Source organism: Klebsiella sp. 141240 (assembly GCF_050600805.1).
In the GTDB taxonomy this organism is placed as follows: Bacteria; Pseudomonadota; Gammaproteobacteria; order Enterobacterales; family Enterobacteriaceae; genus Klebsiella; species Klebsiella aerogenes.
Map to the genome: position 1 here is coordinate 171,690 of NZ_JAQIRK010000006.1, position 56,424 is coordinate 228,113.

57 protein-coding genes, 2 pseudogenes and 1 other annotated feature (2 of these 60 running past the window's edge) are annotated in these 56,424 nt (G+C 56.1%); of the genes and pseudogenes, 23 read left to right on the top strand and 36 right to left on the bottom strand.

Features of this window, described 5'->3' with window-relative positions; translation table 11 throughout:
* From phnV to phnR, 5 genes are all read right to left on the bottom strand, one after another.
* Nucleotides 1-286: the 5' end (the start) of a 2-aminoethylphosphonate ABC transport system, membrane component PhnV gene (phnV, locus tag PGQ95_RS13635; RefSeq protein ID WP_047065739.1), read on the bottom strand. 512 nt of this gene lie to the left of the window's left edge; only the first 286 of its 798 coding nucleotides appear in the window; its start codon is at nt 284-286; the stop codon falls past the left edge of the window.
* A gap of 2 nt (nt 287-288) precedes the next feature.
* Nucleotides 289-1,149: a 2-aminoethylphosphonate ABC transporter permease subunit gene (phnU, locus tag PGQ95_RS13640; RefSeq protein WP_087858896.1), complete on the bottom strand. Its 861-nt coding sequence runs from the start codon at nt 1,147-1,149 to the stop codon at nt 289-291.
* Nucleotides 1,149-2,261, bottom strand: coding sequence for a 2-aminoethylphosphonate ABC transport system ATP-binding subunit PhnT (gene phnT, locus PGQ95_RS13645; protein WP_430918412.1), 1,113 nt, complete (start codon nt 2,259-2,261; stop codon nt 1,149-1,151). The genes phnU and phnT overlap by 1 nt, the downstream gene beginning before the upstream one ends.
* A 5-nt stretch (nt 2,262-2,266) precedes the next feature.
* Entirely contained in the window at nt 2,267-3,280 is a 1,014-nt protein-coding gene (gene phnS / locus PGQ95_RS13650; protein ID WP_213794866.1) for a 2-aminoethylphosphonate ABC transporter substrate-binding protein, read from the bottom strand.
* Nucleotides 3,281-3,458: 178 nt separating this feature from the next.
* Nucleotides 3,459-4,178: a phosphonate utilization transcriptional regulator PhnR gene (gene phnR / locus PGQ95_RS13655; RefSeq protein ID WP_430918415.1), complete on the bottom strand. Its 720-nt coding sequence runs from the start codon at nt 4,176-4,178 to the stop codon at nt 3,459-3,461.
* 141 nt (nt 4,179-4,319) lie between these two features.
* On the opposite strand from phnR, the gene phnW reads away from it, so the two are divergent.
* Nucleotides 4,320-5,423 (top strand): 2-aminoethylphosphonate--pyruvate transaminase, encoded by a 1,104-nt coding sequence (phnW, locus tag PGQ95_RS13660; protein ID WP_213317683.1) that lies wholly within the window; start codon nt 4,320-4,322, stop codon nt 5,421-5,423.
* 9 nt (nt 5,424-5,432) lie between these two features.
* Complete coding sequence (gene phnX, locus PGQ95_RS13665; protein WP_025713848.1) at nt 5,433-6,242, top strand: phosphonoacetaldehyde hydrolase; 810 nt, start codon at nt 5,433-5,435, stop codon at nt 6,240-6,242.
* Nucleotides 6,243-6,247: 5 nt separating this feature from the next.
* Here the strand turns inward: phnX and nepI are convergent, their stop codons facing one another.
* Both nepI and PGQ95_RS13675 read right to left on the bottom strand, forming a co-directional pair.
* On the bottom strand, nt 6,248-7,432 hold the full coding sequence (gene nepI / locus PGQ95_RS13670; RefSeq protein ID WP_430918417.1) for a purine ribonucleoside efflux pump NepI: 1,185 nt from the start codon (nt 7,430-7,432) through the stop codon (nt 6,248-6,250).
* Nucleotides 7,433-7,643: 211 nt separating this feature from the next.
* Nucleotides 7,644-8,096: a DUF1198 family protein gene (locus tag PGQ95_RS13675; protein WP_004901545.1), complete on the bottom strand. Its 453-nt coding sequence runs from the start codon at nt 8,094-8,096 to the stop codon at nt 7,644-7,646.
* 270 nt (nt 8,097-8,366) lie between these two features.
* Between PGQ95_RS13675 and PGQ95_RS13680 the strand changes: the two genes are divergently transcribed.
* Nucleotides 8,367-9,227 (top strand): DUF6708 domain-containing protein, encoded by an 861-nt coding sequence (locus tag PGQ95_RS13680; RefSeq protein WP_430918419.1) that lies wholly within the window; start codon nt 8,367-8,369, stop codon nt 9,225-9,227.
* A 21-nt stretch (nt 9,228-9,248) separates the two neighbouring features.
* Entirely contained in the window at nt 9,249-10,115 is an 867-nt protein-coding gene (locus PGQ95_RS13685; RefSeq protein ID WP_430918421.1) for a DUF6708 domain-containing protein, read from the top strand.
* An 80-nt stretch (nt 10,116-10,195) separates the two neighbouring features.
* Here the strand turns inward: PGQ95_RS13685 and uhpT are convergent, their stop codons facing one another.
* The 7 genes from uhpT to ivbL all read right to left on the bottom strand — a co-directional run bounded on the left by uhpT (nt 10,196) and on the right by ivbL (nt 17,498).
* Nucleotides 10,196-11,587, bottom strand: coding sequence for a hexose-6-phosphate:phosphate antiporter (gene uhpT, locus PGQ95_RS13690; RefSeq protein WP_015369067.1), 1,392 nt, complete (start codon nt 11,585-11,587; stop codon nt 10,196-10,198).
* A gap of 145 nt (nt 11,588-11,732) precedes the next feature.
* Entirely contained in the window at nt 11,733-13,061 is a 1,329-nt protein-coding gene (locus PGQ95_RS13695; RefSeq protein ID WP_308958080.1) for an MFS transporter, read from the bottom strand.
* An 11-nt stretch (nt 13,062-13,072) separates the two neighbouring features.
* Nucleotides 13,073-14,557: a signal transduction histidine-protein kinase/phosphatase UhpB gene (gene uhpB / locus PGQ95_RS13700; RefSeq protein ID WP_162777731.1), complete on the bottom strand. Its 1,485-nt coding sequence runs from the start codon at nt 14,555-14,557 to the stop codon at nt 13,073-13,075.
* Between the two features lie 17 nt (nt 14,558-14,574).
* Nucleotides 14,575-15,168 carry a transcriptional regulator UhpA gene (uhpA, locus tag PGQ95_RS13705; RefSeq protein WP_047080112.1) on the bottom strand — a complete coding sequence of 198 codons (594 nt, stop codon included), beginning with the start codon at nt 15,166-15,168 and terminating at the stop codon, nt 14,575-14,577.
* A gap of 150 nt (nt 15,169-15,318) precedes the next feature.
* Nucleotides 15,319-15,606, bottom strand: coding sequence for an acetolactate synthase small subunit (ilvN, locus tag PGQ95_RS13710; protein ID WP_016162014.1), 288 nt, complete (start codon nt 15,604-15,606; stop codon nt 15,319-15,321).
* A gap of 3 nt (nt 15,607-15,609) precedes the next feature.
* Entirely contained in the window at nt 15,610-17,298 is a 1,689-nt protein-coding gene (ilvB, locus tag PGQ95_RS13715) for an acetolactate synthase large subunit (RefSeq protein ID WP_087858887.1), read from the bottom strand.
* Nucleotides 17,299-17,402: 104 nt separating this feature from the next.
* Nucleotides 17,403-17,498 (bottom strand): ilvB operon leader peptide IvbL, encoded by a 96-nt coding sequence (gene ivbL, locus PGQ95_RS13720; RefSeq protein ID WP_016162016.1) that lies wholly within the window; start codon nt 17,496-17,498, stop codon nt 17,403-17,405.
* 12 nt (nt 17,499-17,510) lie between these two features.
* On the opposite strand from ivbL, the pseudogene PGQ95_RS13725 reads away from it, so the two are divergent.
* The 5 genes and pseudogenes from PGQ95_RS13725 (at nt 17,511) to emrD (ending at nt 20,966) form a co-directional block, all read left to right on the top strand.
* A pseudogene (locus PGQ95_RS13725) lies at nt 17,511-17,679 on the top strand (hypothetical protein).
* Nucleotides 17,680-18,049: 370 nt separating this feature from the next.
* Nucleotides 18,050-18,169, top strand: coding sequence for a type I toxin-antitoxin system toxin TisB (gene tisB / locus PGQ95_RS13730; protein WP_004145059.1), 120 nt, complete (start codon nt 18,050-18,052; stop codon nt 18,167-18,169).
* An 89-nt stretch (nt 18,170-18,258) separates the two neighbouring features.
* A complete protein-coding gene (locus PGQ95_RS13735; RefSeq protein ID WP_087858886.1) occupies nt 18,259-18,705 on the top strand; it encodes a GNAT family N-acetyltransferase in 447 nt (148 codons plus the stop codon).
* A gap of 67 nt (nt 18,706-18,772) precedes the next feature.
* Nucleotides 18,773-19,606 (top strand): DMT family transporter, encoded by an 834-nt coding sequence (locus PGQ95_RS13740; protein ID WP_047046121.1) that lies wholly within the window; start codon nt 18,773-18,775, stop codon nt 19,604-19,606.
* Nucleotides 19,607-19,781: 175 nt separating this feature from the next.
* The gene (gene emrD, locus PGQ95_RS13745) at nt 19,782-20,966 is read left to right on the top strand and encodes a multidrug efflux MFS transporter EmrD (RefSeq protein WP_047044642.1); all 1,185 of its coding nucleotides are present in this window, start codon (nt 19,782-19,784) and stop codon (nt 20,964-20,966) included.
* 35 nt (nt 20,967-21,001) lie between these two features.
* On the opposite strand, the gene dsdC is transcribed toward emrD, so the two are convergent.
* Nucleotides 21,002-21,925 carry a DNA-binding transcriptional regulator DsdC gene (dsdC, locus tag PGQ95_RS13750; RefSeq protein WP_213794868.1) on the bottom strand — a complete coding sequence of 308 codons (924 nt, stop codon included), beginning with the start codon at nt 21,923-21,925 and terminating at the stop codon, nt 21,002-21,004.
* 223 nt (nt 21,926-22,148) lie between these two features.
* Between dsdC and dsdX the strand changes: the two genes are divergently transcribed.
* Nucleotides 22,149-23,486 (top strand): D-serine transporter DsdX, encoded by a 1,338-nt coding sequence (gene dsdX / locus PGQ95_RS13755; protein WP_045389052.1) that lies wholly within the window; start codon nt 22,149-22,151, stop codon nt 23,484-23,486.
* A 16-nt stretch (nt 23,487-23,502) separates the two neighbouring features.
* Nucleotides 23,503-24,831, top strand: coding sequence for a D-serine ammonia-lyase (gene dsdA / locus PGQ95_RS13760; protein ID WP_430918424.1), 1,329 nt, complete (start codon nt 23,503-23,505; stop codon nt 24,829-24,831).
* Here dsdA and PGQ95_RS13765 read toward each other — a convergent pair.
* The 6 genes from PGQ95_RS13765 to ibpA all read right to left on the bottom strand — a co-directional run bounded on the left by PGQ95_RS13765 (nt 24,828) and on the right by ibpA (nt 28,856).
* Nucleotides 24,828-25,316, bottom strand: coding sequence for a hypothetical protein (locus PGQ95_RS13765; protein WP_047044633.1), 489 nt, complete (start codon nt 25,314-25,316; stop codon nt 24,828-24,830). The two genes, dsdA and PGQ95_RS13765, sit on opposite strands and share 4 nt — an antisense overlap.
* Nucleotides 25,313-25,675 carry a DUF202 domain-containing protein gene (locus PGQ95_RS13770; protein WP_015703888.1) on the bottom strand — a complete coding sequence of 121 codons (363 nt, stop codon included), beginning with the start codon at nt 25,673-25,675 and terminating at the stop codon, nt 25,313-25,315. The genes PGQ95_RS13765 and PGQ95_RS13770 overlap by 4 nt, the downstream gene beginning before the upstream one ends.
* Nucleotides 25,665-26,012, bottom strand: coding sequence for a YidH family protein (locus PGQ95_RS13775; RefSeq protein WP_015369053.1), 348 nt, complete (start codon nt 26,010-26,012; stop codon nt 25,665-25,667). Before PGQ95_RS13775 ends, PGQ95_RS13770 begins: the two co-directional genes overlap by 11 nt.
* 100 nt (nt 26,013-26,112) lie before the next feature.
* Nucleotides 26,113-27,774: a putative transporter gene (locus PGQ95_RS13780; protein WP_045395952.1), complete on the bottom strand. Its 1,662-nt coding sequence runs from the start codon at nt 27,772-27,774 to the stop codon at nt 26,113-26,115.
* Nucleotides 27,775-27,897: 123 nt separating this feature from the next.
* The gene (gene ibpB, locus PGQ95_RS13785) at nt 27,898-28,326 is read right to left on the bottom strand and encodes a small heat shock chaperone IbpB (RefSeq protein ID WP_015369047.1); all 429 of its coding nucleotides are present in this window, start codon (nt 28,324-28,326) and stop codon (nt 27,898-27,900) included.
* A 116-nt stretch (nt 28,327-28,442) separates the two neighbouring features.
* Nucleotides 28,443-28,856 carry a small heat shock chaperone IbpA gene (ibpA, locus tag PGQ95_RS13790; protein ID WP_015703892.1) on the bottom strand — a complete coding sequence of 138 codons (414 nt, stop codon included), beginning with the start codon at nt 28,854-28,856 and terminating at the stop codon, nt 28,443-28,445.
* Nucleotides 28,850-28,924 (bottom strand) — a sequence feature (ROSE (Repression Of Heat Shock gene Expression) occurs in the 5'-region of heat shock genes and acts as an RNA thermometer to modulate expression.). It overlaps the preceding gene by 7 nt.
* A gap of 233 nt (nt 28,925-29,157) precedes the next feature.
* Here ibpA and PGQ95_RS13795 point away from each other — a divergent pair.
* Nucleotides 29,158-29,487 (top strand): YceK/YidQ family lipoprotein, encoded by a 330-nt coding sequence (locus tag PGQ95_RS13795; RefSeq protein ID WP_020077625.1) that lies wholly within the window; start codon nt 29,158-29,160, stop codon nt 29,485-29,487.
* A 1-nt stretch (nt 29,488) separates the two neighbouring features.
* Here the strand turns inward: PGQ95_RS13795 and PGQ95_RS13800 are convergent, their stop codons facing one another.
* From PGQ95_RS13800 to dnaA, 13 genes are all read right to left on the bottom strand, one after another.
* Nucleotides 29,489-30,715 (bottom strand): DUF3748 domain-containing protein, encoded by a 1,227-nt coding sequence (locus PGQ95_RS13800; protein ID WP_271032431.1) that lies wholly within the window; start codon nt 30,713-30,715, stop codon nt 29,489-29,491.
* A gap of 51 nt (nt 30,716-30,766) precedes the next feature.
* A complete protein-coding gene (locus PGQ95_RS13805; protein ID WP_032713020.1) occupies nt 30,767-32,104 on the bottom strand; it encodes an MFS transporter in 1,338 nt (445 codons plus the stop codon).
* Nucleotides 32,105-32,281: 177 nt separating this feature from the next.
* Nucleotides 32,282-33,430, bottom strand: coding sequence for a galactonate dehydratase (dgoD, locus tag PGQ95_RS13810; protein WP_016946147.1), 1,149 nt, complete (start codon nt 33,428-33,430; stop codon nt 32,282-32,284).
* Nucleotides 33,427-34,044, bottom strand: coding sequence for a 2-dehydro-3-deoxy-6-phosphogalactonate aldolase (locus tag PGQ95_RS13815; RefSeq protein WP_430918427.1), 618 nt, complete (start codon nt 34,042-34,044; stop codon nt 33,427-33,429). Before PGQ95_RS13815 ends, dgoD begins: the two co-directional genes overlap by 4 nt.
* Nucleotides 34,028-34,906 carry a 2-dehydro-3-deoxygalactonokinase gene (locus PGQ95_RS13820; protein WP_087858876.1) on the bottom strand — a complete coding sequence of 293 codons (879 nt, stop codon included), beginning with the start codon at nt 34,904-34,906 and terminating at the stop codon, nt 34,028-34,030. Before PGQ95_RS13820 ends, PGQ95_RS13815 begins: the two co-directional genes overlap by 17 nt.
* Complete coding sequence (gene dgoR / locus PGQ95_RS13825) at nt 34,903-35,592, bottom strand: D-galactonate utilization transcriptional regulator DgoR (RefSeq protein WP_015369039.1); 690 nt, start codon at nt 35,590-35,592, stop codon at nt 34,903-34,905. The genes PGQ95_RS13820 and dgoR overlap by 4 nt, the downstream gene beginning before the upstream one ends.
* Nucleotides 35,593-35,825: 233 nt before the next feature.
* The gene (locus PGQ95_RS13830) at nt 35,826-36,962 is read right to left on the bottom strand and encodes a BamA/TamA family outer membrane protein (RefSeq protein WP_430918429.1); all 1,137 of its coding nucleotides are present in this window, start codon (nt 36,960-36,962) and stop codon (nt 35,826-35,828) included.
* Nucleotides 36,959-37,972, bottom strand: coding sequence for a hypothetical protein (locus PGQ95_RS13835; protein WP_087858874.1), 1,014 nt, complete (start codon nt 37,970-37,972; stop codon nt 36,959-36,961). Before PGQ95_RS13835 ends, PGQ95_RS13830 begins: the two co-directional genes overlap by 4 nt.
* A 319-nt stretch (nt 37,973-38,291) precedes the next feature.
* Entirely contained in the window at nt 38,292-39,104 is an 813-nt protein-coding gene (yidA, locus tag PGQ95_RS13840) for a sugar-phosphatase (RefSeq protein ID WP_015369035.1), read from the bottom strand.
* A 202-nt stretch (nt 39,105-39,306) separates the two neighbouring features.
* Nucleotides 39,307-41,721, bottom strand: coding sequence for a DNA topoisomerase (ATP-hydrolyzing) subunit B (gene gyrB, locus PGQ95_RS13845; RefSeq protein ID WP_087858873.1), 2,415 nt, complete (start codon nt 41,719-41,721; stop codon nt 39,307-39,309).
* A 28-nt stretch (nt 41,722-41,749) separates the two neighbouring features.
* Complete coding sequence (gene recF / locus PGQ95_RS13850) at nt 41,750-42,823, bottom strand: DNA replication/repair protein RecF (RefSeq protein ID WP_015369033.1); 1,074 nt, start codon at nt 42,821-42,823, stop codon at nt 41,750-41,752.
* 207 nt (nt 42,824-43,030) lie between these two features.
* Nucleotides 43,031-44,131 carry a DNA polymerase III subunit beta gene (gene dnaN / locus PGQ95_RS13855; RefSeq protein ID WP_045378110.1) on the bottom strand — a complete coding sequence of 367 codons (1,101 nt, stop codon included), beginning with the start codon at nt 44,129-44,131 and terminating at the stop codon, nt 43,031-43,033.
* Between the two features lie 4 nt (nt 44,132-44,135).
* A complete protein-coding gene (dnaA, locus tag PGQ95_RS13860; RefSeq protein WP_015703901.1) occupies nt 44,136-45,536 on the bottom strand; it encodes a chromosomal replication initiator protein DnaA in 1,401 nt (466 codons plus the stop codon).
* Nucleotides 45,537-45,887: 351 nt separating this feature from the next.
* On the opposite strand from dnaA, the pseudogene PGQ95_RS13865 reads away from it, so the two are divergent.
* From PGQ95_RS13865 to PGQ95_RS13910, 10 genes and pseudogenes are all read left to right on the top strand, one after another.
* Nucleotides 45,888-45,938: pseudogene (locus PGQ95_RS13865) on the top strand (hypothetical protein); the annotation flags it as partial.
* Between the two features lie 217 nt (nt 45,939-46,155).
* Nucleotides 46,156-46,296, top strand: a complete 141-nt coding sequence (gene rpmH, locus PGQ95_RS13870; protein WP_015369029.1) for a 50S ribosomal protein L34 — start codon at nt 46,156-46,158, stop codon at nt 46,294-46,296.
* A 15-nt stretch (nt 46,297-46,311) separates the two neighbouring features.
* Nucleotides 46,312-46,671, top strand: coding sequence for a ribonuclease P protein component (gene rnpA / locus PGQ95_RS13875; protein WP_015703902.1), 360 nt, complete (start codon nt 46,312-46,314; stop codon nt 46,669-46,671).
* Nucleotides 46,635-46,892 (top strand): membrane protein insertion efficiency factor YidD, encoded by a 258-nt coding sequence (yidD, locus tag PGQ95_RS13880; RefSeq protein WP_015703903.1) that lies wholly within the window; start codon nt 46,635-46,637, stop codon nt 46,890-46,892. Before rnpA ends, yidD begins: the two co-directional genes overlap by 37 nt.
* Before the next feature lie 2 nt (nt 46,893-46,894).
* Nucleotides 46,895-48,541, top strand: a complete 1,647-nt coding sequence (yidC, locus tag PGQ95_RS13885) for a membrane protein insertase YidC (RefSeq protein ID WP_015369027.1) — start codon at nt 46,895-46,897, stop codon at nt 48,539-48,541.
* A gap of 140 nt (nt 48,542-48,681) precedes the next feature.
* Nucleotides 48,682-50,046, top strand: a complete 1,365-nt coding sequence (gene mnmE, locus PGQ95_RS13890) for a tRNA uridine-5-carboxymethylaminomethyl(34) synthesis GTPase MnmE (protein ID WP_087858872.1) — start codon at nt 48,682-48,684, stop codon at nt 50,044-50,046.
* Between the two features lie 197 nt (nt 50,047-50,243).
* Nucleotides 50,244-51,428 (top strand): MFS transporter, encoded by a 1,185-nt coding sequence (locus PGQ95_RS13895; protein WP_087858871.1) that lies wholly within the window; start codon nt 50,244-50,246, stop codon nt 51,426-51,428.
* On the top strand, nt 51,397-52,356 hold the full coding sequence (yidZ, locus tag PGQ95_RS13900; RefSeq protein WP_087858870.1) for an HTH-type transcriptional regulator YidZ: 960 nt from the start codon (nt 51,397-51,399) through the stop codon (nt 52,354-52,356). Before PGQ95_RS13895 ends, yidZ begins: the two co-directional genes overlap by 32 nt.
* Before the next feature lie 309 nt (nt 52,357-52,665).
* Entirely contained in the window at nt 52,666-53,250 is a 585-nt protein-coding gene (locus tag PGQ95_RS13905) for a 4'-phosphopantetheinyl transferase family protein (RefSeq protein ID WP_183269086.1), read from the top strand.
* Nucleotides 53,251-53,287: 37 nt separating this feature from the next.
* Nucleotides 53,288-53,854, top strand: coding sequence for an NADPH-dependent FMN reductase (locus tag PGQ95_RS13910; RefSeq protein WP_430918432.1), 567 nt, complete (start codon nt 53,288-53,290; stop codon nt 53,852-53,854).
* 45 nt (nt 53,855-53,899) lie between these two features.
* Here the strand turns inward: PGQ95_RS13910 and PGQ95_RS13915 are convergent, their stop codons facing one another.
* Nucleotides 53,900-55,237, bottom strand: a complete 1,338-nt coding sequence (locus tag PGQ95_RS13915) for an NCS2 family permease (RefSeq protein ID WP_430918434.1) — start codon at nt 55,235-55,237, stop codon at nt 53,900-53,902.
* A 170-nt stretch (nt 55,238-55,407) separates the two neighbouring features.
* Between PGQ95_RS13915 and yieH the strand changes: the two genes are divergently transcribed.
* Nucleotides 55,408-56,073 (top strand): 6-phosphogluconate phosphatase, encoded by a 666-nt coding sequence (yieH, locus tag PGQ95_RS13920; protein WP_113374101.1) that lies wholly within the window; start codon nt 55,408-55,410, stop codon nt 56,071-56,073.
* Nucleotides 56,074-56,142: 69 nt separating this feature from the next.
* Here the strand turns inward: yieH and PGQ95_RS13925 are convergent, their stop codons facing one another.
* Nucleotides 56,143-56,424, bottom strand: the end of a protein-coding gene (locus PGQ95_RS13925; RefSeq protein WP_213193476.1) for a glucosamine-6-phosphate deaminase. It continues 438 nt past the right edge of the window; 282 of the gene's 720 nt are visible here — the last part of the coding sequence; the start codon falls outside the window, past its right edge; it ends in the stop codon at nt 56,143-56,145.

Consider the following 56,424-nt stretch of genomic DNA (forward strand, 5'->3'; position numbering starts at 1 on the left):
TCGCGCCATACTGGCGCAGCGCCAGCGCCGCCCACATCCCGCACAGCAGCGCCAACAGGCTGGCGCAGAAACCCACCATCAGGCTCGAAAACAGCGAATCCCACGCCGCGCCGCGAAAGGCGTTAACAAAGTGGGCAAAGGTAAAGCCAGTGGGCAGCAGGCCATTCCATTGTTTACTCAGGCTGGAGAGTAAAATCACCGCCAGCGGCAGCAGGAAAACGCCGGCAAATAACGTGACCGCCAGCGCGCCCGCCGCCGCGCGGCCTTTACGCGACCAAATCAACATCGTTAACTCCTTACGCCAGTACGCGCCGCAGCCAGCCGATAGAGCATAAACAGCCCCAGCGACAGCAGAATATTAATCAGCGCAATCATGCAGGCCACGCTGTAATCCGACTCCAGAATCGCCTTGCTGTAGACCATCATCGGCAGGGTATTAACCCCTTTGGCGCCAATAAACAGCACGATACCGAACTCGTTAGTGGTCAGCAGCAGGCAAAGGCTGCCGCCCGCCATCAGCGCCGGTAGCGCCGCCGGGAAGATAACCTGGGTAATCACCCGTAACGGGTGAGCGCCGAGAATACTCGCCGCTTCCAGCTGGCTCTTATCTATCTGCCGCAGTCCGGCCATCAACGGGCGCATCACCAGCGGCGTAAAGACGGTAATCTCCGCCAGGATCACGCCGTTAATCGAATAGAGAAAGTCTACCGGCGGCAGTTCAAAAGCAAACAGCGCCATCAGGGTGCCATTGAGCAGCCCCGCCGAGCCGTAAATAAAGGTGAACGCAAGAGTGATAAGAAAGGTCGGCAGCGCGATAAAAGTATCAATGACCCGGCTCACCAGTTGGCTGCCGGGGAACGGAATAAATACCAGAATCAGCGCCAGCACGCTGCCGAGCACCAGGCAGCCGAGCGTCGCGAAAACGGCGATCTGCAAGGTATTAAACAATGCGCTGATAAAGCGCTTAGAGTCGATCACCTGCCAGAAAGTCTCGAGGCTTAGATTGCCGCTGGCGTCGCGTAACGCCTGTTCGGCGATCAGCAGTAGCGGATAGAAAAATAGCGTCGCCAGCACCAGCAGCGGCAACGCCAGCCACAGGTAAGGGCGTAGGTTTCGCGCCGGACGCGCAAGCGTGAGGGTTTGCGCCATTATTGCACCTCGATCAGAACCGCATCGCCAGGTTCAAAGTAGAGCGCCAGCTTGTCCCCCGGGCGCGGCAGTGGGTTTACGTGGGTCATGACGATCCGCACCGCTTCGCCGGCGACGTCGCACAGCAGATGCGTCAGATCGCCCTGCCAGTGTACCGAGGTCAGGGTGGCGTTGAGGCGATTACTGGTTGCCGATCGCGGCGCCAGGCTCATGTGCTGCGGGCGAATGCATAACAGCTTGTTGTTGCCATGCAGGCCGCCCCGGCTGAAGGCGTTAATCAGGCCGCCGCCGCAGCTCACGCTAACCAGCCCCGGCTCGGTACTGTCTTTCAGCGCCGTTGCCTGCAGGATATTGGCGCGGCCGAGGAATTCGGCGCTAAAGCGGTTCGGCGGATAGTGGTACAGCTCGTGCGTTCCACCGTGGGCGATCAGCGACCCGTCTTTCATGATGCCGATTTTGTCCGCCAGGGTCAGCGCTTCGGTTTGATCGTGGGTGACGTAGAGGATGGTGAGCTCCGGCAGTTCGCGATGCAGGCGGGCAATCTCTTCCACCATGTTATGACGAATTTGCGCATCCAGCGCCGACAGCGGTTCATCAAGCAACAGCACCCGAGGACGCACGGCAATCGCACGGGCTATCGCGACGCGCTGCTGCTGGCCGCCAGAAAGCTGATGCGGGTAGCGGGTGGCATAATCCGCCATACCGACGATTTTTAAGGCTTCAGTCACCCGCTCGGCGATAAGCCCCCTGGGCTGCTTTTGCGCCCGCAGGCCGAAGGCGACGTTATCTTCCACCTTCATATGCGGGAACAGCGCGTAGTTCTGCACCACCATCGCCAGCCCGCGTTTGTACGGCGGCAGCTGGGTGACGTCCGTGTCGCCAATCAGGATCCGACCGCCAGCCGGTTGCACAAAACCGGCAATCGCCCGCAGCACCGTGGTTTTCCCGGAACCGGAAGGGCCTATCAGCGCCAATACTTCTCCGGGTTCAATGGTCAATGACAGCGGTTTTAAGACCACGTTGCCGTGGTATGAAACGCGCAGCGAGTCCAGGGTGATCCCGGAAGTCCCCGCCAGCGACGGGGAAGGAGTGACGGTGGTTTTCATCAACATCAGGCTTACTCGCTATCGGTCACTTTATGCCAGCGGGCGATATCCGCCGACAGCGATACTGCAACGTCGTCCCAGTTCGGCTCCCAGCTCTTCACGCCGTCGAGCGCCGCTTTCGCCGCCTTAAAGTTAGCGTCATCCGGCGCCACGTCGCTGCGTACCGGTAAGCCCCAGGAGAGCGCGCTAACGCTGGATTGCGCTGGTTTATCCAGCAGGAAATTAATCAGCTTCTTGCCGTTTTCGCTGTTCGGTCCGTTCTGCACAAGCCCGATGGTATAGGGCAGCGCCAGCGCGCTGCGCTCGCCTTTGTCATCCGCCGGCCAGAAAATTTTAACGTTCGGGTTACGCGCCATCTGCGACAGGTTCATCTGCAAATCGCCGTTGGCGACGTACAGCTCGCCTTTGTTGACCAGCGCCGTCAGCTTGCCGGTCGAGGCCGATGGGCCGACATTATTGGCCTGTAGCTTACCCAGATATGCAAAACCGGCGTCTTTACCGCCGAGGCTATGGAACGCCTGCAGCATCACCGCGGTACCGTCGCCCGCCTGACCCGGCGTGGAGTACTGCAACTTGTTCTTAAAGCGACTATCCAGCAAATCCTGCCAGCTGGCCGGTGCGGCTTTCAGCAACTGGCTGTTATAGATGAAGGTCAGATAGTTATTCACCAGCGGCGCGTAGCGGTCGTTAGCGCCGGGGATCTGCGCGCTACCCTGCGGGGTAAAGGTTGCCAGCAATTGCTCTTTCGCGGCGCGCTGGATAAACGGCGGCACCGTGACCAGCACGTCAGCCTGCGGATTGGTACGCTCCTTCGCCAGACGTTCGACGATCGCGCCGGAGCCGCCTTCCACATACTGCACTTTGATGCCCGTCGCTTTGGTGAAGGCGTCGAACTGGCTCTGATACCAGCTGTTATCGCCGTCATGCAGGCCGTCGGCGGAGTAAACCGTGACGACGCCGTCCGCCCAAACCGGAGAGCTGGTCAGCGCGAACAGGGACAGCAGAGCAAGTCGGGAGAGTTTCATCGTATAAGCCTCATCGGATAGTCAGTTATTCTGGTGTAGACCAGATTTGGCTTCACGCTACCGGGGGTTTATGACAAAACGATGAAAGAAGTGTGTCGAAAGAGTTAAAACGAGCGGGATGCATAGTCCCGGTAAGCGTTAGCGCCACCGGGGAGATCAAAAAATTTAACCAATAAAATCAATGGGTATCGACTTCGATCCGCAGGCTGTCATGCCGCCAGTATTCAATATCGTAATCGAGAATACGCCCATGCTGATCGTAATTCAGCCGGCGCAGCAGCAGCGCCGGGCGCCCTTCCATCACCCCCAATGCTTCGGCAGCCTGCGACGGCATTGAAGTGGGATAAAACGACAGATGCATACTGGTATAGATCAGGCCGTACTGAGTTTGATAAATCTCGGTCAGACTGCCGTTAAGATCGTGGCGCAGCAGTTCAGGCACCCGTGCGGGCAGACAGTGGTTTTCGCAGTAGCACACCGGCCGGCCGTCGGCATAGCGCAGCCGGGTCAGCAAATAGACCTGATCGAAGGGCTGCAGCGCCAACGGCGCCATCACATCCAGCGGCACGGCAGCCAGGCGGCCATCAAGCAGCACCGTTTTCGGTTCGCGCCCCTGCTCGAGACACAGCTTGTGGAAGTTGGTATTTTGCGTCGGATCCAGCCATAGACGCTCCGGCGTCACAAACCAGCCACGGCGGTCGGCGCGGTAAATCACGCCGCTGGCCTCCAGCTGCGCCAGGCTCTCACGCACCGTAATCCGGGTCGTGTTGAACAGCGCGCACAGCTCGCGCTCGGAAGGCAGCTTGTCGCCGCTTTTGAGGGCACCGTTTTGAATACGCGCCTGCAGCTGCGCTTTAATCATCAGGTATTGCGGCATCTCGCCAGAGGGTGATTTCATGTTTACTCACTGCCACTTTTCGTGCGCTCATTATACATAGCCAGATGAATTTTTTGTTGCAGCGCCACATTTCCTTTGACCCTGCCCCGGCTTTGTCTCCATGATAAATATAAATCTGGTATAGACCAAATGGTGAGACAAATGACTTCACGGAACTACCTGCTGCTGACCCCCGGCCCACTAACCACCTCTCGTACGGTAAAAGAGGCGATGTTGTTCGATAGCTGCACCTGGGATGATGATTACAATCTCGGCGTGGTACAGACCATTCGCCAGCAGCTGGTGCAACTGGCTACCCCAGCCGACGGTTATACAGCGGTACTGCTGCAGGGCAGCGGCAGCTACGCGGTCGAAGCGGTGCTCGGCAGCGTCATCGGCGGACAGGGCAAAGTGCTGATCGTCAGCAATGGCGCCTATGGCGCGCGTATGATTGAGATGGCGCAGCTGATGGGCATCGCCTGCCACCCTTACGACTGCGGCGAAGTCGCACGCCCTGATGCGGCGGCGATCGAACAGATTCTGCAGAACGACCCGGCGATCACCCATATCGCAATGGTACATAGCGAAACCACCACCGGCATGCTGAATCCGATCGAAGAGGTGGCCGAACTGGCGAAACGGTACGATAAACGCTATATCGTCGATGCGATGAGCAGCTTTGGCGGCATTCCGTTGGATATCGCCGCGCTGAATATTGATTACCTGATAAGCTCCGCCAACAAATGTATTCAGGGCGTGCCGGGCTTTGCCTTCGTGATTGCCCGCGAAGCGGAGCTGGCCGCCTGCAAAGGCCGTTCACGCTCGCTGTCACTGGATCTGTATGCCCAGTGGCGCTGCATGGAAGATAACCACGGCAAGTGGCGCTTCACCTCGCCGACCCATACCGTGCTGGCCTTTGCCCAGGCACTTAAAGAGCTGGCGCAGGAGGGCGGCGTTAGCGCGCGCCATCAGCGCTACCGCAACAATCAACGCCGTCTGGTGGCAGGGATGCGCGCGCTCGGCTTCCGGCCGCTGCTCGACGATAGCCTGCATTCGCCGATCATTACCGCCTTTTATTCCCCGGATGCGCCGCAGTATCGCTTTCACACCTTCTACCAGAAGCTGAAAGATCAGGGCTTCGTTATCTATCCGGGCAAAGTATCGCAAAGCGACTGCTTCCGCATCGGCAACATTGGCGAAGTCTACGACGCCGATATCACCGCCCTGCTGGCGGCTATCGATAACGCCATGTACTGGAAACAATAAGGAACCGCCATGAACCGTATTAGCGCACTGATCCTTGACTGGGCAGGCACCACCGTAGACTTCGGCTCTTTCGCCCCGACGCAAATTTTCGTCGAGGCCTTCCGCCAGGCTTTCGATATTGAGATCACTCTTGAAGAGGCCCGCGTGCCGATGGGGCTTGGCAAGTGGCAGCACATTGAGGCGCTGGGCAAACTCCCTGCTGTCGATAGCCGCTGGCAGGCCAAATTCGGCCGCGCGATGACTGCCGCCGATATCGATGCGATCTACGCCGCGTTTATGCCGCTGCAAATCGCTAAGGTTGTCGATTTTTCCGCACCGATTGCCGGCGTTGTCGACACCCTCGCCGCGCTGCGCGCCGAGGGCCTGAAGATCGGCTCCTGCTCAGGTTATCCGCGGCCGGTGATGGAAAAGCTAGTACCGGCCGCTGCCGCCCAGGGCTACGCCCCGGACCACTGGGTCGCTACCGATGACCTTGCCGTCGGCGGTCGACCGGGCCCGTGGATGGCGCTGCAGAACGTGATTACCCTGGGCATAGACGATGTGGCCCACTGCGTGAAGGTCGATGACGCCGCACCGGGCATCAGCGAAGGGTTACATGCCGGGATGTGGAGCGTCGGCCTCGCGGTGTCCGGTAACGAATTCGGCGCTACCTGGGAGGAGTACCAGGCGATGTCGAAAGAGGAAATCGCCACCCGTCGCGAGCGGGCGGCAGGCAAACTGTATGCCGCCGGGGCTCACTATGTGGTTGATACCCTGGCGGATCTGCCGGAAGTGATTGCCGACATCAATGCCCGGCTGGCAAAAGGCGAGCGGCCGTAAGCGGGTTAATTCATCTTCACTTTGGTCGTCACCAGCAGGCCGGTAAACAGCATTAATATTCCTGACAACACCAGCGGCGACAGCAGCCCTAAGTGGTCAAGCGCAACGCCGCCGACCGCGGCGCCGCAGGTGTTGGCAAGCTGGATCACCGCCACCTGAATCGACCCGGCTTTTTCCGCCTGATCGGAGAGAGAACGGGTGATCCACGTTGACCACCCCACCGGGATTAGCGCAAACGCGAAGCCCCAGATAATCGCCACCGTCGAGGCGACAATTTTGCTTTCTCCCCACAGTACCAGCGCCGCCGCGCAGGCGGTCAGCACCAGCGGCGAAATCGCCAGCGCCGCTTTGACCGAGCGCTTCAGCACCACCGAGGAGAGCGAGGTGCCGATAAAGCTGGCGATACCAAAGCTCAGCAGCACCAGCGTCAGGCCGTCGACGTCAAAACCGGCGAGTGTCATGTATACCGGTCGAATATAGGTAAAGAAGGCGAACTGTCCGGCAAAGGCCATGAAAATGGCGCACATCCCGGCCATCACCCCCGGACGCTTCAGCAGACCAAACATATTTTGCTGCTGAGCCGCCGATTCACCCGGTAGCGACGGCAGCGCTTTCAGCACCCAGAGCGTACACAGCACGCCCATCACCGCCGCGCCGTTAAAGACGTTGCGCCAGCCGATAAGCCCGCCAAGGAAACTGCCCAACGGGGCGGCGATCACCAGCGCGATTGATACCGCGCCGAAGATAATCGATAGCGCTTTCGGTACCACGCGCATCGGTACCAGACGCATGGTCAGCGACGCCGACATCGCCCAGAAACCGCCGAGCGCCAGACCCAAACAGGCGCGTCCCAGAAGCAGCAGGGTGAAACTATCGGCAAACGATACCAGCAGGCAAGAAAGGGTCAGCAGCAGCGAAAACAGGATAACCACGTAGCGGCGATCGGTTTTGCCGATAACCGTGGTGATAAACAGGCTGGAAAACATCGCGACGAATGCCGTCGTCGTCACCGATTGCCCGGCCATCCCTTCGGAGATGCCTAAATCCAGCGCCATCGGCGTCAGCAGACTAACCGGCAAAAACTCGACGGTAATCAGGCAGGCGACGCAGAAAGCAACCGCGAAGACCGCCGACCAGTTTGGCCGCGCGAGATCGCGTGCATGGGGTTTGGTTTCATTTGAATGACTCATGAGTAACCTGCGAAGAAAGTGGCGGAAAGCTGCGCAGTGTAACATTTTGTATGTGACGTACTTAACGTTTTCGCAACTCTTCTCGCTTTTCATAACGTAATACAAAAGCGTAGCCTGAGAATACAGACCTCGTCATTCTGCCGGATGGCGCTTACGCTTATCCGGCCTACAAGTGACGAGTGCGTAAACCACAGGCCGGATAACAATGAGATCAGTGCAACCAGTGCACGCCGTCTTCCGGGAGAAACAGATCGTTATAGCGCTGCTGTAGGTTATGTAAATCGCTCACATCCGGGTCCAGTTCGCGCAGAAAACCTTGCGCCAGGCGGATCTGTGCGTCGGTAATCGGCGCCGCTAATCGCGCTTTTTGCATCAGGCGATACCAGTAGTGCAGGTTTTTTTCGCTGGCGTCGACAATCGCGACCTGCCAGATAAGCAGCACCTGCGCGGCGTTCTGCAGATGTGCTTCATTGGGCCGCTCCAGGTAACGCAAATACTCATTACCGGCAGTTTTTCCCAGCTGATCGATCATCGATTCCAACGGAACAGGCGTAATGCCAAGGCGTTCGCTCAGGCGACGAATCGCGCGGCGTGAATCAGAGGTAAGCACCCGAAATCCCACAACAAATACCACTACCAGGGTGGCCAGTCCTATCCAGATCATGCATCCTCTCATCCAATCGCGGCCTCACTATCATAATGGGAATTTGCCTGCTGTCGACTGTCGGACGAACCATAATGTGACTTATCGCGTTACTTTATACTTTTAACGAATTAATCAATCACACTGGCATAAAGAAACAATATATTAAAAACAAATATTCACACTAAGGTAATTAGCTTAATCTATGAATTGCTATTTTTGCACAGTAATAATTAAGCATGTTATCCTTTTCTGGATTCGCTACCCTTATCAAGCAACGGAATGCATATTATGCAACACACCTATTTAGCAAAACATATAGATGACGATGGTCTTGCCAGACTCAATGCCGAGACGAGAAGTAATACAGATAAACTCACGCACATGGGTAAACTCTCCTATGTAAATGATGATTATTGCGAAATAACCCGTAATTACTCATCATTTTATGGCATGAACATTCTTTGCATTGTATTATTCTTACCAATAGTTATCTTTATACTCCTTGCGGTTATTGTATTCTTATACGACGCAGTGTTTAATTTCGAAGAGTATATTAACTCATTCTGGGCCGATCCAAACAAACAACAAGTGACACTAATTTTGCATTTTACAATATTAGTATTATTCGCCCTTGTCTTTCCTTTAGCAGCACTGGTAAATTACTCAGTTTTCGCCCCCAGGCATTATCCAATCCGTTTTAATCGCAAAACTGGGAAGGTTTATGTTTATGAGTATATTCTCCATGATTTATTTCATACTCAGCCCTATACATTTTTCCTGCACCATCCTTTCTATAAAAAGCCAAAACCTGAATACAAAGAATTTGCCTGGAGCGATATAAAAGGAATTTGTCAGTTTTCGAATAATAAGGCACGAATCGACTGTCACGTGTATGAAAACTACAATATCGTTGGCTTCTTTACGCTCACTACGGGTGATATGGGAACAGAAACAATACGTTTGAATAACTATAAACTATGGCTGTGGATCAGTAGCTATATGGATTTCAAAGACGAGATGTTAGATATGACCGTCAATCCTAACGTGGGTATTTACGGGCGCAAAGTCGAATGGCCTGAGGTAATGCTTAAGAAATCTACAACATCATCGTTAGATGAATATGAAAAAATCACCGAAACGGCATCATAGTCAATAAGCAAAGGAATGCATATGCTCCCGATCCAAAACCACTATTTAGCAAAGCAAATTACCGATACGGATCTTAAAAACCTTATCGCAGAGACTCCAGGCGATACAAATAAGTTAACGCACTCGGGGAAATTATCCTATGTTAATGATGACTATTGTGAAATCACTCGCAATCACTCATCATTTTATGGGATGAACATTCTCTATATCATTATGCTATTACCTTTGGTTATTTTATCATGCTTGGTAATAATTATATTTTTATACTATATGATTTTCGATTTTGAAATTTACTCGGCGTTTTTTTGGCAAGAAAAAAGTGAATTACTGCTAACACTCACCATTCATTTTAGCATCATTGCAATATTTGCCATAGCTTATTTCTCGTCTTTTGCAGTAAATTACTGCTTCTTTTCTCCACGACATTACCCAATTCGTTTTAATCGAAAAACAGGAAAGGTTTATATCTGCGAATATGTTTTTATGAAGATACTTCAAAGACCAAACCGCAACTATAAAGCCAGAACCCGCTTTCCATTCTATAAACGGACCCGACCAGAATACAAAGAATTCCCCTGGAGTTCTATAAAAGGTTATTATGATTTTTATAATCAGAGATCGTTTATTTGCTTACATGCTTATGAAAATGAAAGTATTACTGATATATTTACGCTTATTTCAGAAAAAACTATCATTGAGTCTAAATATTTAAATAACTATAAACTCTGGACCTGGATTAACCGCTATATGGATTTCAAAGACGAGATGTTAGATATGACCGTCAATCCTAACGTGGGCATTTACGGGCGCAAAGTCGAATGGCCTGAGGTGATGCTTAAAAAATCTACCGCGTCATCGTTAGAAGAATATGAAAAAATCACCGGCTAATTTAATGCGTTTGCCGCCCAGAAAACCCTATAAAAAAGCCCGGCGCAATGGCCGGGCAAGGTTACCAAATACCTGGTGAATCAGGCAGTCTGCAAAACTCGATTCTTTTTCTCGCGGCGAATTTTACGCTCTTCGAAGATAGCCACGATGGCCATCAGGCAGATACAGCCGATGGCGGCGGCGTCCAGCGCCGCAAAGGTGCCGGCCCAGCCGGTCAGGCCGAAGACCGGCGTGCCGTCGGCGATCATCCCGAGACCCAGTTTGGCGAAGCTATCGCCGATCAGATAGGCGAAGGTGCCCTTGATTCCATCAGCGGCGCCGATCGCTTTTTTCGGTACGAAACCGACGGCGGCGACGCCGATCAACAGCTGCGGACCAAACACCAGGAAGCCCAGCGCAAACAACGAGGCCAGATAGACGTACTGGTTGCTGGCATGTTGGTAAACCCCGAGCGTGGCGATAATCAGCGCCAACGCGACGCAGGCCACCAGCGCGCGGCGGCCGTTGGCCAAGTCCGACAACCAGCCCCACAGTAGCGTGCCAACCAGCGCGCCGACTTCAAACAGGGTAAAGCCCTGAATCGCCACCTCTTTAGACAGCTTCAGCTCCTGGAAAGCATACACGGTGGACCACTGATCGATACCGATACGCACCACGTAGAGGAAGATGTTGGAGAAGCACAGCAGCCAGATCACTTTGTTTTTCAGCACGTACTCAACAAAGATCTGCCACTTGGTCATCGCATTTTCTTCGGTTTCTTTGTCCTCTTCGCTAATCGCTTCGCCAAACAGCTCTTCCGCCGTGCCAAGGCCGTAGGATTCCGGAGAGTCGCTACCGTAACGCAGGCCAATAAAGCCGACGATCAGCGCAATAATCGACGGGAAGATAAACATGCCGATCACGTGGCCGTCGAACAGATAGTTGGCGCCAAACAGCGCCACGCCCGCCGCGCCCGCGCCGCCGAGGTTGTGAGAGATATTCCAGAAGCCGAGGAAGGTGCCGCGTTTGCGTCTGGGCGTCCACTTGGTGATGGTGGAATAGCTGCACGAGCCGCCGGTGCTCTGGAAGAAGCCGCTCAGCGCATAGAAGGCGATCATCAGGAACAGGCTGGTTGAACCCGCCCCCATGCTGGCGCTAAAGCCCAGCATACAGATGGCGGAGAGGATCAGCATAAACGGCAGGAACTGCTTGGTATTTTTACCGTCGGCATAATAAGAGACCAGCGTCTTGCCCACACCGTAGGTAATGGAAAAGCCCAGGCCAATCATCCCCAGTTGCGTCATGCTCAACCCGTAAGTGGAGATCATGTCGTTCTGCGCGATGTTAAAGTTTTTGCGGATCAGGTACATGGTCAGGTAGCCGATGAAGACCACCAGATAGGACTGCATGAAAGGTTTGAACCACATTTTGCGCCGCACGTCGAGCGGCAGATCCAGGGTCGGCTTGCGCACCTGATTCAGAAAGGCCAGCATGGGTATCTCCTGAGCTGATTTTTTATGCCTGCGTAATAACCAGGCATTGTAAAAACCCGCGCGCCGTCTGGCCTGAGACGGCTTCCAGGTAAAACCGGGAAAATTTCTTAGTTTTGCCCCGTTCGCGGCGAAAGGGTGAGCTACATCACGCTTCGCTGACGGTACGCGGCGCCTGCGCGTTTAAAAACGGCAGCAGCAGCAGCGCGGAAATGCCGGCGGCAATCGCAATCACCACGAAGAATCCGGTCCAGTGCCAGATATCCATCACCTGCGCCAGCGGCCAGCCGGAAAGCGAGGCGCCAAGATAAGCGAACAGGCCGACAAACCCGGTGGCCGCCCCGGCGGCTTCTTTATGCGAACATTCCGCCGCCGCCATACCGATCAGCATCTGCGGGCCGAAAACGAAGAACCCGGTGGTGAAGAAGCAGGCCGCCTGCATGACGTAGCTGGCGAACGGCATCAGCCACAGCCCGCCAACCGACAGCAAAATTCCGGCGGCGAAAATCAGGTTCATCGGCCCGCGATTGCCGTTAAACAGCTTATCCGAGCCCCACCCCGCCACCAGCGCGCCGATAAAACCGCCCAGCTCAAACATGGTCACCGCCGAGTTAGCGGTCACCAGATCGACGCCAAGCGTCTCCGACATATACAGATTGCCCCAGTCGTTAATCGCCGCCCGCACCACGTACACCAGCACATAGCACAGCGATAACAGCCAGATATAGGGATTGGCCAGCACGTAGCGGGTCAGTATCTCTTTACGCGTCAGCCCTGCGCCTTCCTGCTGCTGGGCGATTTCCAGCGCATCGTGACGCCAGTCGCCTACGGCGGGTAACCCCACCGCCTGCGGGCGATCGCGCAGCCGCCAGCACAGATACAGTCCGGCGAGAATCGCCAGGCAACCGGCAATCGTCATCCCCGCGCGCCAGCCGTAATGCAGCGCCGCTGCCCCCACTACCATCGGGATCAACGCGCCGCCGACGTTATGCGCCGTATTCCATAGCGCCCACCAGCCGCCGCGTTCGGTCCGCGAATACCAGGCCGTCAGCAGCCGGGCGCATACCGGCGAGCCCCAGCCCTGGAAGAAGGCATTCAGCGCCCACAGCAGCGCGAAGGCCCATAACGAAGTAGAAAAACCGAACAGGATATTAACCACCCCGGTGGCAATCAGCCCCAGCCCCATAAAATAGCGGGCGTCGGAGCGGTCGCTGACGATACCGGAGAAAAATTTCGACAGCCCGTAAGTGATGTAAAACAGCGTGGCCAGCAGGCCGATATCGCTGCGGGTCAGCACGTTACTGGCAAGAATTTCAGGCACCGCGGCATTAAAGCTTTTGCGGGTGAAATAAAACAACGCGTAACCAAGCCAGATGGTAAGCAGAATATGGCGACGCCAGTAACGATAACGCTCGTCCAGCTCGCGTTTATCGCTAATTGGCGCGGCGTCCGGCGGCGCTTTTAAAAAGGCAAACATCGGCGCTCCTTTCAGGCGTAACGCAGCGGTAAATTGACGCACACGCGGGTACCGTGTGTGCAGGAGATAGTTAACGTACCGCCCAGCGCGGTCACGCGCTCACGCATGCCGGTCAGGCCGAAGCCCTGCAGATTCGACCCCGGCGGCAGACCGCAACCGTCATCTTCCAGCACCAGCATCAATCGCCCATCCTGCTGCCAGCCCTGGAGGGTGACGGCGCTGGCGCTGGCGTGCTTAACGATATTATTCAGTCCCTCCTGGCAAACGCGAAACAGCGTCACGCGCTGGTTTTCGCTCAGCCCCGCCTCGTTAATCCGCCATTCAAGGTGGCTGACGATGCCGCGGTCTTCCAGTTCCATTTCGCGCATCAACGAACGTACCGCCTGTTCAAGCGGCAGATCGTCAAGCTGACGCGGCCGCAGACGACCAAGCAGTCTTCGCACAGAGTCGTAAACCCCCAGCGACAGTTGTTCTATCAACTGGCCGCTCTGCCGTACGCTGGCGTTGTTTGGCGCCAGACGCTGCACGATCCCCGCCTGGGTGCGAATTGCCGTGATAGTCTGGCCAATATCATCGTGGAGCTCGCGCGCCACGTCACGCCGCACGCTCTCTTCCGTTTCCAGCAGGCGTTCCGCCAGCCGCCGATTACGCGCCAGCTCGTTCTGTAGCGACAGGTTAAGCTCGCGCAATCGCTGGATCCCCGCGCCCAGCAGCAGTCCGGTCAGGCTCTGCGCCAGCAGTGAAAGCAATAAATCAACCGGGTGATCGTGCCAGGTCTGGCTGGCAATCAGCGCAATGGCGTTCATCAGGGTGGCGATCAGCGCCCCCTGCCAGCCGTAGTGCCAGGCGAGAGCGATAATCGGCAGCGCCAGACAAAAAGGGGTAAAGCGGGAGAGTTCGGCGGGCAACCCGAGCTGTAGCCACAGGCTGACGGTAAACAGCAGCAGGTACCAGATCAGATGCCGGCCACGCCAGTTAACCGGCTGCGACACCAGCGACGGCCCCAGCGGCCGCCAGACGGTACTGGTCAGATAATGCCAGATAACCAGGCAGGTCGGCGCCAGCGTCAGGCCGCCGGTCAGCGTCAACAACAGCGCGGTCAGTCCCTCACTGCCTTCTTGCGCCAGCCACGGCAGCGATTGCAGCAGCGAGGCGGCGATCAGCGCCCCGCCCTGGCGCAACAATGTCAACCAGTCTCGCTGCTGGCGATAGCGTGAAATCAATGCCACCGGCAGCAGGGTCAGCAGACTTCCGGTCATCAATATTATCGGGTGCGCCAGCGCCACTTCCTGCGCCAGCCAGAAGATAAGCAGCCACTCGGCTCCCAGCAGCACCGGCCAGTAGCCACGCGGGCATTGCAGCATCAGCCCTAAACGCAGGCCAAAGGGAAACAGCAACACCGCTAAATCCGCGCGTTCCACCAGATGCAGACTGATACTCCACAGGCAGAACCAGGCGGCTGAGAAGATAAAGGCGCAGCCGATCACCGACAGCAATCGTGAAACGACGGTGTTCATTGCCAGCTATCGAACATGCGGCGCGCCAGCTCAACGTCGTTGCTGACGCCCAGTTTTTCCAGCAGGTTGGCGCGATGAACGTGAACGGTTTTCGGCGACAGGCCGAGCTCAGCGGCGATCTCTTTCACCGCCATGCCCTGCGTCAGCTTTTCCGCTACCTGGCGTTCGCGTTTGGTGAGCGGATCCTGGCGACCGGCGGCCAGCTTCATGGCGATATCCGGCGTGAGATAGCAACCGCCCGCCGCTACCGTGCGGACCGCGGCGATCAGTTCATCCGGGCTGCAGCGTTTCGACAGGAAGCCGCGCGCGCCGGCGTTCAGCGCCTGCTCGATCAGCGCCGGGCTATCGTGCACCGACAGCATGATGGTCGCCATCCCCTTCGGCAACTGGCTTAACAGCTCCAGCCCGGAAATATCCGGCATTGAGATATCGCAGATACAAACCTGTACACCGCGCCCCGGTAGCCCCGCCAGCGCCTCGCGTCCACAGCCGAATTCAGCGACAACCTGAAAATCAGCTTCCAGCCCCAGTAGCTGAGCAAAACCGGAGCGGACAATCAAATGATCGTCAATAAGGGCGATGGTAGTCATGGTGTTTCCTGGTGCCTGAAAGCGCCGGATGGCGGCGTAAACGCCTTATCCGGCCTACGGATTCACTCCCTGTAGGCCGGATAAGCGCAGCGCCATCCGGCAAAGGCGCTTACCTTAGCGGTAAGCGCGTAGCTGTTCAAGCCTTGAGCGCTATTCGAAGAACACCGCAATTTTGTTAAACATGGTGGGATCGGACTGGTTACGCGCCACGTTGGTGACATCTTCCAACTTTTCAATCTGACTAATCATCTGCCCCAGTCGCTGGTCATCATTTACCAGCAGCCAGATGCGGCTATGCTCGCTGCCCTGGATCGGCAAGCAGAGAATGCCTTCAACGTTAAACGCGCGGCGGGCAAATAGCCCGCAGACGTGGGTCATGACGCCAGGGTGGTTGCGGACGGTGAGTTCCAGAATGACGTTATCGTGTTGCTTTTGCATGGCTTATTCCCCCACCATCTCAGTATTGGCCGCACCCGGCGGTACCATCGGATACACTTTCTGCTGCGCGTCGATACGCACGTGGATCAGCGCCGGGCCGGGACGGTCGATAATCGCCTGCAGCGCCGCTTGCGGATCGGCTTCGTTATTTAAATCACAGGTTTGCAGACCAAAACCGGCGGCGATCTGCATAAAGTTAATCATCCCCGGATAGGTCGCGGCGAAGACACCCTGCTGATAGAACAGGCTCTGCTGCTGGTGCACCAGCCCCAGCGCTTCGTTGTTCATCAGGATAATTTTTACATCCAGCTGATTTTCGGCGGCGGTGGCCATCTCCTGAATATTCATCATCAGGCTGCCGTCACCGGAGAAACAAATAACCTTACGTTGCGGATTGGCCAGCGCCGCGCCGATGGCCGCCGGCAGGCCGAAGCCCATGGTGCCGAGACCGCCGGAAGTCAGCCACTGGCGGGGACGGTTGAGTGGATAGGCCTGCGCCGTCCACATCTGATGCTGACCCACATCGGTGGTGATGATCGCCTCATCATCAACGCAGGCGGCCACGGCGTTAATCAGGCCGTAATGGGAGAGCGGATCGCTTTCCTGCGGAATGGCGCAGGGGAATTCTCTTTGTAAATCGGCCACCAGTTGGCGCCACTCATCACGCGGCTGCGCCTCAATCTGCGGAATAAGCTGGGCTAAGACCTCCGCCACATCGCCCTGAATCGCTACGTGCGGTTGCTTAATTTTGCCAAGCTCAGAGCGGTCGATATCGACGTGAATAATCTTCGCGTTCGGGCAGAACTGCTCGGTCTTGCCAATCGCCCGGTCATCAAAACGAGCCCCTAAAACAATCAGTAAATCAGCTTCTTGCAGAATAAAGTTAGTGCTGCGCGCGCCGTGCATCCCCAGCATCCCCAGCGACAAAGGATGCGCCTTCGGCAGCATACCCAGCGCCATTAAGGTCATGGTGGTCGGCAGGTTGGCTTTTTCCGCCAGGTCCCGAATCGGCTGCGGCGCGTTAATCACGCCGCCGCCCAGATACAGTACCGGGCGTTTCGCCGCGTTGATCATTGCCGCCGCTTCACGCACGCTTTCAGGCGCGAATGCCGGTGCCGGGGCGCGCTCGCCGGGCTCTGGGAGCGTTTCCAGTTCAATGGTTGCCGACTGCACATCCTTAGGAATATCTATCCACACCGGCCCGGGACGCCCGGACTGGGCAATACGGAAGGCGTCGCTCATCACCTGCGGCAGCTCGGCGATGTCGCGCACCAGGTAGTTATGCTTGGTGATGGGGATAGAGATGCCGTAGGTATCGACTTCCTGGAAGGCATCGGTGCCGATCATTGAGGCCGGAACCTGTCCGGTGATGCAGACCAGTGGAATAGAATCGAGGCGGGCATCGGCGATGGCGGTAATCAGGTTGGTGGCGCCAGGGCCGCTACAGGCCATACAGACTGCGGGTTTACCTTCGGTACGCGCCATCCCCTGAGCGATAAAACCCGCCCCCTGCTCGTGGCGCGCCAGGATGTGGCGGATCTGCGTGCTTTGGCTCAAGGCATCATAGATAGGCAGAATGGAGCCGCCCGGAATGCCGCTGACCATAGTGATACCCTGGCGTTCCAGTAAATGAACAACCAGCTGCGCGCCGGTAAAGCGCATTGTGTTTGATGTGGTGCCCGAACTTGCCATGCTCCAGTCCTTTTATTCTGGGCCGACTTTACCGGGGGGCTCGCCAACAAAAAACCCCGCTCGGTTTGCGCCGGCGGGGTTTGGAATTCGTGTTGTTCCGGACCCTACGGCGCATTGCCGACGACGACCACCACAGACACGACGACCACCGCGGCAGGCGCGGTTTTTAGTAGGGTCGAAGTCATCATGGCAGCGTTCATTAGGGACCTGTTGTGTCGAAAAATAAGCTGAATTTATACAAACACAGGTTTTGCGTTTTCACAATGGATTTATTTTCATCCACGAGAATTTGCGCGAAAGATCACAATTTGCGACATCAGCGGCAGAAAACAAAAAACCCCGCCGGAGCGAGGTTTTTATCAGCATTTTTACGGGTGGTAGCCGTAAGCACACTGTATTACGTCAACGACAAAAGTATACGCGATCGCTGCAATTCGCGCAATTTAAGGTCGAAATTTCTCTGTCATAGAGTATGTACGACGGGTGCGAATTTGTCCAAAAAATACTGTTCATACATACAGTATTTATCTATACTGGATGTGTTCACTTTGTGCCATTCGGGGGCCGCAAGTTTGACCGGCGCAACGAAGTCCTGGCTGAAACGGGTGGTGCCGTCAGTGCCTTAACCCCGAGAGAGCACACTGTGTTACGTCAACAATGCGTCGTGTCCGGCCCGTACGGCCACCACTGCGCAACCCCTGTGAGAACAGGGATAAGCTGGCAACAGGCAGCGGAAAGGTACGTCAGCTTATTGTGCTCCTTAACCACAGGAGACGCGCGTATGGGCGGAATGGATATTATTATTTTAATCCTGAAACTCATGGTTGCTGTGTTGCAACTACTTGATGCAGTCCTGAAACAGTTCCGCTGATTCAGGTTCAAGTCGCACCTGAGGGGGGCGGGAAACCGCCCCCCTACAGGCGTCCTTCGGGCGTTCCGGGAAGACTTGATGGAGGAACCATGCCACCGCTATTAATTGCCGCAACGACGCCGGAGGATCCGGGGTTCGTCGCGCTGCGCACCGAAAGCCTTGAACAGCATTTCAATATGCTGCGCCGTCTGGCGGAAAACTGGCAAAGCGGCAAAAACCGCTTTAACGCCCCTGGTGAAAAGCTACTGGGCGCGTTTGTCCGTGGCCAGTTGGTTGGGGTCTGCGGTCTGAACGTCGACCCCTTCAGCCAGCAGCCGCGGGCCGGGCGCATTCGCCATCTCTATATTCGCGATAGCCATCGCCGCCAGGGAATTGGCCAGCAGCTGCTGCTCTCAGTCATCACGCATTCCGGCGCCTGGTTCGATTTCCTTAACACTCATGCCCCGGCGCAGGCCTGGCCCTTTTATGAACGCTTTGGTTTCCGCCCGGTATACGATGAGCCTCGGGTTACGCATCGCCTGTTCTGCTCGCTGTAAGCGCGGCTGGTTGGCGCAGCGGGCACATGTTACAGTCCGCTGACCTTAACTGCTGAATCTGCCTGCGATGACCATCACCGTATTCTGCATTTTGCTTTTCGCTGCACTGCTGCACGCCAGCTGGAACGCTATCGTCAAAGCCAGCGGCGATAAAATGTACGCGGCGATAAGCGTCAGCGGGTCGGCCTCGCTGATTGCCCTGGTGATGCTCCCCTTCGCGCCGCAGCCGACGCTGGCCAGCGCCCCCTATCTGGTGGCGTCATGTGCGTTGCAGGTGGTGTATACGGTACTGGTGGCGAAGACCTATCAGGTGTCGGATATGAGCCAGACCTATCCGCTAATGCGCGGCACCGCGCCGCTGCTGGTCGCGGCTATCAGCGTGATATTTCTCGGCGATCGCTTATCGCCGTTGGCCTGGTTGGGTATTGGCGTCATTTGCCTGGCGATTCTGGCGATGGCCTTTAACGGCCGCGTCAGTTCCCGTAAAGGCATCATGCTGGCGCTGATCAACGCCTGTTTTATCGCGGGCTATACGCTGGTAGACGGCACCGGGGTACGGCTGGCGGGATCGGCGCTCGGCTATACCCTGTGGACCTTTTTTATGAACGGTTGCTGCCTGCTGTGCTGGGCCATGGCGGCACGGCGGCGCGAAGCCAGCCGTTATTTACGCCAGCACTGGAAAAAGGGCATCCTCGGCGGCGTCGGCACCATGGGATCCTACGGCCTGGCGCTATGGGCGATGACTCAGGCGCCGCTGGCGGTGGTCGCCGCGCTGCGTGAAACCTCCATTCTGTTCGGCGCGCTGATCGCGTTTATCGTCCTGAAGGAACAAGTTGTAGCGCTGCGCATCGTTGCCGCCTGCGGTATTGCCGCCGGAGCAATCCTGCTGCGTCTCTCATAGATTAAAATGGCAACATTAGTTGCCGATCCTGTTTACAAAACCTGCCTGAATTTTCCCCAACAATCGGTCCTATGTAGTTGTTCTGTCATTTTATTGTGGTAGATTCCTCCATCGTTTAAGGGGTGTGCCAGTCACATATTCTCCATTTCTCATTGCTCACGAAGTATTCATCGACATGAAACGGCATAAGAACTTCAATTTGTTGTTGATGCTGGTACTGCTGGTGGCCGTTGGCCAGATGGCGCAGACCATTTATATTCCGGCTATCGCCGACATGGCGGTATCGCTTAACGTCCGCGAAGGGGCGGTACAAAGCGTGATGGCGGCCTATCTCCTGACGTACGGCATTTCCCAGCTGTTCTACGGCCCGCTCTCCGACCGCGTGGGCCGCCGCCCGGTGATCCTTGTCGGGATGTCTATTTTTATGCTGGCAACGCTGGTTGCCATCACCACCCATAGCCTGCCGGTATTGATCGCCGCCAGCGCCATGCAGGGGATGGGTACCGGCGTCGGCGGCGTGATGGCGCGAACCCTGCCGCGCGATCTTTACGAAGGCGCGCAGCTGCGTCACGCCAACAGTTTGTTAAATATGGGAATACTGGTCAGCCCGCTGATTGCGCCGCTGCTCGGCGGTATCCTTGATACCCTGTGGAACTGGCGTGCCTGTTACGCCTTCCTGCTAGTGCTGTGCGCGGGCGTAACCTTCAGCATGGCGAAATGGATGCCGGAAACGCGCCCGCAAGGCGCGCCGCGGACGAAACTACTGGCCAGCTACAAAACGCTGTTCGGTACCGGCGCCTTTAACTGTTACCTGCTGATGCTGGTGGGCGGGTTGGCCGGGATTGCGGTGTTCGAAGCCTGTTCCGGCGTGCTGATGGGCGCGGTCCTCGGCCTAAGCAGTATGGCGGTCAGTATTCTGTTTATTCTGCCGATCCCGGCGGCGTTCTTCGGCGCGTGGTTCGCTGGCCGTCCGAATAAACGCTTCTCAACGCTGATGTGGCAGTCGGTTATCTGCTGCCTGCTGGCGGGAGTTATGATGTGGTTGCCGGGGCTATTCGGCGTTATGACCGTCTGGACACTGCTGGTGCCTGCGGCGCTGTTCTTCTTCGGCGCTGGTATGTTGTTCCCGCTGGCTACAAGCGGCGCGATGGAGCCATTTCCGTTCCTCGCCGGTACCGCTGGCGCGCTGGTTGGCGGCCTGCAGAATATCGGATCCGGCGTGCTGGCCTGGCTGTCGGCAATGATGCCGCAAACGGGGCAAAGCAGCCTCGGCCTGCTAATGATGTTAATGGGGCTGTTGATTCTGCTGTGCTGGCTGCCTCTGGCCTCGCGCTTTACCAGCCACCAGCAGCCTGTCTAAGCGCCGCTGGCGCTCCCCGGATAGCGGCTTTTGCCTTATGTCAGGCTGTGCAGCCATTCAATAAAAGCGTCGATTTTCGGCCACTGACGGCCCGGCAGGGTCGTCACATAGTAATGCTGGTGACACTTTAGCGTCATCTCGCCGAACGGCGCGATAAGCTCCCCGCTTTCTAACCGCTTCTGCACCAGCCGTTTACGCCCCATCGCTACTCCGACGTGATTCATCGCCGCAATCACCGCTAAATCAGAACGATCGAAGCCGATACCCGACGATTGCGGCAATTCAATTGCAAATTGCTGCGCCCAACTGAACCACTCATCGGTACCGGAATCATTGCTCCATGCCTGACGGTCATGTAGTAACGTGCAGTAGCGCAGATTGCCTGGATTGCGGATTATCTGCTGCTGCTGTGCGTATTTCGGCGTACATACCGGCACGATCGCTTCATCCATCAGAAAATGATGGCTTAGCTGTGATGACGGCGCATCATCAAAATAGATCGCCAGATCGATACCCGCACGCTGTAGATTGACGTTATCGTTGCCGGTGAGCACAGTCAGCGAGATGGATGGGTAGCGGCGGGTGAAATCGCCCAGCGCCGGCACCAGCCAGCATTGGGCGATCGACGGGCGCGAGTACACCGTCAGCGTGCCGGAGAGCTCCTGATTTTTAATATCCAGAATCTCCTGATTAAGGCTATCCAGCGAGGATTTCAACGCCCAGAATACCCGCCGCCCCTCGCGCGTCAACTCCACCTTGCGGTGCGAACGTATAAATAGCTGAATACCCAGCTCTTCTTCCAGCTGGTTGATGCGATGGCTAACGGCGCTCGGGGTCAGCGACAGCTCTTCCGCCGCCAGTGCAAAGGACTCATGGCGAGCCGCAACTTCAAAGGTATACAGCTTTGACAACTGCCAGCCGTTCAGCAGGCGATTACCTATCTCTTTCATTACATCCATCACGATTCCCCGCCTTTTCTTTGCCGGTAAGTGTAAAAAAAACGCAGCCGGCGCGCGCCTGAAAGATGAATAAAAGTGACCCAATACACATTTAACGGGCTATTTAAGAACCAAATCACGCTTTTGCATCAATCTGGATCACCTGAAAAGCGATTTATATCGTTTGTCAGCCTACGTCGCTTTTCTGTTCAATAACCACACGTTATTTACGGCGAGGTGGGGTATGGAATCTCAAATCTGGGTGGTAGGCACGCTATTTATCAGTATCGTGTTAATCGTTTTAACGATCGTCAAACTGAAGTTTCATCCGTTTCTGGCGCTCCTGCTGGCAAGCTTTTTCGTCGGCGCGATGATGGGCATGGGGCCGCTTGATATGGTCAACGCCATTGAGAGCGGTATTGGCGGTACGCTTGGCTTCCTGGCGGCGGTGATCGGTCTCGGTACCATCCTCGGGAAGATGATGGAAGTCTCCGGCGCGGCGGAACGCATCGGCCTGGCGCTGCAGCGCTGTCGCTGGTTGTCGGCAGACGTGATCATGGTGCTGGTTGGCCTGATCTGCGGCATTACGCTGTTTGTTGAGGTTGGCGTGGTGCTGCTGATCCCGCTGGCCTTCTCCATTGCCAAAAAAACCAATACCTCGCTGCTGAAGCTGGCCATCCCCCTGTGTACCGCGCTGATGGCGGTGCATTGCGTGGTGCCGCCGCATCCGGCCGCGCTGTTCGTGGCGAATAAACTCGGCGCAGATATCGGCACGGTCATCGTCTATGGCCTGCTGGTTGGCCTGATTGCCTCGCTGGTTGGCGGCCCATTGTTCCTCAAGCTGCTCGGCAACCGCCTGCCGTTTAAACCGGTGCCGACCGAGTTTTCCAACCTTGAAGTACGCGAAGAATCGACGCTGCCCTCGCTCGGCGCTACGCTATTTACCGTGCTGCTACCGATTGGGCTGATGCTGGTGAAAACCGTCGCTGAATTGAACATGGCTAAAGGCGGCACGCTGTATATGCTGCTGGAGTTTATCGGCAACCCCATCACCGCGATGTTTATTGCCGTTTTTGTCGCTTATTACATTCTTGGTATTCGTCGGCAGATGGGGATGGGCGTCCTGCTGACCCATACTGAAAATGGTTTCGGATCGATTGCTAATATTCTGCTGATTATTGGCGCGGGCGGCGCGTTCAACGCGATTTTGAAATCCAGCGGCCTGGCCGATAGCCTGGCGGTGATCCTCTCGAATCTGCATATGCATCCGATTCTGCTGGCCTGGCTGGTGGCCCTGATCCTTCACGCCGCCGTCGGCTCCGCTACCGTGGCCATGATGGGCGCCACCGCTATCGTCGCGCCGATGCTGCCGCTGTATCCCGGCGTAAGCCCGGAGATCATCGCTATTGCCATCGGTTCCGGCGCGATTGGCTGCACGATCGTGACGGATTCCCTGTTCTGGCTGGTGAAACAATACTGTGGCGCAAGCCTCAGCGAAACGTTCAAGTATTATACGACGGCGACATTTATCGCTTCTTTACTTGCACTCGCCGCCACCTTCCTGCTTTCTTTCATCATCTAAGCGAACGAGACGTAATATGAAAAACGCTGAACTGACCCAATTAACCGCGACTTTCCCGCTTGTGCAGGAGCTGATCGCTCTGAAAGAAACCACCTGGTTTAACCCGGCGACCACGACGCTGGCGAAAGGGTTGCCCTATGTCGGCTTGACCGCCGAAGATGTAAAAGACGCTCACGAACGCCTTCAGCGCTTCGCGCCGTATCTGGCGGAAGCCTTCCCGGAAACGGCCGCCACCGGCGGGATTATCGAATCAGAAGTGGTTGCCATTCCGGCAATGAAACGCCTCCTCGAGCAACAATTCAACCAGCCGATTCACGGCGAACTGTTACTGAAAAAAGATAGCCACCTGCCGATTTCGGGCTCCATTAAGGCGCGCGGCGGCATTTATGAAGTGCTGACCCATGCGGAAAAGCTGGCGCTGGAAGCCGGGCTGCTCACCACCTCAGATGATTATCGCAAATTGCTGACACCAGAATTCAAGCAGTTCTTCAGCCAGTACAGCATCGCCGTTGGTTCTACCGGCAACCTCGGTATGTCGATCGGCATCATGAGCGCGCGCATTGGTTTTAAGGTCACGGTACATATGTCTGCCGATGCCCGCGCATGGAAAAAGGCCAAACTGCGCAGCCACGGCGTAACGGTCGTTGAGTATGAAGAAGATTACGGCGTGGCGGTCGAACAGGGGCGCAAGGCGGCGGAATCCGACCCGAACTGCTTTTTCATCGACGACGAAAACTCGCGCACGCTGTTCCTCGGCTATGCCGTGGCCGGCGAACGCCTGAAAGCGCAGTTTGCCCGGTCAGGACGCGTGGTCGATGCCGATCACCCGCTGTTTGTCTATCTGCCATGCGGCGTTGGCGGCGGCCCCGGCGGCGTCGCATTCGGCCTGAAACTGGCGTTTGGCGACCACGTTCACTGTCTGTTCGCCGAACCGACCCATTCCCCATGCATGCTGCTCGGCATTTACACCGGGCTCCATGACCAGATTGCGGTGCAGGATTTGGGGATAGATAACCTGACCGCCGCCGATGGTTTGGCGGTCGGCCGCGCTTCCGGCTTCGTTGGCCGGGCGATGGAACGCCTGCTCGACGGCCTGTATACCCTCGACGATCAAACGATGTACGACATGCTGGGCTGGCTGGCAACGGCGGAAAACATTCGCCTTGAGCCGTCCGCACTGGCCGGGATGGCCGGACCGCAGCGCGTCTGCGCCAGTAAAGCGTATCATCAGCTACAAGGACTGAGCGACGAACAGCTACGCCACGCCACCCACCTGGTATGGGCGACCGGCGGCGGTATGGTGCCGGAAGAAGAGATGGCGCAGTATCTGGCGAAGGGGCGTTAAATCGCCCGCAGCAGCGGCATCAGTTCGCCCGGTGACCGCTGCTGTTTACGCAGATCGCGCATAACCCGCATACAGGGCGCGCTGGCGACATAGAACTGGCGGTAGCCTTCACAGAGCGGATCGTCGTCGCCTGCGCATAATCGCCGCCACGCACAGACAAAACAGGCGCTATTGGCGGCCACCTGCCGTTGTTCGCGCAGCGGTTCGCCGCACCAGATACGCAGAGTTTCCTCAAACAACGTAATCGTTATGCGGCCAATATCTTCCCGCGCCCAGATATGGAAAATGGCGCAAAGGAAGTTTCCCCACGCATTGGCATCTTCCGCTCTGAGCTGCGGAATAAAACGAACGGCGCGCACGCCCTGCGCGCGTAGCTCCCGATATAGCTGCTGCGGTTGCTGGCAGTGGTGGCGATAAACTTTCACCTCCTGCACTGCCGGTTCGTTGTGAGCGAGGGAGTGGCATTCTGTCCGACATCCTGTCATGTCACATCCTTAAGAAATAAAATGATCTGCCGTAGATGCGTTACAGCAAACAATAATGACAGCGAAAGCACTGCGAGGGAGATCAAAAATTTGTCACGAACTGCTCCCGGCTGCAAAAAATCGCTCTCGCCGACATCCATTAAATGGCGGCTACGGGTGTAGCGCCAGAGAATGATCGCCACCACTGCCAGTACGCCAATCGATATCCAGAACGCCAGCCCGGCGCTATGCCAGTTATGTTTAATCGCCAGCGCCATCAGCGCCCCGTAGCCCAGCAGAGTACGAAACCACGCCAGCGAGGTGCGCTCCGGCTGCAGACCGGGATCGCTCTCCCGCCGCGCCCGGCGTTTATCCGCCATACAGCACCAGCAGCATCACCGCCGCCACGACCGCCAGCAGCAGGACGCTAATCACCAGTAGCGTACGGGTATAGGGGAGATCCTGCTTCAGGCGCATCGCCTTTTCGTTGCTCAGCCAGCGCAGATAGCCGTACACTGCCAGCCCGCCGGCAAACAGGCATAGTAGCAACGCAAGCACTTCGCGAATAAGCGGAGTGGCAAAATCCGGCGCCAGCTGATCGAGCCCGACGCCCGCGGCGAGAAAGCCGAGCGCCGTACGGATCCACGCCAGAAAGGTGCGTTCATTGGCCAGCGAAAAGCGGTAATCCGGCGCTTCGCCAATGCGGGAAATTTTCATCAGCAGTCCTTGTTCGTCACGCAAACAGGCCACAGCATAGCCTAAATCACGAACAGGAGAGAAGAACCGGCACCCGATGGATGCCGGTATTCGGAATTCGCTAACTCAGCCCCCAGAACAGCACGGCCAGTAGCTGAGGAGTGATTATCCGCAGGAACATCACCAGCGGATAAACCGTGGCGTAGGAGAGCGCCGCCGCGCCGCTGGTGGCGTGAAGATTGTTGGCGAAGGCCAGCGCCGGCGGGTCGGTCATTGAGCCGGCCAGCATGCCGCAGAGGGTCAGATAGTTCATCTTCGCCAGTATCCGCGCCAGTATACCCACCGTCAGTAGCGGGATAGCGGTAATGAAAATACCGTAGGCTATCCAGCTAAGCCCCTCGCCGTGGAGCAGGGTGTCGACAAAATCGCCGCCGGATTTCAGCCCCACCACCGCCAGAAACAGCACGATACCGAGTTCGCGCAGCGCCAGGTTGGCGCTCGGCGGCATAAACCAGTACAGCTTGCCGATGCTGCCGATACGCCCGAGGATCAGCGCCATAATCAGCGGCCCGCCGGCTAGCCCCAGTTTCAACGCCGCCGGGAAACCGGGAATAAACAACGGAATAGACCCCAGCAGGACCCCGAGACCAATGCCGATAAACACCGGTAGCATTTGAACCTGCTGCAGCTTTTGCTGCGCGTTGCCGAGTTCATTGGCCACCGCGTCAATGGCCTGTGGACGTCCAACCAGGTTAAGAATGTCGCCAAACTGCAGGCTGGCATGGCTGCTGGCCACCAGCTCCACCCCGGCGCGATTAAGCCGCGAGATCACTACGTCATAACGTTGTTTAAAGTGCAGATCGCGGATTTTCTTCCCTAATACCTTCTCGTTAGTGACCACCACGCGTTCCACTTTGAGATCGGTACCGCGCGTTGAGAGCGAAGTCGCCACTTCTTTACCAATCACCAACTGCGCGTTGTGTAAATCTTCCGGCCGCCCGACCAGGTGCAGCAGATCGCCATGCTGGATAAGCGTACCCGGCGCCGGCACCATCAATAGCTCATCGCGCTTCAACCGCGAGCAGATAATTTTGTCGCTGTTGAGCATTGGCACATCCTGAATCGCCATATTATTTAGATTCGGGTTTTCCACCCGCACGTTAATGGTATGCAGATGAGCGTGCCCGTTACCGCTGCTCTCATCAAACTGCTGCGCCTCTTTTTCCACATTGATGCGAAAGAACAGCCGCACCAGCCACATGGTCAGCAAAATGCCGCAGATACCAAACGGGTAGGCCATCGCGTAACTCATCCCCATCTGATCGACGACATCAAACGGCAGGCCAAGATCGCGCAGGATTTGCTGCCCGGCGCCAAGCGCGGGCGTATTAGTGACCGCCCCAGAGAAGATGCCGAGAACGACCGGCAGCGGAATATTGAACAGTTTATGCAGGATCGCCGTCACCAGCCCGCCAAGTACGACGATAAGGATCGCGAACAGATTGAGCTTAAGCCCGGAGACGCGTAACGAGGCAAAAAAGCCCGGACCGACCTGAATACCGATGGTATAAACGAAGAGAATAAGGCCAAATTCCTGGATGAAATGCAGCATCGGGCTGCTCAGCGTAATCCCTGCCTGATCCACGAAGTGGCCCACGATAATGCCGCCAAACAGCACGCCGCCGATACCAAAGCCAACGCCGCGGATTTTGACATTGCCGATCCACAATCCCACCACCGCAACCAGCGCCAACACGCTGACGGTCAATGCTATATCACTCATACTATTTTCCCTGTGAATAACATTATTATTAACAGGGATTATGACTGAAGGCGGGAATACTGTATGTAGTCCCGCGCACAAAAAAGCCCCGAGTTATCGGGGCTTGAAAGCGATGTGGCTGAATTAACTATTCAGCGCCGGGCGCTCGCTAATAGCGATACGCTGCGGGGCGGCGACTTCCGGCTCGTGGCGGGTTAAGTCGATATGCAATAAGCCATTGGTAAAGGTAGCACCGGAGACTTCCATATTATCCGCGAGGGTGAAACTCAGGCTGAAGGCCTGATTCACCAGCCCCTGATGCAGCCATTTGGTCTCTTTTTCAGCGGCCTGCGGCGTGCCTTTAACGGTCAGACGCGTACCTTCCAGCTGAATATCCAAATCTTCCTGACGGAACCCGGCTACCGCGAGGGTAATGCGGTAATGGTTATCGTCGCTTTTTTCGATGTTATAGGGCGGGAAGGTTTGGCTTTCACCGGCGGTTTGCAGGGCGTTAGCCAGTTTGTCAAAACCGATCCATTGACGCAGCAGTGGGGATAAATCGTAGTTACGCATAGTGTTTTCTCCTTCTGAGAAGCGAGTAGGTACCTGCGAATTCAGCGAATTCGCATTTGCTCCCTGACGGCAAGCAAGTTGTTTATTCAGGCCGCCGCGCGGCCTGAAGCGGAAAATTAGTTAATTTCGATACGGCGCGGTTTGTTCGCTTCCGGAATCACGCGTTCCAGATCGATATACAGCAGGCCGTTGACCAGGTTAGCGCCGCGAATATGAATGTTATCGGCAAGCTGGAATTTACGCTCGAAGTTGCGTTCCGCGATCCCCTGGTACAGGTAGGTGCGCTCTTTCTGCTCGGCGGCATGGGAGCCTTTCACCACCAGAAGATTGTCTTGCGCGGTTATCTCTAATTCGCTTTCCGCAAAACCGGCGACGGCAATCGCGATGCGGTAATTGTTTTCATCCACTAATTCAACGTTATACGGAGGGTAGCCGCCGTTGCCCTGGCTTTGATTATTTTCTAACAGGTTGAACAGGCGGTCGAAACCAATAGCAGAACGATAAAGCGGGGAGAGATCGAAATTACGCATAGTAAATAGCTCCTGAAATCAGCGAGAATTCAATGGCTTTCCATCATGGACAAGCCGTTATGACCCGGAATACCCCTCAGGCGTATCCTCATTGGGTGACACTACTAAAATGGGTGTGCCCCGACGCTTTTCAAGCCCTTTTCGGCCAAATTTTTTTGCAGTTTGCTGGCGAATGCTTAGACTGGTTGCAAAGCACAAAAGGCAAAGTGCGATACTCGCCACAGTGCAGTGCAATAACGCTAGGCATTCACGGGACGGCTCGTTATAACCGAAGTAACCCCGATAAAATGACGGAAGAGTGATGAAAAGCGGATTGTTAAAGCTGGTCCTGTTCAGCGGGATGATTAGTGTGGGCGGTTGCTCCAGCGTAATGTCGCATACCGGCGGCAAGGAAGGAACCTACCCAGGCACGCGCTCCAGCGCCCATACGCTGGGCGACGACGACACCAACTGGGGCGTGAAATCGCTGGTGGCCCTCGATATGCCGTTCACCGCGGTCATGGACACGCTGCTGCTGCCGTGGGATATGTTCCGCACCGACAGCTCGGTAAAATCGCGCGTCGAGAAAAGCGAGCAGGAGACGCTGGCGACCAACTCCGTGATCCCGCCAGCGCCAATGCCTTCGCGCTAAGCTAGCGCTGCGTTTCGGTTATCCACAACTGGCGATAACCGTCGACGTCTTCCATCCACGCCAGGTATTTGCCATCCGGCGAAAATACGACGGCATCCGCGGACGGCGGATTTTCGCGATCGGTCGTCAAATAACTTACCGCGCCGCTGCGGGCATCGCAGAGCGCGATTTTGTTTTCTACCACGCATCCCAGCCACGCGCCCGATGGATGCCAGTTAAACGCCGACTGAATCCCCGTAGCAGTATGTGTTAACTGACGCGGCTCGCCGCCCGCAGGCGCGATAAGCCACAGCTGTACAACGCCTGCGTCATCACGCATCAGAAAGGCGATCTCGGTGGCCTGCGGATTGGCTCGTACCCAATGGCGCGGTACATTCACCAGCCCCGGATAGCGGCGCTGGTGGGTATAGGTCAAACGACGCTGGCTGACGCCTGCCGGCGGCGCGGGCATCGTCGTTGCACTACCGGCCAGCGGCATATCGCCCTGCCGCTTCCAGCCCGCCTCATCCCGCGGCAGCGTCACAATAAACAGTTCAGGCACTTTGTCGCCGTTTTCCGCCAGCGTATCGCCGATAAACGCTAATGCATGATTGCCGACCCACCCCTCTTCATAAGCGCGATTGATCTCATCGCTGCCCGGCAATGGGTTCGCCGTGGTACGGCTCACCAGCACGCACCAGTGGCTGCCGGCATATTCGCGGGGATGGGCGCCCTGCGGGCTCACCGGGCCATAGGGCGCGGCTACGCCAACGTTGCGCAGATCCAGCGCCGGATCGTATTCGTGAAGTACGTGGTCGTTATACGTGAAGCTAACGAACTGGCCGTCTGGGCTGAAGACATGAACGTGGCTGCCGCCGCGCAGCGCGCCGGGGGTATAAGGCGCGGTAATATCCAGCGCATCAAGATTGCGGGTTTCACCCTGCCAGTTCACCACCCCGCGACGGTGATGAAAATCGTAATGCCAGTTGGCGTCCGGGTGTTCCGGGCCGTGAATAAAAACGTATTTATCTTGCGTCGGGTGTACGGTGACCACACCAACGCAGGCACCGTCAGCGGCGCGATAGAGCGTCTCAACGGCGCCGCTATGGATATTCACCCGCTCAATGGTCTCGCCGGTGAAAGAGGCCCCCGACGGACGGACGTCGAAAACCAGCCACTGGCTGTCCGGGGTCCAGGTATTGATATTGGTAAGCTGATGGTGACGGGGAGCAAAAGTGACTTGTTTCATGACGATACCCTGATGCGAGACTTACGTATCAGGGTATCGTATCGCCAAAATTTAGCCTACACGTTTCACATCGCCGACCAGCAGGATATAAGACAGCGCGCCTATCAGCGCCACTACGGAGATATAAACCAGCGCCGGGCCAAAGCCGTAATCCTGCGCCAGATAACCAATCACCAGCGGGACGGTGATGCCGCCCAGTCCGCCAACGAAGTTAAAGACCCCGCCGGTCAGGCCGATCAGGCGCATCGGCGCCAGGGAGGAGACCAGCGACCAGGTGATAGACGCAAAACCGTTGCCGAAGAATGCCAGCGCCATCAGCGCCATGATCCAGACGGGGTCGTTGGTATAGTTCGCCCCCATGATGCAGGTGGAGATCAGCAGCCCGCAGATAATCGGCGTTTTGCGCGCCACACCCAGCGAGTAGCCTTTTTTCACCAGCTTATCCGCCAGCCAGCCGGAGAGCAGGACGCCAAAAAACGCGGCGAGGAAGGGCACCGTGGTCATAAAGCCGGCCTTCAGAGCGGTGATGCCTTTTTCCTGGGTTAAGTAATTCGGGAACCAGGTCAGGAAGAACCACAGCGTCGAGGTAACCGCGAACTGCCCAAGGTAAACGCCAACCAGCTTACGGTGAAAGACCAGCTTCCAGTCCGCTCTGGATAATGGTTGACGCGCCTCTTTCTTCAGCGGCGCATCGCCATCCACCAGGCCGCCGCCGTCGCGGATATAGTCGAGTTCGGCTTTACTGATGCTTTTAGTCAGGCGCGGCGGTTGATAAACCTTAAACCAGATTAACGACCAGATAATGCCGATCCCGCCGGTAACGATAAATACCCAATGCCAGCTTAATAGCTCCTGGATCCAGATCAGTAGCGGCGTGAGGAAGGCCAGACCCACAAATTGCCCCGAGGTATAAAACCCAACGGCAGAGGCGCGTTCGTGTTCCGGGAACCAGCTGGTCACCATGCGGTTGTTGGTCGGGAAAGCTGGCGCTTCGAAGATGCCGGTAATGGCGCGTAAACCAATCAGCGACATTAAGCCGGTGGCGAAGCCTTGTAGCAACGTCGCGACGGACCAGCCAAATATAGCGATAAAGTAGGTAAGCCTGGATCCTACGCGGTCAAGAAACCAACCGCCTGGGATCTGGCAGAGGGTATACAGCCAGGCAAAGGCGGAAAATACATAGCCCATTTCCGCTTTGCTAATACCAAACTCCTCCTGAATATGCGCCGAGGCGACGGCGAGGTTGGCGCGGTCAACATAACAAATAACCACGGTAATAAAGATCATGATGAGCGTCAGATAACGGCGACGCCCGGTTTTTACAGCGGTAACTGAAATATCCATCGCAATCTGTCTCCAGATTTTGGGCATAGCGAAGCCGCTCACCATGCCCGGTAATTTACAGAGGGTGTTTTTGTTTTTTATTAATAACTATGTTGCGATGCGCTAAATAATTCGTGCTGGGGAAAGGCGGCAAATTTTCGCATCCCTGGGAGCATACAATAGTATGTGACCAGGGTAAGAAAATGCAGCCAACGCATCACCAGTGCGAAGTATGACGCGCATTTACCATTCGGCGACAGAGCCATCCTCATACCGCCACAACGGATTTCGCCAGTCCGGCGCATTTTTACTCAACTCAATCACGCGGGCCTCATCAATTTCCACGCCCAGCCCCGGCTTCATCAGAGGTTTAAAGAAGCCGCCTTCCATATTGAAATCTTCTTTATTTTTCACAAAATCAAGAAGTTCTGCGCCTTTGTTGTAGTGGATCCCCATGCTCTGTTCCTGGAAAACCGCGTTATGTGAAACGAAATCGACGTGCAGACAAGCCGCCAGCGCGATCGGCCCCAGCGGGCAGTGCGGCGCCAGCCCAACGTCATAGGCTTCCGCCATTCCGGCAATTTTATAGCATTCGGTAATACCGCCTGCGTGCGACAAATCGGGCTGTAAAATAGCCACCCCGCCCGCTTCCAGTACCCGTTTAAATTCAAAGCGCGAGAACATACGTTCGCCGGCGGCAATTGGAATATGCGTTTGCGCCGCCAGCCGCGGATAATATTCCGCCTGCTCGGCTAATACCGGCTCCTCAATAAATAATGGGCGATATGGCTCCAGCTCTTTAATTAATACCTTAGCCATCGGCGCGCTAACGCGGCCATGAAAATCGAGACCAAACTCAATTTCATTGCCAAACGCTTCGCGGATTTGCGCTACGGTATTCACCGCCGCATCAACCGCACGGGAATTATCGATGAGCCCCATCTCTTCGCAGCCGTTTAATTTAAAGGTGTCGAAACCAATACCGCGCAGCTTCTTAATCCCGTCAATTACTTCGGCGGGGCGGTCGCCGCCCACCCAGCTGTAGGCTTTAATTTTGTCGCGCACCAGCCCGCCCATCAGTTGCCAGACCGGGGCATTCAGGACCTTACCTTTAATATCCCATAGCGCCTGGTCAATACCGGCGATGGCGCTCATCATAATCGGGCCGCCGCGATAAAAGCCGCCGCGGTACATCACCTGCCACAGGTCGTTAATCCGCGCCGGATCCTGGCCAATCAGGTAGTCGCCAAATTCATGAACGGCCGCCTCCACCGTGCGGGCGCGCCCTTCAATCACCGGTTCGCCCCAGCCGACAATGCCTTCATCGGTTTCAATCTTCAGGAACATCCAACGCGGAGGTAAACGGTACGTGGTGATATTGGTTATTTTCATTTCACTGCCTCTCGATACGCTTTTACGAATGCGACTGCCTGCTGCGCGGTACGTTCAACCGACTGGCCGGCACGATAGAGATCGCTACCCAGCCCAGCCCCAACACAACCGGCATTAATCCACTGCGCCAGGTTTTCCGGCGTCACGCCGCCGACGGCAAAGACCGGAACCTCCGGCGGCAGCACGGCTTTTAACGCTTTGATGTAATCCGGGCCAAAAGCCGATGACGGGAAAATTTTCAGCGCCTGCGCGCCGGCATCCAGCGCGTTGAAGGCTTCGCTGGCGGTGGCGCAGCCTGGACACACGGTCATGCCGTAACCCACCGCCCGCCGGATCACTTCCGGCTGAATGTTTGGCGTCACGATCAGCCGACAGCCCATGGCCGCCAGCCTGTCGACCTGCTCCGGTTGCAGCACGGTGCCCGCGCCGATAAGCGCCTGCTCGCCGTAAGCGTCGACGACCTGCGGAATACTTTTCTCCCACTGCGGCGAGTTCAGCGGGATTTCGACCGCGTCGAAACCGGCGTCGATAACGGCGCCAACGTGAGCCAGCGCCTCGTCTGGCGTAATACCGCGCAGGATAGCGATAAGCGGAAGGTTAGTTTGCCACTGCATAAGCGATGCTCCTTATTCCTGTCTGAAATGCCGTATCGCCCGCAACCGCGGTGACTTCGCGGCCAATGGCGGCGAATGCCTGCTGATAGCGGGACGTTAACGATGACCCGGCGACGAGGCTAATAGCCTGCTTCCCGGCGAACGTGTCGCTGAGGGTGGCAACTTCAGCGCCAATCAGCAGGCCGGAAAGAAATTCGCTAACCTGCTCGCGAGGCAGCGCGCCCAGCACGTGCGAAGCGCGCACTTCAAACAGCTGCGGCAGGACAGCGGGGTTGTTGATACCGCGCTGCAGACCGGCCGCGAATGCGTCGGCGGACGTTTCCTGCGGCGGTAAGCCGGCGCCCACCAGCGAGTGCTGAAGCAACAGATGATGCAACTCACCGGTCAAAACGGTACGAAAATCGTGAATTTGCAGGCGATCGGCCAGTACCCATTTGCAGTGGGTTCCCGGCATCACGTAGACAGACGAAGGGGCTAAGGCGCGTGCGCCCAGCAGCTGCGTTTCTTCTCCGCGCATGACGTTATGGTTATCGTCACGGGAAACGCAAAGGCCGGGAATTATCCAGATATTGTCGCCAACGGCAGTTAACTGCTGGCCAATGTCCGAGAAAGCGGCAGGAAGCGGCAAATAGGGGGCGATTTTCCAGCCCACGTTGCTGCCGACCATCCCTGCCATCACCACCGGTATGGCGCCATCGCGCCAGTGTTGGGTAATTTCCGCTAACACCGCAGCGGGAGAGCGACCGTTCAGGCGCGTTACGCCCGCTTCAGATTGCCTGCTTTCCAGGCATTCTTCGCCCTGATAAAGCCAGGCGCGTAAATTCGTCGATCCCCAATCTATTGCGATGTAGCGAGCCGTCATGTGATTTCCTTGAGCCTTCGTGTCGAGCTGGCGATCATCGTCAACGCCGCCTGCTCCGCCGCGTCGCTATCCTGATGCCGAATGGCGTCAAATAGCGCTTTATGTTCCTGTAGGGTTTTTGGCATGTTGCCTTCATCGCCCATCCAGGTCCGTTCAAATACCGCCCGCTGCAGCGAACTGATCGCCACGCTAAGCTGCTGCAAAACCGGGTTATGTACTGACTGCAGCACCGCTTCGTGGTAACGAATATCGGCCTCGTTAAAGGCATCCCGGTTTTGGTTGTTGGCGATCATGTCATTGAGCGCCGACTCGATTTCCGCCAGATCGCTTGAGGTGGCGCGCTCTGCCGCCCAGCGGGCAATAGCGGGCTCGACCAGGTTGCGCACTTCACTCATCGCGCTGATAAGACGCGGGTCATAATCATTTTCCAGTACCCACTGCAGTACCTCGGTATCGAGGTAGTTCCACTGGTTTCTCGGAGCGACAAACGCGCCTCGGTAACGCTTCATTTCGATCAGCCGCTTCGCCATTAGCGAGCGAAATACTTCGCGGATGATGTTGCGCGAAGTTTCAAACTCTTCACACAGTTCCGCTTCGGCCGGTAGCGCTGAACCCGGTACGTACTTACCGCTGACAATCTGTTTGCCCAGCGTGATCACGATGCGATCGGTCTTATTGAGAGTCATGGAGAGTCCTTATGCTCTATGTGTACTGCTCTACTTTACCGTCGCTGCTGAATTTCGCCTCACTTTTGTACTACTAGCGTGATGTCAGGCATCGTCGCCATGAGCTCAATGTAGTACAACATTATTATGTTGTACTACAATTTAGATCACAAAAAGAACAATCCATAAAAATAAAAATGCCTGTGCCCACGACAAATTGAGCCGTCAAAGCAGGAAAGGAGGGTAAATAAGAGTTAGAACGCTTCGCCGACCTGGAAGTAAAAGCCGCTGCTGCCCTTACCGATACCGTAGTCGAGGCGAATATTAACGCGAGGTTTGAATTCAAAGCGGTAGCCGACGCCCGCCGAAGGTAGCCAGCGCCCATCATTCAGAGAATCAATGGATGGCCCCATGGTGCCCGCGCCGACCCAGGCAACAACGCCGTGTCGCCACGTCAACTGACGACGGTATTCCAGCTGAGAGCTGACCACGTTTTTATCGCGGTAGCGCCCCTGGTAGTAGCCGCGCATACGTTCATCGCTGCCGAGCAGCGGCATCATGCTCCACGGCACATCGCCCTGGGTGAAGGTGCCATCCGCTTCCCAGGCCAGCACGCTTTTATCGCTCAGGGCCTGATAGCGGCTATAGTGCAGGCGAAACTCATCAAAACGCGTATCGCTGCCGAGTCCCGGCGCATAATGGGTATAGCGAAAATCGGCGTACTGGCCCTTGCGTGGGTTGGGAACAAAATCGCGATCGTCCCAGTTGATATCAATACTGGCGCCGGAGCTGAATACCGACGGCCCCTGCGGGGTGTTTTCTATTTTCGGCAGATCGTCATGGTCCATCTCATCGGCATTTTGCGCCGCCAGCGACCACCCCATCCCCAGGTAGACATTATCGACGAGCTGCCGGTAGACCATCGGGCGCAGAGTCAGCACCTGGGCGGTATATTTTTCTTTCTCATTGTCTTTGTCGCCGGCGTGAAAACCTTGTCCCCAGTAGTATGTCGGCGTGTTGGCCATCGAGCCTTCAACAAATACCCGCCACAAATCGTTGTCGAAAAAAGCATAGTTTTTAACGCTGAGGCCAAACGCGCCGGTGGAGCTAACGTAGCCGCTAAGCGTCAGCGTGGAGTTCTGGCTGATGGTGTCATTTGGGTCCGGGCGATACATGCCCACAACGGCCGTACCCAATCCAAGCCCCAGCTCCGGCGTATAAAATGGCCCTGGCATGACGCCCCAGTCGATGCCTTTGCTGGCGTCGAACTTGTCGCTGGCGCCAAGGTTTTGCAACCAGCCGTCGATTTTTTCGCGGCTGAGCGCCTGCGCCTGCGCCTGCCCAAAAACAAGGCATGTTAGCAGCAGGATGGCGCTAAACGGTCGTCTCAAAAGCGATACTCGCCGGCGATAAAGAAACTGTTACGTTCGGCAAAACCAAACTCCGTAGTGATATTAAAGTTCCGGGTCATCTCATACTGCGCGCCCACCAGCACGTTCCACGGCGACTGTAGATGCTGTTTCACATCAAAGCGACCGTTACCGTTCTTGTTAGCCAGATTGACCATGTTTTGCAGCATCGTCGACGGCATCGACAGATCGTTCAGGCTGCCCTTAAATTCCTGCTGCACATCCTGATACATGCTGCCAACCCAGATATTCAGCTTCCCGTTGGGCAGATGCAGCGCATCTACCGACGGCGTATTGAAACGATAGCCCAAACGCGGCGAAAAGGTAAAAGCATCAATGCTGCCGTCGAGAATATCAAAACGCGTCTGCGTATAGTTGGCGTCTAATACCGTGAACCAGTTGCCGACGCCGCCCACCAGCGTGGTGCCAACGCCGTAAGTCGTGCCTTTAAAATCAAGGCGAAAATCAAGATCCTGCATACCTGGCATGGGCACTACTTTACCATTCGGCCCTTTCAGACCGACGGCGATTTGCGAGATTGAATGGCCTTTAGTATGTCCAACCAGGCCATAGACGTTCATAAACGGCAGCAGCCAGGCATCCAGCTTAAGGGTCTCGGTTTTACTGCTTTCCCGCGTATTACCGACGCCAATCTGGAAGGCGTTATCCAGTGAAAAATTACCTAACGATAAACCGGTAAAATTAATGCTATCGACATTAATATTTTGCCGCATATCCATATAGTTAACACCGACGCCAAACGGCAGCGGCAGGACGTAGCCGTGCTTTCTGGCTTCATCGCCTAAAAAAGGCAAGACCGACGTCGATTCCGGCGCCGCGACCTGGCTATTGTCAGGCGCGGGCAGATCCGCCGGTTCGCTACCGTGCCAAGCGTATACGGGTTCAAGTTGAGTCGTTGGTTCTGCGGCCGCGCAGGCCTGAAAAGAGAGAAAAGGCAGCGCAACCAACATCAAAAAGTGATTTTTATTCATAGGAAATATGATGTTAGTTCTTAAGAACAGAATTCATAAAATGGGGCGGGTAGCTTATAGAATCCCCTGCTCTGATTAAGGGATTTAAATGCGGATTAACATCTATTCATGAAAAAAGAGAAGACAGGCCCGGAGAATTCCGGGCCTGAGATTGATGACAAACCTCATGCAACCGTTGCACTTACAGATTGCACCAGACAAAAAACATGGAAAATCAATTTATTGATTTTCGGCTGATAACCACAAAGAAGGAAAAACCACGCTTTTTCCTTCTTTGTCAGCAGTCTGAGGCCCGGAGAATTCCGGGCCTGGAATGCACTTAGGCTAAAACGTATTTTTCAATGGCGAAGGCAACGCCATCTTCAAGGTTCGATTTAGTGACGAAATTCGCCGCTTCTTTAACGGTCGGGATGGCGTTATCCATCGCCACGCCGACGCCGGCGAATTCAATCATCGCGATATCATTTTCCTGATCGCCAATCGCCATAATTTCTTCCGGCTTGATGCCCAGCGTATCGGCCAGCGACTTCACGCCGGTGCCTTTATTGACGCGTTTATCGAGGATTTCGAGGAAGTACGGCGCACTTTTCAGCACGGTATACTTCTCTTTCACTTCCGCCGGAATACGGGCGATGGCCCGATCGAGAACGGCAGGCTCATCGATCATCATCACCTTCAGCAGCTGAATATTACGGTCCATCTTTTCTGCTTCGCAGAATACCAGCGGAATGGTCGCCACGTAGGATTCATGCACCGTGTAGTAGCTGATATCGCGGTTCGCGGTATAAAGCGTATTACGATCGAGCGCGTGGAAGTGCGAGCCAACGTCGCGAGAGAGTTGCTCAAGGAAGCGATAATCATCGTAGCTTAACGCCGTTTGCGCCACGGTGCTGCCGTCGCTGGCTTTCTGAACCAGCGCGCCGTTATAGGTGATGCAGTAGTCGCCCGGCTGTTCCATGTGCAGCTCTTTCAGGTAGCTATGGACACCAGCGTAGGGGCGGCCGGTCGTCAGCACCACGTTAACGCCGCGGGCGCGCGCTGCCGCGATGGCGGTTTTCACCGCCGGAGAAATGGTATGGTCAGGCAGCAACAGCGTGCCGTCCATATCAATTGCAATCAGTTTAATAGCCATGGGATCCCCGGGTAAGATGAGTCTTCACTCATGCTAACGCGATTCCGCTCAAAAAACAGCTCTCGCAGCGGGAGAAAACGAGGATGGATTGCGCAGGCGGATTCCCCTTTTGCCGCAAAAGAAAAACCCGGCAGCGCAACGCGTACCGGGTTTAGCAAAACCGTAGCCCCGATAGACATCATGTCACCGGGGAAATACAGGCTTAGATATCGATGTTCGCCGCTTTCAGAGCGTTCTCTTCGATAAAGGCGCGACGCGGTTCAACGGCATCGCCCATCAGGGTGGTGAACAGCTGGTCGGCGGCAATCGCATCCTTCACGGTGACGCGCAGCATGCGGCGGCTGTCCGGATCCATGGTGGTTTCCCACAGCTGATCCGGGTTCATCTCGCCCAGACCTTTATAACGCTGGATAGAGAGGCCGCGACGCGACTCTTTCACCAGCCAGTCGAGCGCCTGTTCGAAGCTGGCTACCGGCTGGCGGCGCTCGCCGCGTTCGATAAACGCGTCGTCTTCGATAAGCCCGCGCAGCTTCTCGCCGAGGGTGCAGATACGGCGGTATTCCGCGCCGGTGATGAACTCGTTATCCAGCGGGTAGTCGGTATCGACGCCGTGGGTACGCACGCGCACGATCGGCTCGAACTGCTGCAGCTCGCTGTTTTCACGAACATCAAACTTCCACTGGCTGCCGTGCTGCTCTTTTTCGTTCAGCTCGCTGATCAGCTGGTTAATCCAGCGGGTGACGGTCTGCTCGTTGCTCAGATCGGCTTCGGCCAGCGTCGGCTGATAGATAAGCTCTTTGAGCATCGCTTTCGGGAAACGGCGCTCCATGCGGCCAATCATTTTCTGCGTCGCGTTGTACTCGGCCACCAGTTTTTCCAGTGACTCGCCGGCTAAGGCCGGTGCGCTGGCGTTGGTGTGCAGGGTCGCGCCGTCGAGCGCGATGGAGATCTGGTACTGATCCATCGCTTCGTCGTCTTTAATGTACTGTTCCTGCTTGCCTTTCTTCACTTTGTACAGCGGCGGCTGAGCAATGTAAACGTGGCCGCGTTCAACGATTTCCGGCATCTGACGATAGAAGAAGGTCAACAGCAGGGTACGAATGTGCGAGCCGTCGACGTCCGCATCGGTCATGATGATGATGCTGTGATAACGCAGTTTATCCGGGTTGTACTCATCGCGGCCGATGCCGCAGCCCAGCGCGGTAATCAGCGTGGCCACTTCCTGAGAAGAGAGCATTTTATCGAAGCGGGCTTTCTCGACGTTAAGGATTTTACCCTTCAGCGGCAGGATAGCCTGATTCTTACGGTTACGGCCCTGTTTCGCAGAGCCGCCCGCGGAGTCCCCTTCCACGAGGTACAGTTCAGACAGCGCCGGGTCGCGTTCCTGGCAATCCGCCAGTTTGCCCGGCAGGCCTGCCAGGTCCAGCGCGCCTTTACGACGGGTCATTTCACGGGCGCGACGCGCGGCTTCACGCGCACGCGCGGCATCGATAATTTTGCCGACCACGATTTTCGCATCGGACGGGTTTTCCAGCAGGTATTCGCTCAGCAGTTCGTTCATCTGCTGTTCAACCGCCGATTTCACCTCAGAGGAGACCAGCTTGTCTTTGGTCTGAGAGGAGAACTTCGGATCCGGCACCTTCACGGAAACCACGGCAATCAGGCCTTCACGCGCATCGTCGCCGGTGGCGCTGACTTTCGCTTTTTTGCTGTAGCCTTCTTTATCCATGTAGGCGTTCAGGGTACGGGTCATCGCCGCGCGGAAGCCCGCCAGGTGAGTACCGCCGTCGCGCTGCGGAATGTTGTTGGTAAAGCAGTAGATGTTTTCCTGGAAACCATCGTTCCACTGCAGCGCCACTTCAACGCCGATACCGTCTTTTTCGGTGGAGAAATAGAAGATATTCGGGTGGATCGGCGTTTTATTCTTGTTGAGATACTCAACAAACGCCTTGATGCCGCCTTCGTAGTGGAAATGGTCTTCTTTGCCGTCGCGCTTATCGCGCAGGCGGATAGAGACCCCAGAGTTGAGGAACGACAGCTCGCGCAGACGTTTCGCCAGGATTTCGTATTCGAATTCAGTGACGTTGGTAAAGGTTTCCAGGCTTGGCCAGAAACGCACCATGGTACCGGTGCTTTCGGTTTCACCGGTTACCGCCAGCGGCGCCTGCGGCACGCCGTGCTCATAAATTTGTTTGTGGACTTTGTTATCGCGTTGGATAACCAGCTCCAGCTTCTGCGACAGGGCGTTAACCACCGAGACGCCTACGCCGTGCAGACCGCCGGACACTTTATAGGAGTTATCATCGAATTTACCGCCGGCGTGCAGGACGGTCATGATAACTTCCGCCGCGGAGACGCCCTCTTCCGGGTGAATGCCGGTTGGGATGCCGCGGCCGTCATCCTGTACGGAGACGGAGTTATCGCTGTGGATAGTAACAACGATGTCTTTACAGTAACCTGCGAGCGCTTCGTCGATAGCGTTATCCACAACCTCGAATACCATGTGGTGCAGACCGGTGCCGTCATCCGTGTCGCCGATATACATACCCGGGCGCTTACGCACCGCATCCAGCCCTTTCAGGACTTTGATACTGGAGGAGTCATAAGAATTCGACATCAACGTTTCTCGCTCATTTAAACTTGGGTTAATCCGTTATTTTACCCTTTTCCACGGTGAACATCTTCGAATTTTTGTCCGACATGTCCATTACGTGTTCAGCGCTGATTGCGCTGACGAAAACCTGCGATTGCGTGGCTTTTAAGCGGCTGGCAAGCAGCCCGCGCCGGGCATCGTCAAGCTCCGAGGCAAAATCATCTATCAGGTACAGGCAGCGCCGTCCGCTTTCGCGGGTCAGGAACTCGCCCTGCGCCAGTCGTAGGGCGCACATCAGCAGCTTAAGCTGCCCGCGCGACAAGGTGTCTTCCACCGGCGCCCCATCGGCGCGAATGCGAAAATCCGCTTTATGCGGACCGTGGGCGGTGTAGGTTAACATTCTGTCGCGTTCGAAATTCCGCTCCAGCACCTCGGCGTAGTCCGTTTCTTTTTCCCAGCCGCGCTGGAAAGAGAAGGTGAGGGTGAATTCCGGTAAAAATTGCTGACAGGTATCCGCCATGTCTTCGACAATAGCGGCGCTGTATTCGGCACGCCAGCGGCTGATTTGTTCCGCCAGCGGGATTAATTCCAGGTCCCACGGCCGCAGTTGCGCATAGCGGCTCACCTGGCGCAGCGCGGCGTTGCGCTGTTTCAACAGGCGCTTCAGGTTGCTCCAGGCGGTGAAGAATCCGGCTTCGTTATGAAAGCATCCCCAATCAAGGAACGCTCTTCTGTATTTGGGGCCGCCGTTGAGTAAAGTAAACCCCTCTGGCGTGATCAGCTGCATCGGCATCAGGTGCGCCAGTTCCGCCACCTTGTGGCCATCGGTGCCGTCGATACGCACTTTGCTGTCGCCCTGTTTGTCTTTGGTCAAGCCAATGGCGGTTTCGCGCTCTTCGCCCTGTAAACGCCCGTGCAGGACAAACGAATCCTGCTCGTGACGAATTACCCGGCCAATTTGCAAACTGCGAAACGCCCTGCCATGGCCGAGCGTATAGATAGCTTCCAGCACGCTGGTTTTGCCGCTGCCGTTTGCGCCAACCAGGAAGTTAAAGCTGGGGGATAAAGCGAGATCCGCATTTTCGATATTGCGGAAATCTTTGATTAGGAGTCGGGATAGCGACATATCAGCTCGTCATCATTCAAGGGGCGTGGGTGTCGCAGCCAGTTCGTCTACCGCCAGCGCGCAGAAAGCGGAGCGTACACGAAGTACGTGAGCATTTGCTCGCTCCGCTCGTCCTTCGGACCGTCTTACAGACGTCCAAAACGCATAGCGTTTTGTCGAGCACTGCCGGAAGGCGAAATGGCAAGTAAACCAGCCCCTTTGCAGATTCTACAATCTCATAGGCATGACAACGTAGGCGGCGGATTGTGAAGCCGCATCCTCAATCTGCACGCTCGATACGGAATCCGTCAGCAGTATGCGCACATTCTCGCATTTCAGCGCATTGAGCACATCCAGCACATAGCTAACGTTGAAGCCAATCTCCATCTCCGTTCCGGCGTAGGTCACGTCAAGGATCTCTTCCGCCTCTTCCTGTTCCGGGTTGTTAGCGGTGATTTTCAGCTGGTTCTCGCTGACGTACAGCCGCACGCCGCGGAATTTCTCATTCGAGAGGATTGCCGCGCGGGCGAAAGCCTGCTTGAGAATGTCGCAGCCGGCATCAAGGTGTTTATCCGGGTTTTTCGGCAATACGCGGCGATAGTCCGGGAAACGGCCATCAACCAGCTTCGAGGTGAAGATAAAATCGCCGACGTGAGCGCGGATATTGTTGCTGCCGATCTGCACGCGCAGCGGCGTATCGCCGCCGTCGAGCATACGCATCAGCTCAATCACCCCTTTACGCGGCACGATCACCGAATGGTTCGGCAGCGACTCTTCCAGCGGCATTGAACAAACCGCCAGGCGGTGGCCGTCGGTGGCGACGGTGCGCAGTTCGCTACCTTCGGTTTCAAACAGCATGCCGTTTAAGTAGTAACGAACGTCCTGGTGCGCCATCGAAAACTGGGTGGCTTCAATCAGGCGCTTCATCGTCGCCTGCGGCAGGGTAAATTCCACTTCGCTCTGCCAGTCGTCGAGATTCGGGAAATCGGCGGCAGGCAGGGTCGACAGCGAGAAGCGGCTGCGGCCGGAGCGCACCAGCATACGGTCGCCTTCAAGCTGCACGGCGATCTCCGCGCCTTCAGGCAGGCCGCGGCAGATATCAAAGAATTTACGCGCCGGAACGGTGGTGGCGCCCGCTTCGTGCGGCTGAATCAGCGACACGCGCGCGACCATTTCCATTTCCAGATCGGTACCGGTTAGCGACAGCGTGCCGTCCGCGACCTGAAGCAGCAGGTTACCGAGAATCGGCAGCGTCGGACGACCACCTAACGGACCGCTCACCTGTTGCAGCGGTTTTAATAAATGTTCACGTTCTACGGTAAATTTCATAGCGTCACGAGGATAATGTTCTGATTAAATTGGAAAAATCTTCTTTAATATCGTGGCTTTCTTCACGCAACTGCTCAATCTTACGGCAGGCGTGCAGCACGGTGGTATGGTCGCGGCCGCCAAACGCATCGCCGATTTCCGGCAGGCTGTGGTTGGTCAGCTCTTTGGCCAGCGCCATCGCCATCTGGCGTGGGCGCGCCACCGAACGGGAGCGGCGTTTGGACAGCAGGTCCGCTACCTTAATCTTGTAATACTCCGCCACCGTCTTTTGAATATTGTCGATGGTGACTAATTTTTCCTGCAGCGCCAGTAAATCGCGCAGCGCTTCGCGCACGAAATCAATAGTGATAGCCCGGCCGGTAAAGTTGGCGTTAGCAATGACGCGGTTCAGCGCCCCTTCCAGCTCACGCACGTTTGAACGCAGACGCTTGGCGATAAAGAACGCGACTTCGCCCGGCAGGCGGATGTCGTTTTCATCGGCTTTTTTCATCAGGATCGCAACACGGGTTTCCAGTTCAGGCGGCTCGATCGCCACCGTCAGGCCCCAGCCAAAGCGCGATTTCAGACGATCCTCTACGCCGTTGATCTCTTTTGGATAACGATCCGAAGTGAGGATGATCTGCTGATTACCTTCCAGCAAGGCGTTGAAGGTGTGGAAGAACTCTTCCTGTGAACGCTCTTTATTGGCGAAGAACTGAATATCATCGATCAGCAGGGCGTCAACGGAGCGGTAATAGCGTTTAAATTCTTCGATGGCGTTGTTTTGCAGGGCTTTTACCATGTCCTGCACGAAACGCTCGGAGTGCATATAAACCACTTTAGCATTTGGCTTACGCGCCACAATGCCGTTGCCGACGGCGTGCAACAGGTGGGTTTTCCCCAGACCGGTGCCGCCATAAAGGAACAGCGGGTTATACGCGCCGCCAGGGTTATCGGCCACCTGACGCGCCGCCGCGCGTGCCAGCTGGTTAGATTTACCTTCGACGAAGTTATCAAACGTATGCTTGACGTTGACGTTGGAACGGTAGGTGGGCTCTGCCGGCGCCGGAACGTTATCCCAGCCCTGACGGGCGACAGCAGGCGCGACGCGCGCGGTTTGCACCTGAGCGGCCGGGATCGCCGTGGCGACGTTGGCCGTCCCCTGGTGGGACGGCGCCGCAGGCTTCGCGCCCACTTCAAAGCGCAGTTGTGGGGCGTCCGCGCCACAAAAGTCATTGAGGAGCCCATTGATATTATTAAGGTATTTGTCCCTTACCCAATCGAGCACAAAACGGTTTGGCGCATACAGTGCCAGCGTGTTATCGCTCAGTTCCGCCTGCAATGGGCGGATCCACATGCTGAATTCTGTGGCTGGTAACTCATCCTGCAATCGGGCAAGACACTGCTGCCAAAGCGAAAGTGACACGGCGGACTCCACTCGAACATAAAATCGATATAAAAGAAAAACTGAAACAATCGTGATTGTTGGCACACGTCGCAAGACCCTGCATAAGCCGAAAAAGCCCCTGCGCAAAAGGGGTGACGTGCGAACCGCTATTTGCGGTTTTACCCGGGACGGATCCGTGGATCGCGATCGGGACCGGGGATCATAGCCTAAACTGAGAAAGAGATCTTGTGTTTCTCAACAGATTCTTCCCGATTTATCCACAGGAGGATCGAAACCGGGTAAGTGTAATCGATCCTGGCGAGAGTGCGGCACGATTTCGCCCGCATATTGGAAAAATTAATGAGCTATGCCGGTTTTGGATAGAATTGATCTAACAAAGATCCTTTACGATCCTTGCGCTTTACCCGCCAGGCCGTATAATCCCCCACCCGGCGCGTAACGCCCGTTTTCGCAACTCGTCTCAGCTTATTTTTTGTGCGGCAAGGTGCGAGAAATAAGGAAAGAGAATTGACTCCGGAGTGTACAATTATTACAATCCGGCCTCTTTAATCACCCACGCTGAGGCGTAAGTCGTTCGAAGTTCGTTCGGGTCTACGCAAAAGTCAGTGAATTTATTCAAGTTTAGGTAGAAATCGCCATGAAACGCACTTTTCAACCGTCTGTACTGAAGCGCAACCGTTCTCACGGCTTCCGTGCTCGTATGGCTAATAAAAATGGTCGTCAGGTTCTGGCACGTCGTCGTGCTAAAGGCCGCGCTCGTCTGACCGTTTCCAAGTAATAAAGCTAACCCTGCGTGGTTAAGCTAGCATTTCCCAGGGAGTTACGTTTGTTAACTCCCAGTCATTTCACTTTCGTCTTCCAGCAGCCACAACGGGCTGGCACGCCGCAAATCACCATCCTCGGCCGCCTGAATTCGCTGGGGCATCCCCGCATCGGTCTTACCGTCGCCAAGAAAAACGTTAAGCGCGCGCATGAACGCAATCGGATTAAACGTCTGACGCGTGAAAGCTTCCGTTTACGTCAACATGAACTCCCGCCAATGGATTTCGTGGTGGTGGCAAAGAAAGGGGTTGCCGACCTCGATAACCGTGCTCTCTCGGAAGCGTTGGAAAAATTATGGCGCCGCCATTGTCGCCTGGCTCGCGGGTCCTGATAGGCCTTATCAGGGTCTATCAGCGCCTGATTAGTCCGCTACTCGGGCCGCACTGTCGTTTCACGCCAACCTGTTCTCAATACGGAATTGAGGCATTGCGCAGGTTTGGAGTGATAAAAGGCAGTTGGTTGACGGTGAAACGCGTATTAAAATGCCACCCTTTACACCCTGGTGGTGACGACCCCGTCCCGCCTGGACCATTTGATACCAGAGAACACTAACGATGGATTCGCAACGCAATCTTCTTATCATCGCTTTGTTGTTCGTGTCTTTCATGATCTGGCAAGCCTGGGAGCAGGACAAAAATCCGCAAACCCAGCAGCAGACCACGCAGACTACGACCACAGCAGCGGGTAGCGCCGCAGACCAGGGCGTACCGGCCAGTGGCCAGGGGAAACTGATTACGGTTAAAACTGATGTGCTTGATCTGACCATCAACACCAGCGGTGGTGATGTTGAGCAAGCGCTGCTTCCGGCTTACCCGAAAGCGCTGAAATCTACTGAACCGTTCCAGTTACTGGAAACCACGCCACAGTTTATCTATCAGGCACAGAGCGGCTTAACCGGTCGTGACGGCCCGGATAACCCGGCTAACGGCCCGCGTCCGCTGTATAACGCTGATAAAGATGCGTATGTACTGGCAGACGGCCAGAACGAAATCGTTATTCCGCTGACCTACACCGACAAAGCGGGCAACGTCTTCACCAAAACCTTCACCCTGAAACGCGGTGATTATGCGGTGAACGTTGGCTACAACGTGAAAAACGTCGGCGAAAAACCGCTGGAGATCTCCTCCTTCGGTCAGCTGAAGCAAACAGCAGCGCTGCCATCAAGCCGCGATACGCAAACCGGCGGTCTGTCTACCATGCACACCTTCCGTGGCGCGGCGTACTCCACTGCTGATTCGAAATACGAAAAATATAAATTCGATACTATCGTCGACAACGAAAACCTGAACGTCAGCACCAAAGACGGTTGGGTGGCGATGTTGCAGCAGTACTTCACCACCGCGTGGGTTCCGCATAACAACGGCACCAACAACTTCTATACCGCTAACCTCGGTAATGGCGTTGTCGCTATCGGCTATAAATCACAGCCGGTACTGGTGCAGCCAGGTCAAACCGACAAGCTGGAAAGCGTGCTGTGGGTCGGCCCGGCTCTGCAGGATAAAATGGCTGCCGTCGCGCCGCACCTGGATCTGACCGTCGACTACGGCTGGCTGTGGTTCATCTCCCAACCGCTGTTTAAGCTGCTGAAATTCATCCACGGCTTCCTCGGCAACTGGGGCTTCTCGATTATCGTTATCACCTTTATCGTTCGTGGCATCATGTACCCGCTGACTAAAGCGCAGTACACCTCCATGGCGAAGATGCGTATGCTGCAGCCGAAGATTCAGGCAATGCGCGAGCGTCTGGGCGACGATAAACAACGTCAAAGCCAGGAAATGATGGCGCTGTATAAAGCAGAAAAAGTTAACCCGCTGGGTGGCTGCTTCCCGCTGATTATTCAGATGCCAATCTTCCTTGCGCTGTACTACATGCTGAGCGCCTCGGTTGAACTGCGTCATGCGCCGTTTATCCTGTGGATCCACGACCTGTCCGCGCAAGACCCGTACTACATCCTGCCGATCATCATGGGCGCGACCATGTTCTTCATCCAGAAGATGTCGCCGACCACCGTGACCGACCCGATGCAGCAGAAGATCATGACCTTTATGCCGGTCATCTTCACGGTGTTCTTCCTGTGGTTCCCGTCTGGTCTGGTGGTGTACTACATCGTCAGCAACCTGGTAACCATTATTCAGCAGCAGCTGATTTACCGTGGTCTGGAGAAGCGTGGCCTGCATAGCCGCGAGAAGAAAAAATCCTGATTCGGTGTAGGCCGGATAAGGCGAAGCCGCCATCCGGCAATGCGCGCCGGGTTGCCTGATGGCGCTAACGCTTATCAGGCCTACAATCAAAAGGCGGTCGAATGACCGCCTTTTTTTATTGCGATTTGAAGAGACATATCATGAGCCATAACGACACTATCGTCGCCCAGGCAACCCCACCGGGACGCGGGGGTGTGGGCATCCTGCGTATCTCCGGCCTTAAGGCGCGCGACGTCGCGCAGGCGGTACTCGGCAAGCTGCCGAAGCCGCGCTATGCCGACTATCTGCCGTTCAAAGACGCCGACGGTACGCCGCTGGATCAGGGGATTGCGCTGTGGTTTCCGGGGCCGAACTCCTTTACCGGCGAAGATGTCCTCGAACTGCAGGGCCACGGCGGCCCGGTCATTCTGGATCTGCTGCTCAAACGTATTCTGACGTTGCCCGGCGTTCGCATCGCCAATCCGGGGGAGTTTTCCGAGCGCGCGTTCCTCAACGACAAGCTCGACCTGGCGCAGGCAGAGGCCATCGCCGATCTTATCGACGCCAGCTCAGAGCAGGCGGCCCGTTCGGCGTTGAACTCCTTGCAAGGGGCCTTCTCCGCGCGTGTGAACCATCTAGTGGAAGCACTCACTCACCTGCGCATCTACGTGGAAGCGGCGATTGATTTCCCGGATGAAGAAATTGATTTCCTCTCCGACGGTAAAATTGAAGCCCAACTGAACGACGTGATCGCCGATCTCGACGCCGTCCGCGCCGAAGCCCGTCAGGGCAGCCTGCTGCGTGAAGGGATGAAAGTGGTGATCGCCGGACGGCCTAACGCCGGTAAATCCAGCCTGCTCAACGCGCTGGCCGGCCGTGAAGCGGCGATCGTCACCGATATCGCCGGCACCACCCGCGATGTGCTGCGCGAGCATATTCATATCGACGGTATGCCGCTGCATATCATCGATACCGCAGGCCTGCGTGACGCCAGCGATGAAGTGGAGCGCATCGGCATCGAACGCGCCTGGCAGGAAATTGAACAGGCGGATCGGGTGCTGTTTATGGTCGACGGCACCACCACCAGCGCCGTTGACCCGGCGGAGATCTGGCCGGACTTTATCGAGCGCCTGCCGGCTAAGCTGCCGATTACCGTGGTGCGTAATAAAGCCGACGTCACCGGCGAAGCGCTGGGGCTCAGCGAAGTAAATGGCCACTCACTGATCCGCCTGTCGGCGCGTACCGGTGAAGGGGTCGAGGTGCTACGCAACCACCTTAAGCAGAGCATGGGCTTCGATACCAACATGGAAGGCGGTTTCCTCGCCCGTCGTCGCCACCTGCAGGCGCTGGAAGCGGCGGCGAACCATCTGCAGCAAGGCAAGGCCCAGCTGCTGGGCGCGTGGGCCGGGGAGCTGCTGGCGGAGGAGCTGCGTCTGTCGCAACAGGCATTAAGCGAAATCACCGGCGAATTTACCTCTGACGACCTGCTGGGCCGCATCTTCTCCAGTTTCTGTATCGGTAAGTAAGCGTTACTGGTAAGCATCTACTAACCCGCCATAACGTTCTGTTATGGCGGTTTTTTTTATTTGATTGCCTTAATCACATCAACTCTGTGAGGCAATAACCCGTTTTTCCTTTCAGGAAAAGAGTGTTGTCCAAATGGCAACTCGTACTCCCTGGCGCTAGCCACTATGCTGTACGCCATTCTTATTGCGAGGGTCCTATGGCACGCTTTCTTATCTGCAGTTTCGCATTGGTACTGCTCTATCCATCCGGCATTGATATGTATCTGGTCGGCCTACCGCGTATCGCCCAGGATCTTGGCGCCAGCGAGGCGCAGCTGCATATCGCCTTCTCGGTCTATTTAGCCGGCATGGCTACCGCGATGCTTTTTGCCGGGCGCGCGGCGGATAAATCCGGGCGTAAACCGGTCGCGATTTTCGGCGCCATCACCTTCATACTGGCCTCGCTACTGTGCTCGCAGGCGCATAACAGCACGCATTTCCTGATCGGCCGCTTTATCCAGGGGATCGGCGCGGGAAGCTGCTACGTCGTCGCTTTTGCCGTTCTGCGCGATACGCTGGACGAGCGCCGCCGCGCCAAGGTACTGTCGCTGCTTAATGGCATTACCTGCATTATTCCCGTCCTCGCGCCGGTACTTGGCCATCTGATCATGTTGAAATATCCGTGGCAGAGCCTGTTCTACACCATGACAGGCATGGGGGTGATGGTAGGGTTATTGTCGGTGTTTATCCTGCGCGAGACGCGCCCGGCAACGCATTTTCAGGCAGGCGCACAGCACAATGGCGCCGCAGAGTCGCTGCTAAACCGTTTTTTCCTCAGCCGTATAGTCATTACGACTCTCAGCGTCACCGCAATTCTGACCTACGTAAACGTCTCACCGGTACTGATGATGGAAGAAATGGGTTTCGACCGCGGAACTTATTCAATGGCGATGGCGCTGATGGCAATGGTCAGCATGGCCGTGTCGTTCTCCACGCCGTTTGCCCTGACGCTGTTTAAACCGCGCACCCTGATGCTGACCTCGCAGACGTTGTTCCTTGTCGCTGGCGTGGTATTGAGCCTCGCCGCCAGCCAGCCCATCACCATGCTGGGATTAGGCATGATCTGCGCGGGTTTCTCGGTTGGCTTTGGCGTCGCGATGAGCCAGGCGTTGGGGCCTTTCACGTTGCGGGCGGGCGTCGCCAGCTCCGCTCTCGGCATCGCTCAGGTCTGTGGTTCTTCGCTGTGGATTTGGCTGGCGGCTATCATCGGGCTGAGCGCCATGAATATGCTGATCGGGATACTCATTGCCTGTAGCATAGTCAGTATTGTTCTGATACTGGTCGTCTCGCCGGCGCGCGCGACGCAAGATAATGAAGAAATCCCTGTCGAGTCTCGATCTTAACTTACTGCTATGTCTGCAGCTTCTGACCCAGGAGCGCAGCGTCACCCGCACGGCGAAACGGATGAACGTTTCGCCGTCGGCGGTGAGTAAATCACTGGCCAAGCTACGCGCCTGGTTTGACGATCCGCTATTTGTTAAAACCCCACTAGGGCTGGCGCCAACGCCGTTAATGAGCAGCATGGAGCAGGATCTTGCCGACTGGATGCAGATGGGCAATCAGATCCTCGATAAACCGCACCATACCATGCCAAGCGGCCTGAAGTTCGAGCTGGCGGCGGAATCGCCGCTGCTGATGATCCTGTTCAACACCCTCTCCCAGCAAATTTATCAACGTTATCCACAGGCGCTGATCCGTTTACGCAACTGGGATTACGACTCGCTGGATGCCATTATTCGCGGCGAGGTTGATATCGGTTTTTGCGGCCGGGAAACCCATCCACGTTCGCGCGAACAGTTGAGCCTGCTGCCGTGGTATATCGATTTTGATGTCCTGTTTAGCGACCTGCCGCAGGTGTGGCTGCGCGCCGATCATCCGGCGCTCAATGAAGAGTGGAACCTGGCGGCTTTCCTGCGCTATCCGCACATCAATATCTGCTGGGAACAAAGCGACACCTGGGCGCTGGATGATGTGCTGCATGACCTGGGCTACAAACGGACCGTCGCGCTGACTCTGCCCGGCTTTGAACAGTCGCTGTTCATGGCGGCGCAGCCGAATCACACCATGATAGCCACCGCGCCGCGCTATTGTCAGCACTATAATCAGCAGCATCATCTGCCGCTGGTATCACGCCCGCTGCCGCTGGAGCCGCAGCTGCTGGAAAAAATGCGCGTGCCGTTCACCCTGCTGTGGCATAAGCGTAATAGCTATAATCCAAAGATCGTATGGCTCAGAGAGACCCTTAAACAGCTCTATTCCAATACGCTGTAGGGAAATTGCCCATCATCCTCACGTTGTTGCGCAAGAAATTGTAAAAGTCAGACATTATCCCTTCTCAAGGAAGAATTTCCGCATTAAAACCTGCTCATTGTGAGCGATAATATCATTCACAATTTTTATCTCTGACCATTAATCACGGAGCGACGAATGGCAACGCATTTTGCAAGAGGGATACTCAACACCAGGGAGCCGCTATCGACGCGTTTGTCGGCGGCATGTCATCAATCCGCACGTAACCTACCCGAATACCGACAGAGCCGCTATCGCGCCTCGCGTTCGCTGCTCGCTGAACTGCTTTTCATGCTTTATGGTATCGGCGAGCTGCCGGAAATCATCAGCGAACCCAGTGGACGGCCCGTATTTCGCGATCCCCACCTTCCCCGCTTTTCCATCTCTTATGCCGGGAATATCGTCGGCGTAGCGCTGACGACCGAAGGTGACTGCGGTCTCGATATGGAACTGCAGCACGCCTCGCGTGGCGTCCATCCTCTGCATGCCGCGGATCGCTATGTCTTCAATAGCAATGAGAATTTATGGATTAACATCCAGCACGATCCGGATGAAGCCCGCGCTCAACTGGTGGCGCTGCGCCGAAGCGTGCTGAAGCTCACCGGTGAAGCCCCCGTGCGAGTACAACTGCTGCCGGGGTCTGGTCGCCTGCGTACCGCTGGCACCCAATCGATTGAAGCCATCTGCGATGCTGAGACGCTGCTGGTGTGGTCAATCGCCGTCACCCCGAATATCGGGCCGCTGAAGGTCTGGGAATTTGATAGTAAAGAGGGCTGGCGCTGCCTGCCTGATGCGCAAACGCGCGCCAAAGAGACTGACGCGCGCCTGATGCGCTTTACCAGCTTACCGGTAGAAAAAGTATTCTCCCTCAACTGACCGGTTTAGCCGGCCATCATGATGCAAAGGAGCACTCATGTCTGATACGTTGAAAGTTGTTACGTTACTCGGAAGTCTGCGCAAAGGTTCTTTTAATGCCATGGTTGCGCGCACGCTGCCAGGCATTGCGCCTGCGGGCATGGAAATCTCCGCGCTGCCGTCGATCGGCGATATTCCGCTGTACGATGCCGATATCCAACAGGAAGAGGGGTTCCCGCAGAGCGTGCAGGAGATCGCGAAACAAATCCGCGAAGCGGACGGCGTGGTGATCGTTACCCCGGAATATAACTACTCGGTACCCGGCGGCCTGAAGAACGTCATCGACTGGCTCTCACGTCTGCCGGAACAGCCGCTGGCCGGTAAGCCGGTGCTGATCCAGACCAGCTCAATGGGCGCTATCGGCGGGGCGCGTTGTCAGTATCATCTGCGCCAGATTCTGGTCTTCCTCGATGCGATGGTGATGAACAAGCCGGAGTTTATGGGCGGCGTGATTCAGAACAAAGTCGATCCGCAGGCAGGGGAAGTGGTCGATCAGAGCACGCTGGACCATCTGCGCGGCCAATTGACCGCCTTTGGCGATTATATTCAGCGGGTTAAAGCATAAAAAAAGCCCGGCAGCGATGCCGGGCTTTCTCATCATGTGTGCGGATCAATGCGCATCGATAAAGACAATTTTCAGCACGAACAGCAGCGAAACGATAATCACGCACGGGCTGAGTTCACGCAGACGGCCGGTACCAATCTTCATCACGCAGTAGGAAATAAAGCCCAGGGCGATACCTTCGGTAATCGAGAAGCTGAACGGCATCATCACCGCGGTGATAAACGCCGGTACCGCTTCCGTCAGGTTATCCCACTTCACGCGCGCCAGACTTGAGGTCATCAGCACGCCAACGTAAATCAGCGCCCCGGCGGCAGCATAGGCCGGAACCATCCCCGCCAGCGGCGACAGGAAGATGACCAGCAGGAACAGGATACCCACGACAACGGCGGTCAGGCCGGTACGCCCGCCAACGGAAACACCGGAGGAGGATTCGATATAGGCCGTAACCGAAGAGGTGCCAATAAAGGAGCCGGCGACGGACGACACGCTATCGACAAACAGCGCCTGCTTCATGCGCGGGAATTTACCCTGCGCATCCGCCAGCCCGGCTTTATCGGTGACGCCAATCAGGGTGCCGGAGGAGTCGAACAGGTTAACCAGCATGAACGAGAAGATCACGCCCGCCAGGCCAAGGTTCAGCGAACCGGCCAGATCGACCTGACCCACAACCGAGGTTACGCTCGGCGGCGCGGAGACGATGCCGGTGTAGTGCACATCGCCGAGCATCCAGCCCAACAGGGTGGTAACGACGATAGAGACCAGAACGGCGGCATGAATATTACGCGATGCCAGGATAGCGATAATAAAGAACCCGAGAACGCCCAGCAGCACGCTATGGGAAGTCAGGTTGCCAATGCTGACCAACGTGTCCTGGTTCGCCACGATAACGCCAGCGTTCTTCAGGCCCATCATGCCGATAAACAGCCCGATACCGCTGGTGATACCGACGCGCAGGCTCACCGGGATATTGGCAATCATCCAGTAGCGAACGCGGAAGAGGGTCAGCAGCAGCAGGCCGACGGCGCCCCAGAAAATCGCGCCCATTCCCACCTGCCACGGCAGGCCCATCGCCTGAACCACCACGAAGGCAAAGAAGGCATTCAGACCCATCGCTGGCGCCAGCGCCACCGGCAGATTCGCGAACAGCCCCATCAGGATGCTGCCGAAAGCCGCGATCAGACAGGTGGTCACAAAGACAGCGCTGGTATCCATACCCGCCACGCCAAGAATTTGTGGGTTCACGAAGACGATGTAGACCATCGTCAGGAACGTGGTGAAACCGGCGATCGCTTCAGTGCGCACCGTGGTGCCGTGCTCGCGCAGTTTAAATACGCGCTCCAGCAGACCCTGGCCAGAAGACTGGCTGGTTGGTTGTTGACTCATTATCGGTTTCCGAACGTAAAGGAGGGAAAATTCGAGGCTATCCTATACCAAATTACGGCACCAGGCGCGGTTGTATGGTAATTTTTTTCATTTATTTTGCTTATACGGCAACGATTGCGTCGCGGCATTGAGCATTACGAAAACGTTAAACTTGTTAAACTGGAAAGAGTATGACCCAACCACAAGCAGTATTTTTCGATTGTGACGGCACGCTGGTCGATAGCGAGGTGATTTGCTCACGCGCCTATGTTCACATGTTTCAGGAATTCGGTATTACGCTGGATTTAGCCGAAATTTTTAAGCGCTTCAAAGGCGTTAAGCTGTACGAGATTATCGACACCATCAACGCTGAATATGGCGTTAACCTGAAAAAAGAAACCCTGGAGCCGGTGTACCGCGCCGAAGTCGCCCGTCTGTTCGATAGCGAGCTGGAGATCATCCCCGGCGCCGCTGCGCTGCTGGACGCGGTGAAGATCCCCATGTGCGTGGTGTCGAATGGCCCGGTCAGTAAAATGCAGCATTCGCTCGGTAGAACGCAGATGCTGCACCACTTCCCAGACCGGCTGTACAGCGGTTACGACATTCAGCGCTGGAAACCCGACCCGGCGCTGATGTTCCATGCGGCAGAGGCCATGCAGGTACAAGTCGAAAACTGTATTCTGGTCGATGATTCCAGCGCGGGAGCCCAATCAGGAATTGCCGCGGGTATGGAAGTCTTTTACTTCTGCGCCGACCCGCACAACCAACCGATCGATCATCCGAAAGTAACGACCTTTACCGATTTAGCTGAGCTGCCGGCATTGTGGAGAGCGCGTGGCTGGGATATTACTCGTTAAGACCCGACGTCACTACGCTCGGTCGGGCTACGGTTGGTCACAACGGTAGCCCCGCTGGCCAGCGGCTTTTTAGTGCTGCAATTCCGCCGCAGCCGCTTTATCCGCAATAATCACCAACGAAGGGTGCAACTTGAGTACAGAGGCCGGCACCAGTTCGCTGACCGGGCCTTCCACCACCTGCTTTAGCGCTTGCGCCTTTGCCGCGCCGCTGACAATCAGCAGCAGGTTTTTTGCCGCCATCACGCTTTTCGGCCCCATGGTGACATAGCTATCCGGCACCACATTGAAATCGCCCCCCATTTCGCCGTTCGCGACAATGCCAATCAGCTCCCCCTGAATCGGTACTTCGAC

Bases quoted from the DNA above. Each gene is read 5' to 3' on its own strand.
- phnU (WP_087858896.1), bottom strand. From the start codon at position 1,149: ATGGCGCAAACCCTCACGCTTGCGCGTCCGGCGCGAAACCTACGCCCT.
- phnT (WP_430918412.1), bottom strand. From the start codon at position 2,261: ATGTTGATGAAAACCACCGTCACTCCTTCCCCGTCGCTGGCGGGGACT.
- phnS (WP_213794866.1), bottom strand. From the start codon at position 3,280: ATGAAACTCTCCCGACTTGCTCTGCTGTCCCTGTTCGCGCTGACCAGC.
- phnR (WP_430918415.1), bottom strand. From the start codon at position 4,178: ATGAAATCACCCTCTGGCGAGATGCCGCAATACCTGATGATTAAAGCG.
- phnW (WP_213317683.1), top strand. From the start codon at position 4,320: ATGACTTCACGGAACTACCTGCTGCTGACCCCCGGCCCACTAACCACC.
- phnX (WP_025713848.1), top strand. From the start codon at position 5,433: ATGAACCGTATTAGCGCACTGATCCTTGACTGGGCAGGCACCACCGTA.
- nepI (WP_430918417.1), bottom strand. From the start codon at position 7,432: ATGAGTCATTCAAATGAAACCAAACCCCATGCACGCGATCTCGCGCGG.
- PGQ95_RS13675 (WP_004901545.1), bottom strand. From the start codon at position 8,096: ATGATCTGGATAGGACTGGCCACCCTGGTAGTGGTATTTGTTGTGGGA.
- PGQ95_RS13680 (WP_430918419.1), top strand. From the start codon at position 8,367: ATGCAACACACCTATTTAGCAAAACATATAGATGACGATGGTCTTGCC.
- PGQ95_RS13685 (WP_430918421.1), top strand. From the start codon at position 9,249: ATGCTCCCGATCCAAAACCACTATTTAGCAAAGCAAATTACCGATACG.
- uhpT (WP_015369067.1), bottom strand. From the start codon at position 11,587: ATGCTGGCCTTTCTGAATCAGGTGCGCAAGCCGACCCTGGATCTGCCG.
- PGQ95_RS13695 (WP_308958080.1), bottom strand. From the start codon at position 13,061: ATGTTTGCCTTTTTAAAAGCGCCGCCGGACGCCGCGCCAATTAGCGAT.
- uhpA (WP_047080112.1), bottom strand. From the start codon at position 15,168: ATGACTACCATCGCCCTTATTGACGATCATTTGATTGTCCGCTCCGGT.
- ilvN (WP_016162014.1), bottom strand. From the start codon at position 15,606: ATGCAAAAGCAACACGATAACGTCATTCTGGAACTCACCGTCCGCAAC.
- ilvB (WP_087858887.1), bottom strand. From the start codon at position 17,298: ATGGCAAGTTCGGGCACCACATCAAACACAATGCGCTTTACCGGCGCG.
- ivbL (WP_016162016.1), bottom strand. From the start codon at position 17,498: ATGAACGCTGCCATGATGACTTCGACCCTACTAAAAACCGCGCCTGCC.
- PGQ95_RS13735 (WP_087858886.1), top strand. From the start codon at position 18,259: ATGCCACCGCTATTAATTGCCGCAACGACGCCGGAGGATCCGGGGTTC.
- PGQ95_RS13740 (WP_047046121.1), top strand. From the start codon at position 18,773: ATGACCATCACCGTATTCTGCATTTTGCTTTTCGCTGCACTGCTGCAC.
- emrD (WP_047044642.1), top strand. From the start codon at position 19,782: ATGAAACGGCATAAGAACTTCAATTTGTTGTTGATGCTGGTACTGCTG.
- dsdC (WP_213794868.1), bottom strand. From the start codon at position 21,925: ATGGATGTAATGAAAGAGATAGGTAATCGCCTGCTGAACGGCTGGCAG.
- dsdX (WP_045389052.1), top strand. From the start codon at position 22,149: ATGGAATCTCAAATCTGGGTGGTAGGCACGCTATTTATCAGTATCGTG.
- dsdA (WP_430918424.1), top strand. From the start codon at position 23,503: ATGAAAAACGCTGAACTGACCCAATTAACCGCGACTTTCCCGCTTGTG.
- PGQ95_RS13765 (WP_047044633.1), bottom strand. From the start codon at position 25,316: ATGACAGGATGTCGGACAGAATGCCACTCCCTCGCTCACAACGAACCG.
- PGQ95_RS13770 (WP_015703888.1), bottom strand. From the start codon at position 25,675: ATGGCGGATAAACGCCGGGCGCGGCGGGAGAGCGATCCCGGTCTGCAG.
- PGQ95_RS13775 (WP_015369053.1), bottom strand. From the start codon at position 26,012: ATGAAAATTTCCCGCATTGGCGAAGCGCCGGATTACCGCTTTTCGCTG.
- PGQ95_RS13780 (WP_045395952.1), bottom strand. From the start codon at position 27,774: ATGAGTGATATAGCATTGACCGTCAGCGTGTTGGCGCTGGTTGCGGTG.
- ibpB (WP_015369047.1), bottom strand. From the start codon at position 28,326: ATGCGTAACTACGATTTATCCCCACTGCTGCGTCAATGGATCGGTTTT.
- ibpA (WP_015703892.1), bottom strand. From the start codon at position 28,856: ATGCGTAATTTCGATCTCTCCCCGCTTTATCGTTCTGCTATTGGTTTC.
- PGQ95_RS13795 (WP_020077625.1), top strand. From the start codon at position 29,158: ATGAAAAGCGGATTGTTAAAGCTGGTCCTGTTCAGCGGGATGATTAGT.
- PGQ95_RS13800 (WP_271032431.1), bottom strand. From the start codon at position 30,715: ATGAAACAAGTCACTTTTGCTCCCCGTCACCATCAGCTTACCAATATC.
- PGQ95_RS13805 (WP_032713020.1), bottom strand. From the start codon at position 32,104: ATGGTGAGCGGCTTCGCTATGCCCAAAATCTGGAGACAGATTGCGATG.
- dgoD (WP_016946147.1), bottom strand. From the start codon at position 33,430: ATGAAAATAACCAATATCACCACGTACCGTTTACCTCCGCGTTGGATG.
- PGQ95_RS13815 (WP_430918427.1), bottom strand. From the start codon at position 34,044: ATGCAGTGGCAAACTAACCTTCCGCTTATCGCTATCCTGCGCGGTATT.
- PGQ95_RS13820 (WP_087858876.1), bottom strand. From the start codon at position 34,906: ATGACGGCTCGCTACATCGCAATAGATTGGGGATCGACGAATTTACGC.
- dgoR (WP_015369039.1), bottom strand. From the start codon at position 35,592: ATGACTCTCAATAAGACCGATCGCATCGTGATCACGCTGGGCAAACAG.
- PGQ95_RS13835 (WP_087858874.1), bottom strand. From the start codon at position 37,972: ATGAATAAAAATCACTTTTTGATGTTGGTTGCGCTGCCTTTTCTCTCT.
- yidA (WP_015369035.1), bottom strand. From the start codon at position 39,104: ATGGCTATTAAACTGATTGCAATTGATATGGACGGCACGCTGTTGCTG.
- gyrB (WP_087858873.1), bottom strand. From the start codon at position 41,721: ATGTCGAATTCTTATGACTCCTCCAGTATCAAAGTCCTGAAAGGGCTG.
- recF (WP_015369033.1), bottom strand. From the start codon at position 42,823: ATGTCGCTATCCCGACTCCTAATCAAAGATTTCCGCAATATCGAAAAT.
- dnaN (WP_045378110.1), bottom strand. From the start codon at position 44,131: ATGAAATTTACCGTAGAACGTGAACATTTATTAAAACCGCTGCAACAG.
- rpmH (WP_015369029.1), top strand. From the start codon at position 46,156: ATGAAACGCACTTTTCAACCGTCTGTACTGAAGCGCAACCGTTCTCAC.
- yidD (WP_015703903.1), top strand. From the start codon at position 46,635: ATGGCGCCGCCATTGTCGCCTGGCTCGCGGGTCCTGATAGGCCTTATC.
- yidC (WP_015369027.1), top strand. From the start codon at position 46,895: ATGGATTCGCAACGCAATCTTCTTATCATCGCTTTGTTGTTCGTGTCT.
- mnmE (WP_087858872.1), top strand. From the start codon at position 48,682: ATGAGCCATAACGACACTATCGTCGCCCAGGCAACCCCACCGGGACGC.
- PGQ95_RS13895 (WP_087858871.1), top strand. From the start codon at position 50,244: ATGGCACGCTTTCTTATCTGCAGTTTCGCATTGGTACTGCTCTATCCA.
- yidZ (WP_087858870.1), top strand. From the start codon at position 51,397: ATGAAGAAATCCCTGTCGAGTCTCGATCTTAACTTACTGCTATGTCTG.
- PGQ95_RS13905 (WP_183269086.1), top strand. From the start codon at position 52,666: ATGCTTTATGGTATCGGCGAGCTGCCGGAAATCATCAGCGAACCCAGT.
- PGQ95_RS13910 (WP_430918432.1), top strand. From the start codon at position 53,288: ATGTCTGATACGTTGAAAGTTGTTACGTTACTCGGAAGTCTGCGCAAA.
- PGQ95_RS13915 (WP_430918434.1), bottom strand. From the start codon at position 55,237: ATGAGTCAACAACCAACCAGCCAGTCTTCTGGCCAGGGTCTGCTGGAG.
- yieH (WP_113374101.1), top strand. From the start codon at position 55,408: ATGACCCAACCACAAGCAGTATTTTTCGATTGTGACGGCACGCTGGTC.